The organism is Lysinibacillus sp. AR18-8 (assembly GCF_001705465.1).
Taxonomy (GTDB): domain Bacteria; phylum Bacillota; class Bacilli; order Bacillales_A; family Planococcaceae; genus Lysinibacillus; species Lysinibacillus capsici.
On sequence record NZ_MDGU01000051.1, the window covers coordinates 1 to 57,671 of the forward strand.

At 38.7% G+C, this 57,671-nt stretch carries 68 protein-coding genes, 2 pseudogenes and 2 other annotated features (1 of these 72 running past the window's edge); of the genes and pseudogenes, 3 read left to right on the forward strand and 67 right to left on the reverse strand.

Going from position 1 to position 57,671, the window contains the following annotated elements; all coding sequences use genetic code 11:
• Positions 1-385 precede the first annotated feature (385 nt).
• A complete protein-coding gene (locus BFM98_RS20725; RefSeq protein WP_066038303.1) occupies positions 386-1,042 on the forward strand; it encodes a hypothetical protein in 657 nt (218 codons plus the stop codon).
• 36 nt (positions 1,043-1,078) lie between these two features.
• On the opposite strand, the gene BFM98_RS20730 is transcribed toward BFM98_RS20725, so the two are convergent.
• Positions 1,079-1,753: a KinB-signaling pathway activation protein gene (locus tag BFM98_RS20730; protein ID WP_054548969.1), complete on the reverse strand. Its 675-nt coding sequence runs from the start codon at positions 1,751-1,753 to the stop codon at positions 1,079-1,081.
• Positions 1,754-1,904: 151 nt separating this feature from the next.
• Here BFM98_RS20730 and gerD point away from each other — a divergent pair, with 151 nt between their 5' ends.
• Positions 1,905-2,513, forward strand: coding sequence for a spore germination lipoprotein GerD (gerD, locus tag BFM98_RS20735; protein WP_004233763.1), 609 nt, complete (start codon positions 1,905-1,907; stop codon positions 2,511-2,513).
• Between the two features lie 55 nt (positions 2,514-2,568).
• Here gerD and BFM98_RS20740 read toward each other — a convergent pair whose 3' ends face one another.
• From BFM98_RS20740 to BFM98_RS20750, 3 genes and pseudogenes are all read right to left on the reverse strand, one after another.
• Entirely contained in the window at positions 2,569-3,624 is a 1,056-nt protein-coding gene (locus BFM98_RS20740) for a P-loop NTPase (protein ID WP_004233758.1), read from the reverse strand.
• A gap of 72 nt (positions 3,625-3,696) precedes the next feature.
• Positions 3,697-4,410, reverse strand: a complete 714-nt coding sequence (locus tag BFM98_RS20745; protein WP_004233756.1) for an N-acetylmuramoyl-L-alanine amidase — start codon at positions 4,408-4,410, stop codon at positions 3,697-3,699.
• A 127-nt stretch (positions 4,411-4,537) separates the two neighbouring features.
• Positions 4,538-5,365: pseudogene (locus BFM98_RS20750) on the reverse strand (DUF4822 domain-containing protein); the annotation flags it as partial.
• A gap of 585 nt (positions 5,366-5,950) precedes the next feature.
• Between BFM98_RS20750 and BFM98_RS20755 the strand changes: the two are divergent.
• On the forward strand, positions 5,951-6,544 hold the full coding sequence (locus BFM98_RS20755; RefSeq protein WP_066038304.1) for an ankyrin repeat domain-containing protein: 594 nt from the start codon (positions 5,951-5,953) through the stop codon (positions 6,542-6,544).
• A gap of 250 nt (positions 6,545-6,794) precedes the next feature.
• Here BFM98_RS20755 and BFM98_RS20760 read toward each other — a convergent pair whose 3' ends face one another.
• The 63 genes and pseudogenes from BFM98_RS20760 to gltX all read right to left on the reverse strand — a co-directional run.
• Positions 6,795-9,851 carry a sensor histidine kinase gene (locus BFM98_RS20760; RefSeq protein ID WP_066038305.1) on the reverse strand — a complete coding sequence of 1,019 codons (3,057 nt, stop codon included), beginning with the start codon at positions 9,849-9,851 and terminating at the stop codon, positions 6,795-6,797.
• 237 nt (positions 9,852-10,088) lie between these two features.
• Positions 10,089-10,481, reverse strand: coding sequence for a 30S ribosomal protein S9 (gene rpsI, locus BFM98_RS20765; RefSeq protein ID WP_004233744.1), 393 nt, complete (start codon positions 10,479-10,481; stop codon positions 10,089-10,091).
• A gap of 25 nt (positions 10,482-10,506) precedes the next feature.
• The gene (gene rplM, locus BFM98_RS20770; RefSeq protein WP_004233742.1) at positions 10,507-10,944 is read right to left on the reverse strand and encodes a 50S ribosomal protein L13; all 438 of its coding nucleotides are present in this window, start codon (positions 10,942-10,944) and stop codon (positions 10,507-10,509) included.
• A gap of 178 nt (positions 10,945-11,122) precedes the next feature.
• Positions 11,123-11,863 carry a tRNA pseudouridine(38-40) synthase TruA gene (gene truA, locus BFM98_RS20775; RefSeq protein ID WP_066038306.1) on the reverse strand — a complete coding sequence of 247 codons (741 nt, stop codon included), beginning with the start codon at positions 11,861-11,863 and terminating at the stop codon, positions 11,123-11,125.
• Between the two features lie 13 nt (positions 11,864-11,876).
• Positions 11,877-12,674, reverse strand: a complete 798-nt coding sequence (locus tag BFM98_RS20780) for an energy-coupling factor transporter transmembrane component T family protein (RefSeq protein WP_004233739.1) — start codon at positions 12,672-12,674, stop codon at positions 11,877-11,879.
• A complete protein-coding gene (locus tag BFM98_RS20785) occupies positions 12,671-13,543 on the reverse strand; it encodes an energy-coupling factor ABC transporter ATP-binding protein (protein ID WP_048395573.1) in 873 nt (290 codons plus the stop codon). The genes BFM98_RS20780 and BFM98_RS20785 overlap by 4 nt, the downstream gene beginning before the upstream one ends.
• Positions 13,519-14,364, reverse strand: a complete 846-nt coding sequence (locus BFM98_RS20790; protein WP_066038307.1) for an energy-coupling factor ABC transporter ATP-binding protein — start codon at positions 14,362-14,364, stop codon at positions 13,519-13,521. The genes BFM98_RS20785 and BFM98_RS20790 overlap by 25 nt, the downstream gene beginning before the upstream one ends.
• 426 nt (positions 14,365-14,790) lie before the next feature.
• Positions 14,791-15,171 carry a 50S ribosomal protein L17 gene (gene rplQ, locus BFM98_RS20795; protein WP_008181938.1) on the reverse strand — a complete coding sequence of 127 codons (381 nt, stop codon included), beginning with the start codon at positions 15,169-15,171 and terminating at the stop codon, positions 14,791-14,793.
• Positions 15,172-15,228: 57 nt separating this feature from the next.
• Positions 15,229-16,173 carry a DNA-directed RNA polymerase subunit alpha gene (locus tag BFM98_RS20800; protein ID WP_004233733.1) on the reverse strand — a complete coding sequence of 315 codons (945 nt, stop codon included), beginning with the start codon at positions 16,171-16,173 and terminating at the stop codon, positions 15,229-15,231.
• A gap of 139 nt (positions 16,174-16,312) precedes the next feature.
• The gene (rpsK, locus tag BFM98_RS20805) at positions 16,313-16,702 is read right to left on the reverse strand and encodes a 30S ribosomal protein S11 (RefSeq protein WP_004233731.1); all 390 of its coding nucleotides are present in this window, start codon (positions 16,700-16,702) and stop codon (positions 16,313-16,315) included.
• Between the two features lie 25 nt (positions 16,703-16,727).
• Positions 16,728-17,093: a 30S ribosomal protein S13 gene (rpsM, locus tag BFM98_RS20810; protein ID WP_004233729.1), complete on the reverse strand. Its 366-nt coding sequence runs from the start codon at positions 17,091-17,093 to the stop codon at positions 16,728-16,730.
• Positions 17,094-17,117: 24 nt separating this feature from the next.
• Positions 17,118-17,231 carry a 50S ribosomal protein L36 gene (gene rpmJ / locus BFM98_RS20815; protein WP_000868344.1) on the reverse strand — a complete coding sequence of 38 codons (114 nt, stop codon included), beginning with the start codon at positions 17,229-17,231 and terminating at the stop codon, positions 17,118-17,120.
• Positions 17,232-17,268: 37 nt separating this feature from the next.
• Positions 17,269-17,487, reverse strand: coding sequence for a translation initiation factor IF-1 (gene infA, locus BFM98_RS20820; protein ID WP_004233690.1), 219 nt, complete (start codon positions 17,485-17,487; stop codon positions 17,269-17,271).
• A gap of 86 nt (positions 17,488-17,573) precedes the next feature.
• Positions 17,574-17,651 (reverse strand): annotated as a pseudogene (locus tag BFM98_RS23730) (type I methionyl aminopeptidase); the annotation flags it as partial.
• A 249-nt stretch (positions 17,652-17,900) separates the two neighbouring features.
• Entirely contained in the window at positions 17,901-18,554 is a 654-nt protein-coding gene (locus tag BFM98_RS20825) for an adenylate kinase (protein WP_004233689.1), read from the reverse strand.
• 70 nt (positions 18,555-18,624) lie between these two features.
• Complete coding sequence (gene secY, locus BFM98_RS20830; protein WP_004233672.1) at positions 18,625-19,920, reverse strand: preprotein translocase subunit SecY; 1,296 nt, start codon at positions 19,918-19,920, stop codon at positions 18,625-18,627.
• Positions 19,920-20,360, reverse strand: a complete 441-nt coding sequence (gene rplO, locus BFM98_RS20835; RefSeq protein WP_004233670.1) for a 50S ribosomal protein L15 — start codon at positions 20,358-20,360, stop codon at positions 19,920-19,922. Before rplO ends, secY begins: the two co-directional genes overlap by 1 nt.
• A gap of 34 nt (positions 20,361-20,394) precedes the next feature.
• Positions 20,395-20,577, reverse strand: coding sequence for a 50S ribosomal protein L30 (rpmD, locus tag BFM98_RS20840; RefSeq protein ID WP_004233668.1), 183 nt, complete (start codon positions 20,575-20,577; stop codon positions 20,395-20,397).
• A gap of 13 nt (positions 20,578-20,590) precedes the next feature.
• Complete coding sequence (gene rpsE, locus BFM98_RS20845; protein ID WP_004233664.1) at positions 20,591-21,094, reverse strand: 30S ribosomal protein S5; 504 nt, start codon at positions 21,092-21,094, stop codon at positions 20,591-20,593.
• 21 nt (positions 21,095-21,115) lie between these two features.
• On the reverse strand, positions 21,116-21,475 hold the full coding sequence (gene rplR / locus BFM98_RS20850; protein ID WP_004233662.1) for a 50S ribosomal protein L18: 360 nt from the start codon (positions 21,473-21,475) through the stop codon (positions 21,116-21,118).
• Positions 21,476-21,507: 32 nt separating this feature from the next.
• Positions 21,508-22,047: a 50S ribosomal protein L6 gene (rplF, locus tag BFM98_RS20855; RefSeq protein ID WP_048395570.1), complete on the reverse strand. Its 540-nt coding sequence runs from the start codon at positions 22,045-22,047 to the stop codon at positions 21,508-21,510.
• A gap of 30 nt (positions 22,048-22,077) precedes the next feature.
• The gene (gene rpsH / locus BFM98_RS20860; protein WP_004233658.1) at positions 22,078-22,476 is read right to left on the reverse strand and encodes a 30S ribosomal protein S8; all 399 of its coding nucleotides are present in this window, start codon (positions 22,474-22,476) and stop codon (positions 22,078-22,080) included.
• Between the two features lie 29 nt (positions 22,477-22,505).
• On the reverse strand, positions 22,506-22,691 hold the full coding sequence (locus BFM98_RS20865) for a type Z 30S ribosomal protein S14 (RefSeq protein WP_004233656.1): 186 nt from the start codon (positions 22,689-22,691) through the stop codon (positions 22,506-22,508).
• 21 nt (positions 22,692-22,712) lie between these two features.
• On the reverse strand, positions 22,713-23,252 hold the full coding sequence (rplE, locus tag BFM98_RS20870) for a 50S ribosomal protein L5 (RefSeq protein ID WP_004233654.1): 540 nt from the start codon (positions 23,250-23,252) through the stop codon (positions 22,713-22,715).
• A gap of 28 nt (positions 23,253-23,280) precedes the next feature.
• Positions 23,281-23,589, reverse strand: coding sequence for a 50S ribosomal protein L24 (gene rplX / locus BFM98_RS20875; RefSeq protein WP_004233652.1), 309 nt, complete (start codon positions 23,587-23,589; stop codon positions 23,281-23,283).
• 35 nt (positions 23,590-23,624) lie between these two features.
• Positions 23,625-23,993, reverse strand: coding sequence for a 50S ribosomal protein L14 (gene rplN, locus BFM98_RS20880; protein WP_004233650.1), 369 nt, complete (start codon positions 23,991-23,993; stop codon positions 23,625-23,627).
• 43 nt (positions 23,994-24,036) lie between these two features.
• Positions 24,037-24,300: a 30S ribosomal protein S17 gene (gene rpsQ / locus BFM98_RS20885; RefSeq protein WP_004233648.1), complete on the reverse strand. Its 264-nt coding sequence runs from the start codon at positions 24,298-24,300 to the stop codon at positions 24,037-24,039.
• 18 nt (positions 24,301-24,318) lie between these two features.
• Positions 24,319-24,519: a 50S ribosomal protein L29 gene (gene rpmC / locus BFM98_RS20890; RefSeq protein ID WP_004233646.1), complete on the reverse strand. Its 201-nt coding sequence runs from the start codon at positions 24,517-24,519 to the stop codon at positions 24,319-24,321.
• Positions 24,509-24,943, reverse strand: a complete 435-nt coding sequence (rplP, locus tag BFM98_RS20895; protein WP_004233644.1) for a 50S ribosomal protein L16 — start codon at positions 24,941-24,943, stop codon at positions 24,509-24,511. Before rplP ends, rpmC begins: the two co-directional genes overlap by 11 nt.
• Before the next feature lies 1 nt (position 24,944).
• Positions 24,945-25,598 (reverse strand): 30S ribosomal protein S3, encoded by a 654-nt coding sequence (gene rpsC / locus BFM98_RS20900; protein ID WP_004233642.1) that lies wholly within the window; start codon positions 25,596-25,598, stop codon positions 24,945-24,947.
• 3 nt (positions 25,599-25,601) lie between these two features.
• A complete protein-coding gene (rplV, locus tag BFM98_RS20905; RefSeq protein WP_004233639.1) occupies positions 25,602-25,946 on the reverse strand; it encodes a 50S ribosomal protein L22 in 345 nt (114 codons plus the stop codon).
• A 22-nt stretch (positions 25,947-25,968) separates the two neighbouring features.
• Positions 25,969-26,247, reverse strand: coding sequence for a 30S ribosomal protein S19 (gene rpsS, locus BFM98_RS20910; protein ID WP_004233637.1), 279 nt, complete (start codon positions 26,245-26,247; stop codon positions 25,969-25,971).
• A 60-nt stretch (positions 26,248-26,307) separates the two neighbouring features.
• Entirely contained in the window at positions 26,308-27,138 is an 831-nt protein-coding gene (gene rplB / locus BFM98_RS20915) for a 50S ribosomal protein L2 (protein ID WP_009373990.1), read from the reverse strand.
• Between the two features lie 47 nt (positions 27,139-27,185).
• Positions 27,186-27,470 (reverse strand): 50S ribosomal protein L23, encoded by a 285-nt coding sequence (gene rplW, locus BFM98_RS20920; protein WP_004233628.1) that lies wholly within the window; start codon positions 27,468-27,470, stop codon positions 27,186-27,188.
• The gene (gene rplD, locus BFM98_RS20925; protein WP_004233626.1) at positions 27,470-28,093 is read right to left on the reverse strand and encodes a 50S ribosomal protein L4; all 624 of its coding nucleotides are present in this window, start codon (positions 28,091-28,093) and stop codon (positions 27,470-27,472) included. The genes rplW and rplD overlap by 1 nt, the downstream gene beginning before the upstream one ends.
• A gap of 26 nt (positions 28,094-28,119) precedes the next feature.
• Entirely contained in the window at positions 28,120-28,749 is a 630-nt protein-coding gene (rplC, locus tag BFM98_RS20930) for a 50S ribosomal protein L3 (protein WP_004233625.1), read from the reverse strand.
• Between the two features lie 45 nt (positions 28,750-28,794).
• The gene (gene rpsJ, locus BFM98_RS20935) at positions 28,795-29,103 is read right to left on the reverse strand and encodes a 30S ribosomal protein S10 (RefSeq protein ID WP_004233624.1); all 309 of its coding nucleotides are present in this window, start codon (positions 29,101-29,103) and stop codon (positions 28,795-28,797) included.
• Between the two features lie 357 nt (positions 29,104-29,460).
• The gene (locus BFM98_RS20940) at positions 29,461-30,771 is read right to left on the reverse strand and encodes a Na+/H+ antiporter family protein (protein WP_066038308.1); all 1,311 of its coding nucleotides are present in this window, start codon (positions 30,769-30,771) and stop codon (positions 29,461-29,463) included.
• Between the two features lie 159 nt (positions 30,772-30,930).
• Positions 30,931-32,910, reverse strand: a complete 1,980-nt coding sequence (locus tag BFM98_RS20945; protein WP_066038309.1) for an FtsX-like permease family protein — start codon at positions 32,908-32,910, stop codon at positions 30,931-30,933.
• Entirely contained in the window at positions 32,900-33,661 is a 762-nt protein-coding gene (locus BFM98_RS20950) for an ABC transporter ATP-binding protein (RefSeq protein ID WP_048395566.1), read from the reverse strand. The genes BFM98_RS20945 and BFM98_RS20950 overlap by 11 nt, the downstream gene beginning before the upstream one ends.
• A gap of 96 nt (positions 33,662-33,757) precedes the next feature.
• Positions 33,758-34,702 carry a sensor histidine kinase gene (locus BFM98_RS20955; protein WP_254660072.1) on the reverse strand — a complete coding sequence of 315 codons (945 nt, stop codon included), beginning with the start codon at positions 34,700-34,702 and terminating at the stop codon, positions 33,758-33,760.
• Positions 34,703-34,789: 87 nt separating this feature from the next.
• Positions 34,790-35,470 (reverse strand): response regulator transcription factor, encoded by a 681-nt coding sequence (locus tag BFM98_RS20960; protein WP_082148187.1) that lies wholly within the window; start codon positions 35,468-35,470, stop codon positions 34,790-34,792.
• Between the two features lie 158 nt (positions 35,471-35,628).
• Positions 35,629-36,816 carry an elongation factor Tu gene (gene tuf / locus BFM98_RS20965; protein WP_004233614.1) on the reverse strand — a complete coding sequence of 396 codons (1,188 nt, stop codon included), beginning with the start codon at positions 36,814-36,816 and terminating at the stop codon, positions 35,629-35,631.
• 136 nt (positions 36,817-36,952) lie between these two features.
• The gene (gene fusA, locus BFM98_RS20970; RefSeq protein ID WP_066038311.1) at positions 36,953-39,031 is read right to left on the reverse strand and encodes an elongation factor G; all 2,079 of its coding nucleotides are present in this window, start codon (positions 39,029-39,031) and stop codon (positions 36,953-36,955) included.
• Between the two features lie 42 nt (positions 39,032-39,073).
• The gene (rpsG, locus tag BFM98_RS20975) at positions 39,074-39,544 is read right to left on the reverse strand and encodes a 30S ribosomal protein S7 (protein ID WP_004233610.1); all 471 of its coding nucleotides are present in this window, start codon (positions 39,542-39,544) and stop codon (positions 39,074-39,076) included.
• 44 nt (positions 39,545-39,588) lie between these two features.
• Positions 39,589-40,008, reverse strand: coding sequence for a 30S ribosomal protein S12 (gene rpsL, locus BFM98_RS20980; RefSeq protein ID WP_004233609.1), 420 nt, complete (start codon positions 40,006-40,008; stop codon positions 39,589-39,591).
• A gap of 99 nt (positions 40,009-40,107) precedes the next feature.
• The gene (locus tag BFM98_RS20985) at positions 40,108-40,356 is read right to left on the reverse strand and encodes a ribosomal L7Ae/L30e/S12e/Gadd45 family protein (RefSeq protein WP_004233607.1); all 249 of its coding nucleotides are present in this window, start codon (positions 40,354-40,356) and stop codon (positions 40,108-40,110) included.
• A 138-nt stretch (positions 40,357-40,494) separates the two neighbouring features.
• Complete coding sequence (gene rpoC, locus BFM98_RS20990) at positions 40,495-44,178, reverse strand: DNA-directed RNA polymerase subunit beta' (RefSeq protein WP_048395560.1); 3,684 nt, start codon at positions 44,176-44,178, stop codon at positions 40,495-40,497.
• Between the two features lie 202 nt (positions 44,179-44,380).
• Positions 44,381-47,956 (reverse strand): DNA-directed RNA polymerase subunit beta, encoded by a 3,576-nt coding sequence (gene rpoB / locus BFM98_RS20995; protein ID WP_175400790.1) that lies wholly within the window; start codon positions 47,954-47,956, stop codon positions 44,381-44,383.
• A 242-nt stretch (positions 47,957-48,198) separates the two neighbouring features.
• Positions 48,199-48,801 (reverse strand): class I SAM-dependent methyltransferase, encoded by a 603-nt coding sequence (locus tag BFM98_RS21000; protein WP_036077767.1) that lies wholly within the window; start codon positions 48,799-48,801, stop codon positions 48,199-48,201.
• Positions 48,802-48,877: 76 nt separating this feature from the next.
• Positions 48,878-49,237, reverse strand: coding sequence for a 50S ribosomal protein L7/L12 (gene rplL, locus BFM98_RS21005; RefSeq protein WP_066038312.1), 360 nt, complete (start codon positions 49,235-49,237; stop codon positions 48,878-48,880).
• Between the two features lie 73 nt (positions 49,238-49,310).
• The gene (rplJ, locus tag BFM98_RS21010; RefSeq protein ID WP_004233596.1) at positions 49,311-49,811 is read right to left on the reverse strand and encodes a 50S ribosomal protein L10; all 501 of its coding nucleotides are present in this window, start codon (positions 49,809-49,811) and stop codon (positions 49,311-49,313) included.
• 32 nt (positions 49,812-49,843) lie between these two features.
• Positions 49,844-49,989: a sequence feature (ribosomal protein L10 leader region), on the reverse strand.
• Between the two features lie 53 nt (positions 49,990-50,042).
• Positions 50,043-50,741 (reverse strand): 50S ribosomal protein L1, encoded by a 699-nt coding sequence (gene rplA, locus BFM98_RS21015; RefSeq protein WP_004233594.1) that lies wholly within the window; start codon positions 50,739-50,741, stop codon positions 50,043-50,045.
• A gap of 116 nt (positions 50,742-50,857) precedes the next feature.
• A complete protein-coding gene (gene rplK, locus BFM98_RS21020) occupies positions 50,858-51,283 on the reverse strand; it encodes a 50S ribosomal protein L11 (RefSeq protein ID WP_004233593.1) in 426 nt (141 codons plus the stop codon).
• Positions 51,284-51,512: 229 nt separating this feature from the next.
• On the reverse strand, positions 51,513-52,046 hold the full coding sequence (gene nusG / locus BFM98_RS21025; RefSeq protein WP_048395557.1) for a transcription termination/antitermination protein NusG: 534 nt from the start codon (positions 52,044-52,046) through the stop codon (positions 51,513-51,515).
• 358 nt (positions 52,047-52,404) lie between these two features.
• Positions 52,405-52,590, reverse strand: a complete 186-nt coding sequence (gene secE, locus BFM98_RS21030) for a preprotein translocase subunit SecE (protein WP_004233589.1) — start codon at positions 52,588-52,590, stop codon at positions 52,405-52,407.
• Positions 52,591-52,638: 48 nt separating this feature from the next.
• The gene (gene rpmG, locus BFM98_RS23565) at positions 52,639-52,785 is read right to left on the reverse strand and encodes a 50S ribosomal protein L33 (protein ID WP_004233588.1); all 147 of its coding nucleotides are present in this window, start codon (positions 52,783-52,785) and stop codon (positions 52,639-52,641) included.
• 77 nt (positions 52,786-52,862) lie between these two features.
• Positions 52,863-53,510: an RNA polymerase sporulation sigma factor SigH gene (gene sigH / locus BFM98_RS21035; RefSeq protein WP_004233587.1), complete on the reverse strand. Its 648-nt coding sequence runs from the start codon at positions 53,508-53,510 to the stop codon at positions 52,863-52,865.
• A 68-nt stretch (positions 53,511-53,578) separates the two neighbouring features.
• Complete coding sequence (locus BFM98_RS21040) at positions 53,579-54,091, reverse strand: NYN domain-containing protein (protein ID WP_054548958.1); 513 nt, start codon at positions 54,089-54,091, stop codon at positions 53,579-53,581.
• Positions 54,092-54,093: 2 nt separating this feature from the next.
• The gene (gene rlmB, locus BFM98_RS21045) at positions 54,094-54,846 is read right to left on the reverse strand and encodes a 23S rRNA (guanosine(2251)-2'-O)-methyltransferase RlmB (protein ID WP_054548957.1); all 753 of its coding nucleotides are present in this window, start codon (positions 54,844-54,846) and stop codon (positions 54,094-54,096) included.
• Entirely contained in the window at positions 54,846-55,286 is a 441-nt protein-coding gene (locus BFM98_RS21050) for a Mini-ribonuclease 3 (RefSeq protein WP_175400791.1), read from the reverse strand. The genes rlmB and BFM98_RS21050 overlap by 1 nt, the downstream gene beginning before the upstream one ends.
• Positions 55,271-56,671: a cysteine--tRNA ligase gene (gene cysS, locus BFM98_RS21055; protein ID WP_048395551.1), complete on the reverse strand. Its 1,401-nt coding sequence runs from the start codon at positions 56,669-56,671 to the stop codon at positions 55,271-55,273. The genes BFM98_RS21050 and cysS overlap by 16 nt, the downstream gene beginning before the upstream one ends.
• 61 nt (positions 56,672-56,732) lie before the next feature.
• Positions 56,733-56,951 (reverse strand) — a binding site (T-box leader).
• 50 nt (positions 56,952-57,001) lie between these two features.
• On the reverse strand, positions 57,002-57,671 hold the 3' end of the coding sequence (gene gltX / locus BFM98_RS21060) for a glutamate--tRNA ligase (RefSeq protein ID WP_066038313.1). It continues 791 nt past the right edge of the window; the window shows 670 of its 1,461 coding nt (coding positions 792-1,461); its start codon lies off the right edge, out of view; its stop codon occupies positions 57,002-57,004.

The window sequence follows — 57,671 nt, forward strand, 5'->3', positions numbered from 1 at the left end:
GTGCACTACCTAGTTCTCAACGCGTAAGATCGTCGGCAGCGTCAGATGTGTATAAGAGACAGGTATTAGGCACGCCGCCAGCGTTCGTCCTGAGCCAGGATCAAACTCTCCATAAAAGAAATTTGATTAGCTCAAATTGTTTTGCTGGCATCATGTTTGATGTCCAAAATTTTTGTTTTGTTAACTAACCGAAGCTAGCTACTTAAAACTTTATTGATTACGTTTTGCTTGTTCAGTTTTCAAGGTTCATGTTTCTTTATTTCGTTGTCACCTCTTGGCGACTTATACATAATAACATCGATTATTCATGAAAGTCAACACTAAATCATAAGTTTTTTTAAAGAGATTCATTTTTTATTTTAATTTTAGAAACGAGGTTATCATTATGGTCCGTAAAACGTTGATTTCACTGCTTTTAATTGTAATGCTTTTTGCCTTTTTAAAGCCTATAAATTCAACGATGATTTCTGTATTTAATATTGCGAATGCACCAGTAGTGGTCACAAAAGGACATTATGGCACATCTCTTATTGTAGAGATCTCTTTCTCTGATGACTCTCTATTAGAATGGCTCCAAACGGTGAAAGAGCCTTATCCACTTCTACTTTTAGATGCTGGTTGGATAAAACGGTCACCCGATCATTTAAAAATTATCCAACAACGAAAATTGCCTACAGGATTACTTGGGCCGGATGATTCAGTAGAAGAACCCGTTGACATTGCACTCATCCAAAAGGATATTGATACTTACGAAAAATATTTAAAAGAAAAACCTTTATGGTTTGCTACCCGAAATCATCAATATTCACAGGATTTACAGAAAGCCTTATTCCAACAACAAATGAATTTACTATCTCCTTCGCTTATTTGGCAAGGTGAAAAAACTCCGAAATTACAAAAAGGTGATTTTGTCTTTTTCCCGCTCCATCAAAATAATCAAATATCCTTTAAAGAGCTTAACACTCTCATACAACAGCATAAGTTTATGTCGATTGAAGAAAATATATTTGGTTATAAGGTTCAAACTAAAAAAGCGCCATAAAAAAATTGCCTCCAATACAGCGAGGCAATTTTTTCCTTATGCGTTTTTAGCCTGTTCACGACGAGCTTGGCGTCGTGCTTCTAATTTTTGACGATCTTCATCAGATTTTGCATTATATTTAGGTAATACTAATAATTGATACGCATTAACCGCCAATAATGGGAATAATAAAAGCGCAACATACTCATTAATATTTTCATCGCGACCCATCAAGGCAATTGTCCATTCCAACGTTGTAATGACAATCATAAAGAATAGTGCCGAAATCATTACATGTTTTTTCCCTGTTAATTTTACTTTTTGAACAGCTGTTGCTATTGCCCCAAAAATGAGGACAATTAATAGTCCTACATAGAACAACCAGCTTTGCCCATCCTTCACACCAGGAATAAAGCGGAAGAAAATTATATCGAAAATCGTTATGGCAATTAATAATAGCTGTACCCAATTCCATAATGTCAGTGTTCTAAAAATATTAACACCTACCTGATGAAGTGTTAAATAAGCAAAAAAGCCAGCTTGCGCTATAACACTCATTGTAAACCCTAAGAAAACCATCCATAAAAGTCCAGCGAAAAACTCACCCCATTGACCGTTTGCTATGTATGGTTGGAAGAATTCCCAGCGAATAAATAAACTAAAAACTCCGTTGACTGCACCACCAACGAGCATTGCAAAGAAGAAAAACTTTGCCCAATTTCGTATCGTCACAACTAAAAGTCCCCCAATTTCTCAATATATCTGTCCTTATTTTATCAATGCCTTGTTAAAAAAGCTATTTCTCATCCTAACCAATACATAAAGTCCTGAGAAATGTGAACAATAATTGAAAGAGTCTATCTAGAGAAAGGACTGATTGTCGATGCGAAAATTCACCTTATTACTGATTCTAATGCTTTTTCTTTCTGCCTGTTCACAAGATAAAACCTCTACCATGTCCTATGATGAAATAAAAAAAATCATGATTGACTCTTTACAAACAGAGGATGGTAAAAAGGCATTGCGACAGCTTTTAGAAGAGCCGAGTTTCCGTGAGCTCTTGATTTTAGAGCATGATGAAGTGAAAAAAGCTACCGAGGAAACTTTACTTTCCAAGGAAGCAGAAGACTTTTGGAAAAAAACCTTTGAAGATCCAAAGTTTAAAGAAACTGTTGCGAAAAGTATGCAAAAACAGCAACAGGATATTATGAAGAACTTAATAAAAGATCCGACTTTCCAAAAGGATATGGAGGCATTTTTCGGGCAACCCGATATGCAAAAGCAGTTGGAGACTATCCTTAAATCATCCAATATGCGCAAGCAAATGGAGGAAGTTGTAAAGGAAACGATCGAAAGCCCTTTAATGCAATCTAAATGGCAGGAACTTATTAAGAAAAGTGGCGAAACAGGTTCATCAGGAAGTGGCGATAAGAAAGAAGCGAGTGGCGATAGTGGTGGCGGATCGGATAAGGGACAGAAAAGTACCGAGTAACCTTGGTAATGTAAAAACGGATTTCCCCATAAAACTGGTGGAAATCCGTTTTTTATTATTTATTTAATTTATCGATGATTTTCGTCGCGATGTCTAAATAAATTTGTCCTGTTGTATGTTTTTCAGCGTATACAGAAGGAGCAAAATCTTCATCTGTCCAATCTGGTTGCCCAAGCGGGATTTGTCCAAGCAACTCTGTACGTAGTTCGTCAGCTAGCTTTGGTCCTCCTCCTTGCCCAAAGACAAATTCTCGGTCACCTGATTTAGATTCAAACCAAGCCATGTTTTCGATAACTCCTAAAATTTCATGGTCTGTTTGAAGCGCCATTGCCCCTGCACGAGCTGCAACAAATGCTGCTGTTGGGTGTGGAGTTGTTACAACAATTTCTTTTGATGATGGCAACATTTGATGGATATCTAATGCAACGTCACCTGTGCCAGGAGGTAAATCTAATAATAGATAATCTAATTCACCCCACTCAACATCACGGAAGAATTGATCTAATACTTTACCAAGCATTGGTCCGCGCCATACGATCGGTGCGTTATTTTCTACAAAGAAGCCCATTGAAATCATTTTTACCCCAAAGCGATCTACTGGGAAAATACGATTATCGACTACCTTAGGCATATCCGTTACACCCATCATATCAGGTACACTAAATCCATAAATATCTGCGTCAATTAAGCCGACTTTCTTTCCTAGACGAGCTAAAGCAACAGCTAAGTTTACTGATACTGTCGATTTACCAACTCCACCTTTACCAGAAGCAATTGAAATTACTTGGACTGTGCTTAATGGAGATAAAATATCTTGTGCTTCCGACTCTGTTGCTGTGCCACGGAAGCTTTGCAATTTTTCTGTTGATAGTTCTTCAAAACGAATACCAACAGTGTTTACACCTGCTTCTTTCAACACCTCAACAACTTTCATTTGTAGTTGTAATTGTTCCGGTGTATTCAGTTTAGCAATGGCAATTTTTACACTGACATGATTTTTTTCTTCTTTTATTGCTACGTTCGTAATACCATCTGTTTCTGCAAGCGATTTATGTAAAAATGGATCTTGTAGTTGTCCCAGTATTTCTCGTACTTGTTGTTCAGTAATCACGACGAACACTCCCCTTATATTGTCTCAATATTAGTATATCATAATGATTTGATTTACGTTGTAGATGTTGCTCTACTCAATTTTGGCTAATAAATAGTCTTCTATACCTTCAACTATGGCATCTGCCATTTTTTCTTGATAGTTTTTGTCCACTAATAATGCTCGTTCCTCATCATTACTAATAAAACCAGTCTCCACTAAAGCTGCAGGTACTTCCGCTTTCTTCAATAAATAGATTTGCTTAATAGACAATGCTTCACGGTCTGTATTTTTTAAATTAGTGCGAATGGATTGTTGAATACTCTTGGCAAGAATCTCTCCATCAGCATGTCCTTCCTTATGGTAAAATACCTGTGCGCCACGCCATTTTGTTTCAGGAATGGCATTTGCATGAATAGTTATAAATACATCAGGCTTTTCCTTTTCCACGATATCCTTTCTTAGGAAGATATCTTGCTTTTTCCGTTCTCTCATTGTTCCATATTTTTCTGATGGCGCATGCTCATCGATTACATCACCATTTTTTGTTCGTGTCATTATAACCGTTGCGCCTTTTTTCTTTAATTGCTTCTCTACATGCTGAGCAATTGCAAGTGTAATATCCTTTTCAATCACTTCGCCCTTTGAAGCTCCTCCGTCCTCACCACCATGCCCTGCATCAATGACAATTTTTATGCCACCAAGTGGGTCCGGTAAGAAGAAGTTACGGTCCGAAGCATTTGTTTCATATGCCACGACCACTATACTCATAAGCATAATTACTCCTAGTGCAAGCCAGCGCTTCACCCATATACACCACCCTTTTACATTTAGTGTACGAAATTAGTGGATGAACTATGCCAGAAAGTAAAAAAAACTCCCAAGTCACAAACTTGAGAGTTTTAATTTCTTCTATATTAAGGGAGGAAGAATTTTATTGGTTTGTAAAAGTAGGTTTGAATTCACCTGTATATGGCTCATGCTCTACAAATACAGTTATATCATTGCCATCTTTGTCTTTACCTGTTCGTTTATACGTGAACTTCTTATCGTTGATTTCTGTAATTTCAAGAGCTACACCATACTTATTATCACCGACAGAAACATGCGCTCTTATTTTATTATCATGAATGACATTAAAGTAACCATAGTCTCCACGACTTTCACCTGTTTCAGGATTAAAGAACTCATATTTATTTGTATTTGCATCATACTTTGCAATGCTAATGAAATTTGAATTGAATTCTGTTACATCATTACCCGCTTCATCTAACACAACTGTTCCATGCCATAGTGTATCAGCGAGAATTTTATCTCCGTCAACGTCTGTAACAATTTCACCTGTTGAAGCATCTAACGTTTTATCGGAATCAGTAAATGCCAGTTCTTTTTCTTTATATGGAATATGTTCCACGAATATTTCTACATCATTGCCCGCAGCATCTTTACCCATTCTCTTATAAGTAAAGATACTATCGTTTAGCTCAGTGATCTCGACAACTGCTTGGTAGTTTTTTGATTCGGAAATTAATATTCTTTGTTTCCCATCATTTGTGATAAAGAATGTCCCTTTATCCTCACGGCTTTTACCTGTAGCCTTGTCAAAGAATTCATAATGACCTGTCTGGGCATCATATTTTGCTAAGCCAATGAAGTTTGCGTTCTCCGCCGTTAAATCATTGTGATCTTGATCATAAACCTTTGTACCTTGCCAATTTGTACTACTTAGAACATTAGCCATTTCTTGTCCCTTTGTTAATTGCTCTTTGGCAGTATTTTCTGTTACTGTACTTTCTGTTTTAACTTCCTCACTATTTGTCTTATTGCCTTTTGCAGGCTCCTTATCTTGACACGCTGCCAGTAATGCAATAGCTGCAACAGATACTATTAATAATTTTTTCATACCTACTTACCTCCATCGGTTAGTTTATATTTTGAATTACATCAAACCCATAATGACAATTTTTAAAAATGAAAGGTTTGTTGTACCTTCTAAAAACTATATTAAAGTGGAATGTTAAACTCCCCCTAAATAATTTCTTAAAAAAACATAAACTTATACGAAAATATTTTTAATATATATTAAATCTGTACACTAATAGTGAGGTTTATGTAAAAAGCTATTTATTTTTTTCTACATATACTTAATTTATGGGTGATCGACATTTCTCACAAACGAGTACTTCAACATTATTTATTATAGGAAAAAGCTAAGCCTAGCATATCTTTTTAATATTACTCGTATAATTCGCAACATGTTACCATATTTTTATAAACGGAAAAGTAGGCTACAGTGATATACCATTAGTCATTTGGCTGTTTTAACCAAAGAAAAGAGGGTGGAAAAATGAATGATCAATTAATACTTTCAGCAGCGAACGGTGATACTGATAAAGTATTAGCACTTCTGCAAAAAGGCATCAATATTAATACAACGGATCACAATGGAAGAACCCCTGTCTTAGCTGCCACTTATAATAACCAGGTGGATACTGTGAAGGTGCTCATTCAACATGGTGCTGATATTAATATTAGAGATAATAACCTTGAGAACGTACTTTTACATGCAGGGGCATCAGGCTATTTAGAAATCGTTAAACTTGCCATATCTGCAGGGGCAGATACAAAGCTAACTAATCGCTTTGGTGGAATTGCCATCATCCCTGCATCCGAACGTGGACATGTTGAGGTGGTCCGAGAGCTACTTAATCACTCGGAAATTCATGTCAATCACATTAATAATTTGCATTGGACAGCTCTATTGGAGGCAGTCATATTAGGCAATGGTGGGGAGAAACATCAAGAAATTGTGCAATTATTGGTGGATCATGGTGCTGATATAACTATTGGAGATCAAGATGGTGTCACACCATTGCAGCATGCAAAAAAACTAGGCTTTTATGAGATTGAACAAATTTTAAAAGAAGCTTTAACACTATAGGAGATTTTTTCATATACTTTTCTAGATGGCCTCACTTCGGAATTAGCTTACCTGTTGCATCAATTTCACCTGCAATTTCAAAAGAAATAACGTTAAGCAATCTTTGGGTTACTTCACAGATTGCTTTTTATGATGGAATGACAAAAAGACTCTTTCCTCGAAAGTAGAAAGAGTCTTAGGATAGATGTTTCGTCTGCCTCTGACTCCGTAAAGACCAAATCATCTTTAAACGGTACGCCATTTGTAAAGGTTACGAATTCTCTTCTGGTAATAGAATAATAACAGTAGTTCCTTTTCCTTCTTCACTATATATACGAAAACTGGCATTTCTCATAAGCTTAAATTTTTTCAAAGGATTCGTAAATCCAATACGTGAGTTTTCTTCATTTACTAATCGTTGCAACTTTTCTTCTGAGATACCGACCCCATTATCATAAATTTTAATACGTATAAATTGACCTTCTCGTTGCACACTCACCTCAATAGTACCACCTTCTTTTTTCTTCGAAATCCCGTGAAAAACTGCATTTTCAACTATAGGCTGAATTGATAATGCTGGAATCAAAGATTGAATGGACTCATCAATATCATACGCAACTGTAAGACGATCACCAAAGCGCATTTTTTCAATATAGAGATATGCTTTTACAAGATCTATTTCATCTTCTATTGAAACCATGCTGTTACGATAATGGACATTTAGCTTGGCACGGAAATAGGTGGCTAAACTGTATAACGCCTCTCGTGTATTCTCTATATTTGTATAGCTTAAGCCGATAATAGTGTTAAGTGTATTGTAGACAAAATGAGGAGTTACTTGCGCATATAAATAATTCATTTCATCTTCAATCGCATCAATGGAAGATTGTCGAACCGCTAGTAATGATTGAATACGCACTAGTAATTCATCCATCGCAATCGGTTTTTGCAGATAATCATTTGCCCCAACTTGTAAAGATAACACTAAATCCGAATGCTGCATAATTGCTGTTAAAACTATAATCGGTAATTCCAACATATCGTATTGCTTTCGTACTTGTTTGCATAATTCATAGCCTGACATACCATTCATCATTAAATCGACTAACATACAATCTACTTTATGTTTCTTTATATAATCTATCGCTTCAAACCCATTATCTACTCCAATAACGGTATAGCCTTTTTGAATTAATGCGTCCACTAGTACTTTTATATTCACATGATCATCATCAACAATGAGTATGGCTTTGTCATTACCTTTATGCATTAATGGTAAATCTAGCTGTAGTATAGTATTATCTGCTCGATTGCCTATCTGGTGTTGTGTTTCAATATCTAGTTTTTCGAGGGTGGCAAGTGGCACCGTAAATGTAAAAATTGTTCCAACACCTAATGTACTTGTTACATGAATTTCCCCATTTAACTGTTCTACTATATTTTTTGAGATACTTAATCCTAACCCAAGACCCCCACTTTTTTTACCTTTCTTTACTTGATAAAAAGAATTAAAAATTCGATCTAAGTCTTGTGATGGTATACCAATTCCAGTATCGCTTACTTGTATTTCCATATAATCATTACGTACACTAGCTAAGACTGTAATTTGCCCATGTTTTGTATGTTGCAGAGCATTATAGAGTAAATTATAAAGCACTTGTTTCAATCGTAATTCATCTGTATACATATGGGGTAAATTAGAATCTACTGCACTCATTAACCTTATGGATGTATCACTCGACATTAAACTACGAATTTCCTCAATTACTTCATCAATTACGCTTATCGGAACAACACGAGGGATAACACGAACTTCTCCGGTCATATGATTCGAAGAAATCAATAAATCCTCTACTAAATAACCTAAACGTTGCGCGACATTATGTATTAAAATGACATTTTCTTGTTGCTCACGCTTTAAAGGTCCTTGTACACCTTCCATTAATGATTTGGATATATTTAAAATACCATTTAAAGGCGTACGTAATTCATGAGACGTTTTCAATAAAAACTCATCCTTCATTTGATTATGCATCAAAAGCTCTTCCGATAACGCTTGAACTTCCTTAAAAGAAGTATTTGCTCGGAAGCTAAGCAGAGATGCAAAACTATAGAGTGTAAAAATAAACAATAATTGTTCACTATAAACCATAGGTATATCAAAAATGTAATACATTACCATTAAAAAAGTATAACAAGTAAGAGATACTAAAAGAATTAGAATATAACGTGAGCCATCTACACCTTTCATAAGCACACGTAATAGCACAAACACATTATAAAGCCCAACTGGAATAAAAATTACTGCAAAGATTATTTGGGAAAGAACTAGATTTTCTATTGGTATAATCATACTATTTTTTGTCATCGGGTTGTAAATCCCATAGATAAAAAAAAGTAAACCTAACAAAATACTAATAATATAAATCGCTTTTTTCCTCATAAACTCCGGATACAAATAATAGAGAAATAATGCTAAACAAACATCAACAAGTGGTAAAATCCCTAATTGTAAACGTACTTGTTCATTTATAGTTAAATGTGTAAAAATAAGGAAAAATATTTTTTCATTTGTAAACGACATGTACAGTCCGAATAATATAGTGAATAACCCCAAAAACAATTCTTCTTTACGCTTCCGATTTTGACTATACGATATAATATAAATTGCACCGAATACAATATAACCAATACATACAAACGATTCTGCTAAAATTTTCATGCTAAAATCTCTTTGAATAGCTTCCTTTGTTCCAAACTCAATAGGAAAAGTAATACCAGCTTTTGGATAATTATAATTCCCCACATGAATCACTATATCAAGCATTAGATTCTCACTTGGTGCAAACACCGTATATTTATCATCATTTTCGAACTTAAAGTCCTTTAAGGTTTCACTCGGATTCCCCTTACTACCTACATCTTTTCCATTTATGAAAACACGGTTAGATTGACGAATTGAACGAATGTATAATCCATATTCCCCTTCAACTGGTACATTTATCTTAACATGATACGTTCCTACAGTAAGCCCTTCCTCATTTGGTTCTACAAAGCTATTCGAAGTAGCTGGTACCTCAATTGGTATTTTATCCCTCTCGTACGCGTCGAATGAATCGCTTGATGCTATTAAGATATTTGGATAGAAAGACCATTCTCCATCTAGTTTTAAAATAGTCTTTTCTTGTAGTTCTTTTTCTTCAATCGTAACGATCCCATTCTGCGCAATCGGCTGACTACTACTAACAAAATACTCTCCATTGCCAATAAAGTATACGATAATAAATAGCATGATAATGGCCAAAGTAATGCTAATATTTTTTTTCACTATCACCCCTCCCCTATTTGAACACAATTATATATAACATCAAACTATCAGTTAGTTAAAATGAAATCCATTATGCAATATGACTTTCACCTGTATTTCATTAGTCCTCTTAGGCATCCTATCATAGGGCTGTTAAACAAATTCTGAACAAATCATATTGTTTTTGTTATCGACGTAAAAAAAGCTCCTCTCAGGTAAACCTGAGAAGAGCTTGAAATCGTTGATATAACAACGATATTAACGTTTTGAGAACTGAGGTGCACGACGAGCGCCGCGTAGACCTGGTTTTTTACGTTCTTTCATGCGTGAATCACGAGTAAGTAATCCAGCTGATTTTAATGCAGCACGGAAATCTGGGTCTACTTGAAGTAGAGCACGAGCGATACCGTGACGAACAGCACCAGCTTGACCAGTGTATCCACCACCGTTAACGTTTACGTGGATATCATAGCTTCCTGTAGTTTCAGTAGCTACTAATGGTTGTTTAATTACTTCGCGTAATGCAGCGAATGGTACGTATTCTTCGATTTCACGTTTGTTGATAACAATTTTACCTGTACCTGGTACTAAACGTACGCGAGCTACAGAGCTTTTACGGCGACCAGTGCCGATGTATTGAACTTGTGCCAAAGTAATATCCTCCTCTTAATTTATATTATCCGCGAAGCTCGTATGCTTCTGGTTTTTGTGCAGCATGTGGATGCTCTGTTCCAGTGTAAACATTAAGTTTAGTGAACATTTTGCGACCTAAAGAGTTTTTAGGAAGCATTCCTTTAACTGCTAATTCGATCATTCTTGTTGGGTACTTATCTAGCATTTCACCAGCAGTACGTGTTTTTAAACCACCCGCAAATTGAGTGTGGTGACGGTATAATTTACCCTCTAATTTGTTACCAGTTAAATGGATTTTGTCAGCGTTGATGATGATTACGTGATCACCTGTGTCAACGTTTGGTGTGAATGTTGGTTTATGTTTACCACGTAAGATTGCAGCTACTTCAGAAGCTAAACGTCCAAGAGTTTGGCCTTCTGCATCAACTACTAACCATTTACGGTCTACTTCGTGACCTTTAGCCATGAATGTTGTACGCATGTATATATCCTCCTAATCGATTCGATTACCGTTATTTTTCATTAGACTACACTATAAGTTTCGGGGCTTATTTGTGGTGGTAATGAAAATACCATCTGTTATCATATAATGAATGACTTTTAAAGTCAAGCAATTTCATTAAACACCTGGTGAAGTTGTTCAGAATTGTAGAACGCCACTAATAGAACACTTTTTCTAAGTATAGCCCTTGGGGTGGAGCGGTTTTTCCCGCCTTATCACGATTACCTGAAGCAACTACATGGGACACATTGTCAATCTTACGTCGACCTATCCCAACCTCCCAAAGAGTACCTGCAATAATCCGTACCATATTATATAAGAAGCCATTCCCTTCAATCACCATATGTAGCTCTTCACCATGCCATTCAAATTGTAACAATGTTACTGTGCGTACTTTATCTTTCACGCTTGTATTCGCCGCGCAAAAACAAGAAAAGTCATGTGTACCAATAATAGCCTTAGCTGCCTCTTGCATCGCCTCTACGTTAGGTTTGACCCCATTTGTCTCCACAGTATAATATCTGCGGAATGGACTTTGGATAGGCTCACAAGACCAAATATAGCGATATCTTTTTCCAGCCACATCGTAACGCGCATGAAAGTCATGTGCCACTTCCTCAACCGATAATACACGAATATCTCTTGGCAGTTGCACATTCAAAGCCTTACTATATTTTTCTGCTGGAATGGCAAGTGGTGTGTCGAAATGCAATGTTTGCCCTGTCGCATGTACTTTAGCATCTGTACGACCACTTGCAGTTACCTTAACCTGTTCTCCCTTATGCATAATAGCTAGAACACGCTCAAGCTCAGCCTGCACTGTGCGTTCACCTGGCTGTACCTGATAGCCCGAAAAAAGTGTGCCATCATAGCTTATAATTACTTTTAATCGTCGCATATAGCCTACTCCTTTAACTTCTATAGAAGAATAGCAATACGCCTATTGCTACTAATAACACAATCGCAAATGTGTCCCCCATATCCCATTTTAACCTACGGTACCTAGTGCGTCCTTCACCACCGCGATAGCCTCTTACTTCCATCGCTGTTGCTAAATCCTCAGCCCGTTTAAATGCACTGACAAAGAGAGGCACAAGCAATGGTACTACTGCCTTTATACGGTCCTTAATTGGCCCAGATGATAAATCAGAGCCTCTTGCCATTTGTGCCTTCATAATTTTATCCGTCTCATCCATTAAGGTTGGAATAAAGCGTAATGAGATGGACATCATTAAAGCCAATTCATGTACGGGTACTTTTATTGCTTTTAAGGGATTCAGTAGAACCTCGATACCATCTGTAATGGAAATCGGTGATGTAGTTAATGTTAAGATTGACGTCATAAATACTAATACTAGAAAACGAATTGAGATAAATATTCCCCGCCTAATCCCTTCGTCATAAATCGTAATGAATTTTGATTCAAACACGGGGACGCCTTCCTTCGTCATGAAAATATGAAGAAGGAATGTGAAGGCCATCAAAAAGAGTACTGGTTTGAGTCCATTTATTAAAAAGTATAGACGAATGCGCGATACTAATACAATCAGTAGCGTGAATGCGAGTAACATAGCATATGTCACGGTATTATTGGCTAAAAACACAATAATAATAAAGGCGAACACAAAGATCAGCTTTGACCGTGGATCAAGTTTGTGTACAGGTGAATCACCAGGTAAGAAGCGACCAAAGATCATTTTTTCCATCATGACTCTGCACGCTCCTCTCTAAGGGCCTGAGCAATTTCAGCAGCAAGCTCTTCCTCTGTTAAGCAAACCTTAGACAAGGAATGCCCCATCATGTGCTCAATCCTTTGCTGAAAGCGGACAATACGTGGTGGCTCTAAACGGAATTCCTTTAATGTTGCAACATCTTTAAAAATAACTCGTGGTGATCCACTTAAGACATTCTTTCCTTCATGCATAATCACAATATTATCTGCATATCGAGCTGCATCCTCCATACTATGGGTTACTAGAATGGTTGTGAGATGACGTTCTTGATGGAGCTGATAAAACATATCCATAATTTCCTTTTGACCACGTGGATCAAGACCTGCTGTTGGTTCATCTAAGACAATAACCTCAGGGTCCATCGCCAAAACGCCTGCAATCGCTACTCGACGCATTTGACCACCTGATAAATCAAACGGTGATTTATCCAAAACGTTATCTGGCAAACCGACTAAGCTGACAAGTTCTCTTGCACGAGCTTCAGCCTCCTCCTCTGATATACCAAAGTTCATTGGGCCAAACATAATGTCCTTCAACACGGTTTCTTCAAATAGTTGATGCTCTGGAAATTGAAAGACAATGCCGACCTTTTGTCTTACAGTTTTTAAATCCTTTGCTTTTTTCCCAGCTACAATAAGACGATCCCCTATATGTACTTCTCCTGAAGTAGGTCTTAGTAGCGCGTTAAAATGCTGCAAAATCGTTGATTTCCCAGAACCGGTATGGCCAATTATCGCTTGATAAGTATGAGATGGAATGTCAAAATCCACATCGAATAATGCCCGTTTTTCAAAGGGCGTTCCTTGTGCATAGGCATAGCTTACTTGTTGAAGTTTGATGTCCATAAATCATTCACCAACTCTTCTTCTGTCATATGTTGCCCCATTAATGGAACACCTTCCTTTTGCAATAGCTTTGATAACTTCAAGGCAAATGGCAAATCTAGTCCAAATTCAACTAGCTTGTCCCCAAGTGCAAAGATTTCAGCAGGTGTACCTTCTGCAAATTTCTTACCATCATTCATAAAAAGAACACGATCCGCTAACATTGCCTCTTCTAAATCATGGGTAATAGATAAAACTGTTAATCCTGTTTCTGCACGTAATGTTTGAACCGTTTGTAACACCTCTGCACGCCCCTGAGGATCTAACATGGATGTAGCCTCATCTAAAATTAAAAGCTTCGGCTTTAATGCAAGTGCCCCAGCAATGGCTACACGCTGTTTTTGTCCACCAGATAAATGATGTGGCTCATGGTCTAAAAACTGACTCATTTTTACCTGTTCGAGTGCCGCATGTACACGTTTTATCATTTCTTCAAAGGGGATACCGTTGTTTTCCAAGGCAAATGCTACATCATCCTGTACCGTTGCTCCAACGAATTGATTGTCAGGGTTTTGAAAGACCATTCCCATTAAGGAGCGAGATTCCCAAAGATTTTCTTCATTCAAGGGTTCTCGCAATATTCGTACATCTCCCTGTTGAGGAAACAATAAACCATTCATCAGCTTGGCAATAGTGGACTTACCAGAACCATTATGTCCTACTATAGCAATCCACTCACCTTCTTCCACAGCAAAGCTAACATTTTCAACAGCATTACGACTATTTGGATTTTCTGGTGTATATGAAAAAGTTACATTATTTAAAGATAAAATTTCAGGCATATCTAGAACTCCTCTCCCTACGCTCAGCTCTACTAATTAACTTACACTTTTTTATGTATGAATTCTACTACAATCCGTATGTCGATAAAAGAAAAATACTACAATAACAACTCAAATTGATATTGGTTTAATAAATAACAAAATAACACCCATATATTAAAAAAAGCACCACAAATTGGCGCCATCTAATCTAATAAAAAAGCGCGCACCTCATTCGATAGAAATGCGCTAGTCGTTACATTTACAAGAAATATGGGTGCTCAAGCCCTTATTTCTCCTGAATGAGGTGCGGAGAGCTAAACGAGACGCCACACTAATAAGTGTCCGCTCATCATAACGCTCAGCTTAATTATTTGTCGTATAAATCATTTATAAAGAAAGAGGGTGGTGATTCCCACCCTCTTCACCACAAGTTTTCTCTTATGATTAAACTAGTTCAATCACAACAACAGGTGCACCGTCGCCACGACGAGGACCTACTTTAAGAATACGAGTGTAACCACCTTGACGCTCAGCATAACGTGGTGCAACATCATCAAATAACTTTTGAAGTGCAAATGATGTTGATTCGTTACCTTCTGCATCAGTCGTTGTTACTAGTTCACGACGGATAAATGCAGCAGCTTGACGGCGTGCATGTAAATCTCCGCGTTTACCTAAAGTAATCATTTTTTCAACAGCTTTACGTACTTCTTTAGCGCGAGCCTCAGTAGTTTCGATACGCTCGTTGATGATTAAATCAGTAGCTAAGTCACGTAACATCGCTTTACGTTGAGAACTTGTACGACCAAGTTTTCTGTAACCCATGGATGTTTCCCTCCTTTATAGAAAAAAATCTGATCTTGTTAGTTGTGTTTAAATCGCTTAGTCTTCTTTGCGTAATCCTAAACCAAGCTCTTCTAACTTCGCTTTTACTTCTTCTAATGACTTGCGTCCAAGGTTACGAACTTTCATCATGTCGTCTTCTGATTTATTCGCAAGTTCTAGTACTGTATTAATACCAGCGCGTTTTAAACAGTTATAAGAACGAACAGAAAGATCAAGCTCTTCGATAGTCATCTCTAAAACTTTTTCTTTTTGATCTTCTTCTTTTTCGACCATGATTTCAGCAGTTTGTGCCTCATCTGTCATGCCAACGAAGATGTTAAGATGCTCGGTTAAAATTTTTGCTCCGAGCGAAATCGCCTCTTTCGGACCGATGCTGCCATCTGTCCACACATCAAGAGAAAGTTTGTCGTAGTCAGAAGACTGACCAACACGAGTATTTTCCACTTGGAAATTGACGCGTGATACTGGAGTGTAAATAGAGTCGATCGGGATCACGCCGATAGGAAGATCCTCACGTTTGTTTTGATCAGCAGGAGTGTAACCACGGCCGCGTTGTGCATACATACGCATACGTAAATGACCGTTTTTAGCGATTGTTGCAATATATAGATCTGGGTTTAAAATTTCTACGTCACTGTCATGTGTAATGTCAGCAGCCGTAACTGTACCATCGCCTTTAACATCAATCTCAATAACTTTTTCTTCGTCAGAGTAGATTTTAAGAGCTAGTTTTTTCACGTTCAAAATGATTGAAGCTACATCTTCTACTACGCCTTCTACAGTTGAGAATTCGTGAAGAACACCATCAATTTGAATTGAAGTGACAGCAGCTCCTGGTAATGAAGACAGAAGGATACGACGTAAAGAATTACCCAAAGTGTTTCCATATCCGCGTTCAAGCGGTTCTACAACAAACTTTCCATATTTGGAATCTTCGCTGATCTCCACCGTTTCAATCTTTGGTTTTTCAATTTCGATCATTTTATTTACCCTCCTTCAAAACATCGAATGTATAGGTTCTTTCCATCATAGATTCGATCGTCAATGACGTATCGTTTATTATCTGCACAAGACAGTCTGTACAAAAAATGATGTTCTCATACAATATGAGACGCACCCATTACACGCGACGACGTTTTGGCGGACGGCAACCATTATGAGGAACTGGAGTAACGTCTTTAATAGCAGTTACTTCTAAACCAGCAGCTTGAAGTGCACGAATAGCAGCTTCACGACCAGCACCAGGACCTTTAACAGTTACTTCCAACGTTTTCAGACCATGTTCAAGGGATGTTTTAGCAGCAGTTTCTGCAGCCATTTGAGCAGCGAATGGTGTAGATTTACGTGAACCACGGAAACCAAGAGCACCAGCACTTGACCAAGATACAGCGTTACCTTGCATATCTGTAATCGTTACGATTGTATTGTTAAATGTAGAACGAATGTGTGCGATACCAGATTCGATATTCTTTTTCACACGACGTTTACGAGTTTGTTGTTTACGAGCCATGTTAAGAAGGAACCTCCTTTACCAATTATTTTTTCTTGTTCGCAACTGTTTTACGAGGACCTTTACGCGTACGCGCATTGTTCTTCGTATTTTGACCACGAACAGGTAAGCCACGACGGTGACGGATACCACGGAATGAACCGATTTCCATCAGACGTTTAATATTTAATGAAGTTTCGCGACGTAAGTCACCTTCAAGTTTGTATGAATCTAATTGTTCACGGATTTTGTTTAACTCATCTTCAGTTAAGTCGCGTACGCGTGTATCTTCTGAAATACCTGCATCAGCTAGTACTTTCTGAGCTGTAGTTTTACCAATACCGAAAATGTACGTTAATGAAATTACCACGCGTTTGTCGCGAGGAATATCAACACCAGCAATACGTGCCATGTACGTTGTGCACCTCCTTTAGAATTAACCTTGTTTTTGTTTATGTTTAGGATTTTCACAGATTACCATTACTTTACCGCGTCGGCGAATTACTTTACATTTTTCGCAGATCGGTTTCACAGATGGTCTCACTTTCATCTAACCTAACCTCCTTAGTAGTCCGGAGCGCAAAAGATTATTTAAAACGGTATGTGATACGACCGCGAGTTAAATCATAAGGAGATAACTCAATAGTAACCTTATCTCCAGGTAGAATACGGATAAAGTGCATACGAATCTTACCAGATACGTGTGCTAGAATCACATGTCCATTTTCTAATTCTACCTTAAACATCGCGTTTGGCAAAGTCTCAACAACTGTCCCTTCGACTTCAATTACATCATCTTTCGCCATCTACTCTGTCTCCTCTCTATATGCAAATTAAAGTTCTCATCGTTACATCAAACGGATATCTGCTGCAACTTTAGAAGCAACCTCGTTTCAACATATGTTTGGATTGTATGAGAGATGTTTGAAAGACGCTCGTCTGGTTTCGCTTCACACAATCCACGGAATATACAGAACCAGTAAGGGCACTGAATCTCCCATGTTTACACGAATACCGGAATGTCTTGGATGAGATATTCATACCCGTTACACAGATGCTTCCACGAAACCCATTATACTCCTCCAAAAGGTATGTTGCACTTTTAAGAAGAAATATATACCGGGCACAATATGCTTTTGCAACTCTCAAAAAAATTATGTTTCGTTGTTGCTCCCGCATGCCTCCCGCGGAAGCAGTACTCTGCGCCCGGAGCCGGGTATCAGCTGCGGCTGCTCTGTAATAGAGCATCAAGATCAGCAAACACTTTGTTAATATCTTGCTGTCCATCTATATTAGTTAACACGCCTTTAGCTTGATAGAAATCAAGTAGAGGTTGTGCTTGTTTCATATTTACTTCCAGACGGTTCGCAACCGTTTCAGGATTATCATCTGCACGTGTATAAAGCTCGCCACCATCTTTATCACATTTCCCTTCCTCAGCAGGAGGATTGAAAATTAAATGATAGGATGTACCACAAGTTTTACAAATACGTCTACCTGAAAGACGAGCAATTAACTCATCCTTTTCAACTTGAATGTTTAATGTATGCTCAATAGCTTTACCTAGGTCAGCAAGAATGCTATCTAAGGCTTCAGCTTGAGGAACAGTACGTGGGAAACCATCTAATAAGAATCCTTTTTCACAATCAGGTTTAGCCAGTCGCTCACGAACAATACCAATCGTTACTTCATCAGGTACAAGTGCACCTTGATCCATAAACGACTTAGCTTGTAAGCCTAGTTCAGTACCTTCTTTAATTGCAGCACGGAACATATCGCCTGTAGAAATATGAGGAATTGCGTACTTCTCAACAATTTTATCTGCCTGCGTACCTTTACCAGCACCTGGCAGACCCATTAAAACGATATTCATTAGGAAATATTCCTCCCACAAAAGGTTTGCTGATTAAAGGAAACGATGGAACGTTCCCTAAAAACCAACATTATTTCATAAAGCCTTTGTAGTGACGTTTAACAAGTTGAGATTCTAGCTGCTTCATCGTTTCGAGCGCTACGCCGACTACGATAATAATACTAGTACCACCGATCTGCACTGAGGCAGGTAGATTCATAAAGTTTATGAATATAACCGGCATTACTGAAATAACAGTTAAGAAAATCGCGCCGACAAATGTCAGACGATATAACACGCTTGTTAAATACGTTTGAGTGTTTTCACCAGGACGAATACCTGGAATATAAGCACCTTGCTTTTTCAAGTTATCTGCCACATTTTCTGGATTCACTTGTACGAATGCATAGAAATATGTGAATGCGATGATTAATGCCACATAAATAATCATTCCAACAGGTTTTGTATGATCAAACGTGTTATTAATGAAAGTAGTAACATTATTTTCACCGAAGAACGGAACTAACGTACGAGGTGTCATCAGAAACGCTGAAGCAAAGATTACAGGAATAACCCCTGCAGCATTTACTTTTAACGGTAAATGAGTTTGTTGACCACCAGTTTGTTGATTTCGCCCAGTAACTCGTTTTGCATATTGAATTGGAATTTTACGTAGTGCTTGTTGCACGTAGATAACTCCAATAACAACCGCAAGCAAGATTAAAACAAGTAGACCAAGGATAATTAGGTTGATAAATAGCTTATCACCCGCACCCTCGATTTGTTGTGCATAGATTTGGTTGATACCTGTAGGTAATGCCGCAACGATACCTGCGAAGATTACAACAGAAATACCATTACCAACGCCATGCGCAGTAATTTGATCAGCAAGCCATACTAGGAATGCTGTACCCGCTGTTAATACAATAGAGATTATAACATATGTTAAAACTCCTTCTTCCTTAATCAATGACCCGCCATACATTCTATTAAAACCAAATGACATCGCGAATGATTGAATAAAAGCAAGAATAATAGTAAAGTAGCGTGTAAATTGCGCAAGTTTACGTCTTCCGACTTCACCTTGCTTTGCCCACTCAGCAAACTTCGGTACTACGTCCATTTGCAATAACTGAACAATAATTGAGGCTGTGATGTAAGGCATAATCCCCATTGCAAAGATGGAGAAGTTCTTTAAAGCACCACCGCCAAAAGTATTCAGGAAACCAACGAGGTTAAACTCATCAGTTGCCTTTAATACATTAGCGTCAACGTTAGGTACTGGAATGAAAGTTCCAATACGAAAAACGATTAACATTAAAAGTGTGAAAATGATTTTATTTCTTATATCTCGAACACGCATAAAGTTAGAGATTGTCTGAAACATTAAATCACCTCAGTAGTTCCGCCGGCATTCTCGATTGCTTCTTTCGCTGAAGCTGAGAATTTATGAGCTTTGACAGTAAGCTTTTTATTAAGAGTTCCGTTGCCTAGAACTTTAATTCCAGCTTTTTCATTGCTCACTAGACCAGTTTCAAGTAATAATGCAGCAGTTACCTCTGCACCGTCTTCGAAACGGTTTAAAGCATCAAGGTTAACGATCGCGTATTCTTTACGGTTAATGTTCGTAAAGCCACGTTTTGGTAAACGACGGAATAATGGGTTCTGACCGCCTTCAAAGCCTGGGCGTACACCGCCACCAGAACGAGCGTTTTGACCTTTATGACCTTTACCTGCTGTTTTACCGTTACCAGAACCGATACCACGACCAACGCGGTTGCGTTGCTTACGAGAACCTTCTGCTGGTTTTAACTCATGCAGTTTCATAGTGGGTGGCACCTCCTTGTTCAATAATTGGAAATTAAATTTCTTTTACAGTAACTAAGTGAGCTACTTTATCAAGCATACCGCGAGTAGCTGCGTTATCAGCTTTCTCTACAGTTTGGTGTAATTTACGTAAACCTAAAGCTTCAACAGTTTTGCGTTGTGCAGGTTTAGTACCAATCACAGATTTAGTAAGGGTGATTTCTAATTTGTTAGCCATTATCTTTCCCCCCTTATCCTAATAGTTCTTCCACTGATTTACCACGTAATTTAGCTACGTCCTCTACGCGTTTTAATTCAGTTAAACCTTGAATTGTTGCACGCACCATGTTAATTGGTGTGTTAGATCCAAGTGATTTTGAAAGAATATCAGTAATACCAGCAAGTTCTAGTACAGCACGTACTGGACCACCAGCGATAACCCCTGTACCAGGAGCAGCAGGTTTGATTAGGATTTCTCCTGCACCAAAGCGACCTTGCACTAAGTGTGGAGTTGTTCCACCTACGCGTGGCACTTCGATTAAGTTTTTCTTCGCATCTTCAACAGCTTTGCGGATAGCATCTGGCACCTCTTGAGCTTTACCAGTACCGAAACCTACATGACCGTTTCTATCGCCAACTACAACTAATGCTGTGAAGCGGAAGCGACGTCCACCTTTAACAACTTTAGCAACGCGGTTAATAGTAACTACGCGTTCTTCAAGTTCTCCAAGTTTGTTTGCGTCAATACGACTCATGAAATGTGTCCCTCCTTCTTATTAAAATTCTAAACCGTTCTCACGTGCAGCTTCAGCTAAAGCTTTAACACGTCCATGATATAAGTAACCACCACGGTCAAATACTACAGCAGTAATATTTTTTTCCGCAGCGCGTTTTGCGATTGTTTCACCGACTTTAGTTGCTGCGTCAACATTGCTACCAGCACCTTCGAAACCATTTTCTTGAGAAGATGCGCTAACAATTGTTACGCCTGCTACGTCATCGATAAGTTGCGCGTAAATGTTCTTGTTAGAACGGAATACGTTTAAGCGTGGACGCTGAGCAGTACCCGAAATTTTAGAACGAACGCGAGCATGACGTTTTTTACGAACCTGATTTTTATCTTGTTTCGTAATCACAAGGGTCACTCCTTTCTAATGCTTAAGCTGCATTATTTACCTGTTTTACCTTCTTTACGACGAACATATTCGCCTTCATAACGAATACCTTTACCTTTATAAGGCTCTGGTGGACGAACGTCACGGATGTTAGATGCAAGAGCACCAACGCGTTCTTTGCTGATACCTTTAACGATGATCTTTGTGTTTGAAGGAACTTCAATTTGTAGACCATCTTCAGGTGTGAACTCTACTGGATGAGAGTAACCTACGTTAAGTACAAGTTTATTACCTTGTAATTGCGCACGGTAACCAACACCGATAAGTTCTAAAGCTTTTTCGAAACCTGCAGAAACACCAGTAACCATGTTCGCAAGAAGCGCACGAGTAGTACCGTGGTTTGTGCGGTGTTCTTTTGAATCAGAAGGACGTACTACAGTGATTACGTTACCCTCTTGCTCAATTTTCATATCTTGGTGGAAAGAACGAACAAGTTCGCCTTTAGGACCTTTAACAGTAACAGTGTTGTCAGCTGCAACAGTAACAGTTACGTTAGCTGGTACCTCGATAATTTTTTTACCTACACGAGACATTTAGCTGCACCTCCATTCATTTATTGCTAATTACCAAACGTATGCTAGAATTTCTCCGCCAACTTGTTTAGCGCGAGCTTCTTTATCTGTTAATAAACCTTGTGAAGTTGACACTAAAGCGATACCTAGACCGTTCAATACTTTAGGTACTTCATTTGTTTTAGCATATACACGTAAACCAGGTTTAGAAATACGTTTTAAGCCAGTGATAACGCGCTCGTTATCTTTTCCATATTTTAAGAAAATACGGATGATACCTTGTTTGTTGTCTTCCACGTATTCTACGTCACGTACGAAACCTTCACGCTTTAAAATTTCAGCGATTTCTTTTTTCACGTTGGAAGCTGGTACTTCTAACTTCTCGTGACGAACCATGTTCGCATTACGAATGCGAGTAAGCATATCTGCAATCGGATCAGTCATTGTCATTACATTTACCTCCTTCCCAAATTAGGGGATTACCAGCTGGCTTTTTTCACGCCAGGAATTTGTCCCTTATATGCAAGTTCTCGGAAACAAATACGGCAAAGTTTGAATTTGCGATATACTGAATGTGGACGACCACAGCGTTCACAACGTGTATACTCTTGCACTTTAAACTTTTGCTTACGTTGTTGTTTAACGATCATAGATTTTTTAGCCACGTTTTCGCCCTCCTTGTTTGATTACTTTTGGAACGGCATACCGAATTGTGTCAATAACTCGCGAGCTTCTTCGTCAGAGTTCGCTGTCGTTACGATCACGATGTCCATACCGCGTACTTTTGAAACTTTATCGTAATCGATTTCTGGGAAAATTAATTGTTCTTTAACACCTAGAGTGTAGTTACCGCGACCATCGAATGCTTTTTTAGAAACACCACGGAAGTCACGTACACGAGGTAGTGAGATAGAAATTAATTTGTCCAAGAATTCATACATACGCTCACCGCGTAATGTAACTTTAGCACCGATAGGCATACCTTCACGAAGACGGAAACCTGCGATCGATTTTTTAGCTTTAGTTACTACTGGTTTTTGACCAGTGATAATTGTTAATTCTTCAACAGCTGCATCTAACGCTTTAGAGTTTTGAACTGCATCACCAACACCCATGTTGATAACGATTTTCTCAACTTTCGGTAGTTGCATAACTGATTTATATCCAAATTTGCTCATAAGAGCTGGAGAAACTTCATTTAAATATTTTTCTTTTAGGCGGCTCATGTGTGTACCTCCCTTCTATTTATACTAATTAGTCGATTACTGCACCTGATTTTTTTGCTACACGAACTTTTTTACCGTTTTCGATTTTATAACCTACACGAGTCGGCTCGCCAGATTTAGGATCGATTAGCATTACGTTCGAAACGTGAATTGCAGCCTCTTGGCTAACAATACCACCTTGTGGATTCAATTGGTTAGGTTTAACGTGTTTTTTCACGATGTTCACACCTTCAACAAGAACGCGATCTTGTTTTGGGAAAGCAGCAAGGATTACGCCTTCTTTGCCTTTATCCTTACCAGTGATTACCTTAACCTTGTCACCTTTTTTTACATGCATGCTGTCGCACCTCCTTGATTGGCACTGTCATGAAATTAAAGAACTTCTGGAGCTAGAGAAACGATTTTCATGAAGTTGCTGTCACGTAGTTCACGTGCAACAGGTCCGAAAATACGAGTTCCGCGTGGTGATTTATCATCACGAATAATTACACAAGCATTTTCATCAAATTTGATGTACGTGCCGTCTTTACGACGAACGCCTGATTTAGTACGAACGATAACAGCTTTAACAACGTCACCCTTCTTGACAACGCCACCTGGTGTTGCTTTCTTAACTGTACAAACAACGATATCACCGATGTTAGCAGTTTTACGGCCAGAGCCACCAAGCACTTTAATTGTAAGAACTTCACGTGCACCTGAGTTGTCAGCAACTTTCATACGACTTTCTTGTTGGATCACTTAGGTTACCTCCCTTCGGAAATTGGTTGTTCCGAAATAGTTATTAAATAATAACCGCTTTTTCTACAACTTCTACTAGACGGAAACGTTTAGTAGCTGATAGCGGGCGAGTTTCCATGATACGTACGATATCACCGATTTTCGCTGTGTTTAACTCATCATGAGCTTTAAACTTTTTAGAGTATTTTACACGCTTACCATAAAGCTTGTGCTTTTTGTAAGTTTCAACTAAAACAGTAACAGTTTTGTCCATTTTATCTGAAACAACGCGGCCCGTGTAAACTTTGCGTTGATTGCGCTCAGTCATACTTGAAAACCTCCTTTATCAGTTATTTGCACTGATTTCTCTTTCACGAATAACAGTTTTCATACGCGCGATTGCTTTACGCACTTCACGAATACGAGCTGTGTTTTCTAATTGACCAGTCGCCAATTGGAAGCGAAGGTTGAAAAGCTCTTCTTTCAGTGATTTCACTTTTAATTCTATTTCAGAAGTAGCAAGGTCACGGATTTCATTAGCTTTCATTAGATTCACCACCAGTTTCTTGACGTTTTACGATCTTACATTTAACAGGAAGTTTGTGTGATGCTAAACGAAGTGCTTCACGTGCAACTTCTTCAGATACGCCAGCAATTTCGAACATTACTTTTCCTGGTTTAACTACTGCTACCCAACCTTCAGGAGAACCTTTACCAGAACCCATGCGGACTTCTAGAGGTTTTTTAGTGTAAGGTTTATGTGGGAAGATTTTAATCCAAACTTTACCGCCACGTTTCATGTAACGAGTCATCGCGATACGAGCAGATTCGATTTGACGGTTAGTAATCCAGCTAGCAGTTTGAGCTTGTAAGCCCCATTCGCCAAAAGTTACTTCTTTACCGCCTTTCGCTTCGCCACGCATGTTGCCGCGGTGTTCACGACGGTATTTAACGCGTTTAGGCAATAACATATTATTTGCCTCCTTCCACAGATTTCTTCGTAGGAAGAACTTCACCACGGTAGATCCATACTTTAACGCCTAATTTACCGTAAGTAGTATCAGCTTCTGCGTGTGCATAATCGATGTCAGCACGTAGAGTATGAAGTGGAACAGTTCCTTCACTATAGTGTTCAGCACGCGCGATATCAGCGCCACCTAAACGACCAGATACTTGTGTTTTAATTCCTTTTGCACCAGCGCGGATTGTGCGTTGGATCGCTTGCTTTTGCGCACGACGGAATGATACACGATTTTCTAATTGACGAGCGATGTTTTCAGCTACTAGACGAGCGTCAAGATCTGCACGTTTGATTTCAATGATGTTGATGTGTACACGTTTACCAGTTAAATCGCTAAGGTATTTACGAAGATTTTCAACTTCAGTACCACCTTTACCGATTACCATACCTGGTTTCGCAGTGTGAATTGTAATGTTTACACGGTTTGCAGCACGTTCGATTTCTACTTTAGAAACTGAAGCGTCTTTAAGAGCCGTTTCAATATATTTACGCACTTTGATGTCTTCGTGAAGTAGAGTTGCATAGTCTTTTTCAGCGTACCATTTTGACTCCCAGTCACGAATAATACCAACGCGTAGTCCTATTGGATGTACTTTTTGACCCACGGATTAACCCTCCTTCTTCTCAGATACCACTAGAGTAATGTGGCTTGTGCGTTTGTTAATTGCGCTTGCACGTCCTTGTGCACGTGGACGGAAACGTTTTAAAGTTGGACCTTCGTCAACGAATACTTCAGAAACTACTAAAGAGTTGATGTCAAGATCGTAGTTGTGCTCAGCGTTAGCAACTGCAGATTTTAATACTTTCTCAACGACTGGAGACGCCGCTTTTGGAGTATGACGTAAAATTGCAACTGCTTCACCAACTTGCTTACCTCGGATTAAGTCTACAACTAGACGTACTTTGCGAGGAGCAATGCGTACTGTACGAGCGATAGCTTTAGCTTGTGTCATTAGGATTTACCTCCTCTCAAAATTAGCGTCTTGTTTTCTTGTCGTCTGCACCGTGACCTTTATAAGTACGTGTCGGTGCGAACTCACCAAGTTTATGGCCTACCATATCTTCTGTTACGTATACAGGAACATGTTTACGTCCATCATATACAGCAATCGTTAAACCGATGAAGTTCGGGAAGATTGTAGAACGGCGTGACCAAGTTTTGATAACTTGTTTTTTCTCAGAAGCCTCTTGCGCTTCCACTTTTTTCATTAAGTGGTCATCGACAAAAGGTCCTTTTTTCAAGCTGCGACCCATGTAGGAACCTCCCTCCGTGATTCCACCACGGCTCTCACATAGAACCGTAGTTTAACCACTTTATTTTTTACGACTACGGATGATAAATTTATCCGATTTGTTTTTCTTCTTGCGAGTTTTGTAACCAAGTGCTGGTTTACCCCAAGGAGTCATTGGTGATTTACGTCCGATTGGAGAACGTCCTTCACCACCACCGTGTGGGTGATCGTTAGGGTTCATTACAGAACCACGAACTTCTGGGCGTTTACCTAACCAACGGCTACGACCTGCTTTACCGATGTGTACAAGTTCGTGTTGTTCGTTACCAACTTGACCGATTGTAGCGCGGCAAGTAGCTAAAACTAAACGTACTTCACCAGATTGTAAACGAACGATAACGTACTTATCTTCACGACCAAGTACTTGCGCAGAAGTACCAGCTGAACGTACTAATTGTCCGCCTTTACCAGGTTTTAACTCGATGTTATGGATTGTAGTACCCATTGGAATGTTTGCTAATGGTAAAGTGTTACCTACTTTAATATCAGCATCTGGACCAGAAACGATTGTTTGACCAACCTCTAGACCTTTTGGTGCTAAGATGTAAGCTTTTGCTCCATCAGCGTAGTTGATTAATGCGATATTCGCAGAACGGTTTGGATCATATTCAATAGTAGCAACTTTTGCCGGAATGCCATCTTTAACACGTTTGAAATCGATAACACGGTATTGCTTCTTATGACCACCACCATGATGACGAACAGTGATTTTACCTTGGTTGTTACGACCAGCTTTGCGTTTAGTTGGTTCAAGCAATGATTTCTCAGGCTTGTTAGTTGTAATTTCCGCAAAGTCTAATGACGTCATGTTACGACGACCATTAGAGGTAGGTTTATACTTTTTAATCGCCATTGTGTTTTCCCTCCTTCTTGAGTGTTCAAATCATAAATCCGTTAGGATTACATTTCGAATAATTCAATTTCTTTGCTATCAGCAGTTAGTTTAACGATCGCTTTACGACGTTTGTTAGTGTAACCACCGTAACGGCCTACGCGTTTGAATTTACCTTTGTAGTTAAGAACGTTTACTTTCTCAACTTTTACGCCAAAGATTTCTTCTACAGCGTCTTTTACTTGAGTTTTGTTAGCGCGAGTGTCTACTTCGAAAGTATACTTTTTCTCTGCCATAAGTTCTGAAGAACGCTCAGTAATGACCGGACGTTTTAAAATATCACGTGCTTCCATTATCCAAGCACCTCCTCAACTTTTTCTACTGCAGACTTAGTGAATACAACTTTATCATGACCTAATAGATCAAGAACGTTGATTCCGTTTGCAGTTAAAACTGTTACACCTGGGATGTTACGAGCAGATAATGCTACGTTTTCATCTAGGTCAGCAGTTACGAATAAAGATTTTTTCTCTAAAGAAAGATCTTTAAGGATTTTTGTGAATTCTTTTGTTTTTGGTGCTGCTAGAGTTAGAGCATCAAGAACTAAGAAGTTTTGTTCTACTACTTTAGCTGATAAAGCAGATTTAAGAGCTAAACGACGAACTTTTTTAGGTAATTTATAAGAATAGCTACGTGGAGTAGGACCGAATACGATACCACCGCCGCGCCATTGTGGAGAACGGATAGAACCTTGACGAGCACGACCAGTTCCTTTTTGACGCCATGGTTTACGACCACCACCAGCAACTTCAGAACGGTTTTTAACCTTGTGATTACCTTGACGAAGAGAAGCGCGTTGAGCAACTACTGCGTCGAATAATACTGCTTCATTTGGCTCGATTCCGAAGATCGCATCGTTTAATTCGATTTCACCAACTGAAGCACCTGTTTGACTAAGTACAGATACTTTTGTCATTCCTGTTTCCTCCTTTCCTTAAGTGATTACTTAGCTTTAATTGCAGTTTTTACTGTAACTAGAGCTTTTTTAGAACCAGGAACATTACCTTTAACAAGTAGTAAGTTACGATCTGTGTCAACTTTCACGATTTCTAAGTTTTGGATTGTAACTACATTGCCACCCATTTGACCAGGTAATTTCTTTTGTTTGAATACGCGGTTCGGAGCAACTGGACCCATTGAACCAGGACGACGGTGGTAACGAGAACCGTGGGCCATAGGACCACGAGATTGTCCGTGGCGTTTGATAACACCTTGGAAACCTTTACCTTTAGTAACTCCTGTTACATCGATTACATCGCCTTCTGCGAAAATTTCTACTTTGACTTCTTGACCAACTTCGTATTCTTCCACGTTCACGTTGCGGAATTCACGAATGAAGCGCTTAGGAGCAGTGTTCGCTTTTGCTACGTGACCTTGTTCTGGTTTGTTAGAAAGCTTAACGCGCTTGTCTTCGAAACCAACTTGAATTGCTTCGTAGCCGTCTGTTTCAACAGTTTTCTTTTGAAGAACTACGTTTGGAGTAGCTTCGATAACTGTTACCGGGATTAAATCGCCGTTTTCAGCGAAAACTTGTGTCATACCAATTTTTCTACCTAAGATTCCTTTAGCCATTTGTCACACCTCCTGTAAGTTTTAAAAGTTATATTGTTTTTACCATTAAAGTTTGATTTCGATATCAACGCCAGATGGTAAATCAAGTTTCATTAACGCGTCAACAGTTTGTGGTGTTGGGTTAACGATATCGATCAGACGTTTATGCGTACGCATTTCGAATTGTTCACGAGAATCTTTGTACTTGTGAACCGCACGAAGAATTGTGTACACAGACTTCTCAGTTGGAAGTGGAATCGGACCTGATACACTTGCACCTGAACGTTTTGCAGTTTCCACAATTTTCTCAGCAGATTGATCTAAAATACGGTGATCATACGCTTTTAAACGAATACGAATCTTTTGTTTTGCCATTATTTTCCCTCCTTCTCGCCTATTTTCTAGACATTCTCCACGAAAATTTTCCCACACACCGCCATGGCAAAGCGGCCGGGTGTGTCGGCAACCTCTCGCTTCATCGCAGTCAAAGACCAACATTCAACATTATATACAATAAAAAAAGAATAAGCAAGTCTTTTCGCTAAATTCTTTTAAATGTTGCAGATATTCTTAGTACTACTATTTCTTCGCTTTATTAAGCCGTTTATTAGTATATAAAATTTCTATACATATTGCAACACTTAAGGTTGTCATATCAACATTTTCGCACATTTCAAATAACTCAAAAAAGAAAAAAGTAGTTTCTATATAATTATAGAAACTACCTCCTTATTATAGAAAGAACACACAGGCAATCCAACCAAACAGGATTAGTGGTATGTTAATGAAAATAAACGTAGGAACACAGGTATCCCAAATATGATGATGCTGGCCATCAACATTAAGGCCTGCTGTTGGCCCTAATGTAGAATCGGATGCTGGAGAACCTGCGTCTCCTAGAGCACCAGCTGTACCGATTAAGCATAATATCGCTAAAGGACTCATATCTAAACCTTGTGCTAGCGGAACAAATAGTGTCGCGATTATAGGCACTGTAGCGAAGGACGAACCAATCCCCATCGTCACAACTAATCCTATGACTAACATGATGAAGACAGCAAGACTTCTATTTCCTTCTAATACAGTGAGTGAATTTGTAATTAAGCTGTCCACATGACCTGTTGCATTGATTACCGCCGCAAAACCATTTGCCGAAATCATAACAAAGCCAATAAAGGCCATCATCTTCATTCCTTCAGAAAGAATCTCATCTGCTTCTCTCCATTTAAGAGCACCTGTAAAATACATAATCATAATACCTGCAAACGAGCCTACAATCATTGAGTCTGTTAACACTTGAGCGCATAGTGATATTACTAGTGCCAGAGCTGTAGAAAACATAATGAATTTGCTGACGTTTACATTTAAAGATTCCGTCGCCACTTCACTATGCTTATAATGTCTTGGTTTGCGGTATACAGCGAAGGCAATTATCAATCCGATTAGCATTCCTAATACGGGAATACCCATTGCTGCAGGGACATCACGTGAAGAAACAGCCATTCCTCCCTCTGACACTTGTGTAGCAACGATATCTTGAAAGATTGCTCCAAAACCAGCAGGTACAAAACTATAAGTACCAATTAAGCCTACTGCAATCAACGTTGCAATTATACGTCGGTCGACTTCTAGCATATTTAAAATCTTTAAAATAGGAGGTATTAATAATGGAATGAAGGCAATATGAATAGGAATAACATTTTGAGATAAAATAGACATCACAAAAATAAGGAAGAAAATTAATACCTTCACAAGTCCTTTTCTATTATTTTCACCCTTTAATATTTTTAACATCCCGGCTATCATTAATTCGGGTATTCCTGTTTTGGCAATGGCGATTGCAAAACCACCAAGTAAGCCATAACTTAATGCAATGGTTGCTCCTGCTCCTAATCCTTCTGTAAATGATTGGACTGTTGACTCAATGCCCATTCCACTAGTTAGACCACCTACAAATGCTCCTAGAACTAACGAGAGAACTACATTGATGCGAAGCAAGCTTAATATTAACATAACGGCAACAGCCGCAATTACTGCATTCATTGTTACACTCTACTTTCATACACTAAATTACTAACATGTTAAACTTTATTATTCTGATAATTGAAAGTCAAGGTTTTTTGTAATTTCTATATTTTTTGCACTAAAAAAACAGTGTAATGATAACCACCACACTGTTTCCGAGTTTCCTCTTATTTAATATTACAACGACTGACGTACAACCTTTTTATAGTAGCCTACCGATAGAATAGCAAAAATCGTATATAAAGCTATATAACAGCACATTGCAATCCACAAGGGAGCTGTTAACTCTGTCCCAAATAAAAACCATCCTGACTTAACAGCAAAGTAGCTATGCAATAACCCAATAACTAGTGGAACACCGAAATTAAAGGCCTGTTTCATATAAATACCCTTCATGATATCTTTTTCAGCAAAACCAATCTTTCGTAGGATTGTATAGGAATCACGTTCTTCCTCCGCCTCAGACATTTGTTTAAAGTATAGAATACTACCTGTGGTCATTAAAAACGCTAACCCTAAAAACGCTGTTGTAAAGATGGTAAGACCCAATGATTCAATATTGTCTTTACGTTTTCCTTCATAGGATGATTGTGTATATTGCTTTGTCTTCCCTTTATCATCTACAGCCGTAATAATACCTGCATTTGATTGAATATATAATTTTTCTGCTGTTGCAATATCTTCGTTAGATTTTAAAGTAATTGTTGTTTGATGATGCCAAGGATAAAGAGCTGCCTGTGTAGTTAAACTTTTAAACATATCATCTGTCACAACAAAGATAGGTCCACCACCCCCAGCCGTTACAATACCACTTATCACGCTTTTATCGTGGATATCAACGACATGAAAAGTTTCTTCAAGTTCTCCTGCAGATACTACTAAATCATGATCTTTCTCTAACGGGAACATTTCAGCCATATAACCACCATAGTTTGTCAAGATAACCTCATTCCCTGAAAGCTTAGCCTCAGGAACACTCTGCTGGTAATCTGAAAGCGGAATGGTATAAATTGTGCCTTCCATTGTATATAAAGGGTTATCCTGCTGTTTTTTAGACATCAATTGACCTACAGCAGCGGTTACTCCCTGAAGACGGTAGTCAATTTTATCATAAGCAATATTATTTTCCTCTAACTTCTCTAAAAATTCCTCCCCTTGCTCTTCAAGCAATATGAAATCACCAGGTACTTGGCTATATGCAGATGCTTCCGAGGAGTAGTAGGCGATATAGGAAAGAGTCGTCACGCCTAGAGAAACGCCTGTTAACACGGTGATTAGCGTTAATGACTTTGCATTGCTCTTCATGCGATGCATGATGGGCGTTAATGCTAATACATCCTTTATGGATAAATGCCCTTTTTTCTTTAGGCGAATAGTATTCATAATAAATGCTACAGAGAAACGAAAAACAAGGAATGTTCCACCAATTGTAGTAGCTAAAATAATTATCATATTGATAAATAAATTACCAGCAGATTCGATATCGAACAACTTTGTCGATGCATAGTAGCCATAAACAATCAGTATAAGACCCAAAAAGCCAATAACCATCTGGAACGCACTAAAGCGTCTCACACGCTCATCTGCTTGTTTTGCTGCACTAAATAATGATAACAATGACACATGATGAATCATCCAAGCCATCTGTATAAGAACGATGATCAATAAGATAGTAAATACAATCATCGACTGCAGTAAAGCTTGTGTACTAAAAGTCATGGTTACGAGAGCTTCTTTTTCAAGCACACGAAGCAAAATCATTGCAAACACACGAGAGCTAAAGAAGCCTGCCAACATACCTATAATAACGGCTCCAACAAATAAGAGAATGTTTTCAACCGCTAATAAACGCACGATTAGCCCCTTAGTCATGCCGATCAGTTGATACAAACCTATTTCCTTACTACGACGCTTCATAAATAAATGGTTTGCATACAGAACGAAGAATAAAACGATAAAATAAAGAATATAAGTTGCTGCCTTAAATCCGGCCGTAGCTGTTCCACTCATTTGAACAGCAGCCCACACCTCCGTATTATTTTGCAAGGTGACAAACGAAAAGTATAAGGTAACACTAAAAATAAGTGCAAAGAAATATAGATAGTAGTGCTTCATATTTTTCTTCATACTTCGAAGTACTAACTTACTAAGACTCATACCCGTCACCGCCTAGCACACTTTGTGTATGCATGATTTCTTTGAAAAAGGCCTGCCTTGTTTTATCGCCCTTATAAAGTTCACTATAGATAAGGCCATCCTTTAGAAATAACACACGTGTACAGAAACTTGCGGCTACAGCATCGTGTGTAACCATCATAATTGTCGCTTCTTTTGTTTCATTTATATTTTGTAGATTTTGAAGCAGGGCTGTAGCTGATTTAGAATCTAGTGCACCAGTGGGCTCGTCTGCAAATACCAATGACGGATTGGTAATAAGTGCACGTGCAGCTGAGGTACGCTGTTTTTGTCCACCTGATATTTCGTTGGGGTATTTATTTAAAATTTCCGTGATTCCCAACAAAGAAGTGAGTTCCTTCACTCGACTTTCGGCAACAGCTTTTGGTAACTTACTGATGGCTAACGGTAGAAGAATATTTTCTTTTACTGTCAAGGTATCTAATAAATTATAGTCTTGAAATATAAATCCTAGCTGCTCTCTTCGGAAGTTTGCTAAAGCCTTTTCTTTCATACCACGTAAACTATGACCGTTTATCTCAATAACACCTTCTGTCGCAAAGTCAATTGAGCATAAGACATTTAAAAGCGTTGTTTTACCAGAGCCAGAAGGTCCCATAATACCTACAAATTCCCCTCTATTCACTTCTACATCAATACCCTTTAATACTTCCTGAGCCGTTGATTTTTTTCCATACACTTTCTTTATTTTACGTCCTATTAAAACTGTCACTTCATAACGCCCCTTTCTATAGTTCAAGTGTACCCTGTCAAACCTAATCATTCGTGCGTTTTACATGACAATATAAAAAGGTAGGTGACATTTTCGTCATCTACCTGTTAGTTTCGCATATTCATTTTGTAAGGGGAAACGTAGTGTAAATAGCGAGCCTTCACCAACTTTAGATTGAACATTAATACGAATACCAATTTTATGGGCTACATTAGATGCTAAATAGAGACCCATACCTGTAGATTGAGAGGATTCCCTTCCCGCTGTTCCTGTATAAGATTTTTGAAAAATCCTAGGTAAATCGTCTAAAGGTATACCCCTACCTATATCTTTAATATGTAGTAATGTTGCACCTGTAGAATCATGTTCTGTAAAGATTGTTACCTCAGAATTTACTGGGCTATACTTGATGGCATTCGAAAGAATTTGTCGAATAATAAAAGCTAGCCACTTGCCATCTGTCATAACCATCTCTGTCAGTTCACCAATTTCAAAGCCAATGCCTTTTTCAAGACACCAAGCTTGCATAGCTCGGATTTCTTTATAAATAATGGGCTTCAGTTCAATCTCAGTTAAATAATTATCTTTTTCAATAGCGTATAATCTTGTTTGATGCAGTTGTTGATCAACCAAAAGATGTAATCTTAGCCATTCGTTCTCTAATTTTCGACGTAGCTGTAAATCCTCAATATGTTCAAACATTAAATTAATGGCAGTTAAAGGTGCTTTTACTTCATGGACCCAAGCTAATAGTTCATCAGAATGTTCCTGTATCTGCACTTTGGCTTGATTTAACTCTAAATTCTTTTCAAAAAAGGCATCCTCCATTTTTCGAAAGTATACTTCTTGAAAAGGAGATAAAGCTAAACTATTTCTATGTGCATCATCAAGGTGGCTATCCATATTTCCCAGGAAATCTTTTAATTTCCCAACTTCGATGACATAGCGACACCAAAAAAAGAGTATAAAACATACAAGTAAACTAACGTTTACATACCAAATAGAAACCCCATTTAAACCAACATCTAAAGAAAATAGCACATTTAGAATTATCAGAGTAAAAATAAAAAATCCTATCCAAGCAAAGCGTTCTCTAACAAATAATAACAACAACTTCCCTCACATCCCTCAGCTTACTGCCATATAACCAAGTCCCTTTTTTGTTAGTATTACCTCATGTAAACCAATATCCTCTAGCTTTGCACGTAACCGATTAACGTTTACTGACAAAGTATTATCGTTTACGAAACGTTCGTCATCCCATAGTTTTCTCATTAGCTCGTCTCTTGAAACGATATGGTTAGCCTGCTCCACTAATATTCTTAAAATAAAAAGTTCATTTTTTGTTAAAGAAGCAATGGCACCATTATACATAATTTCACTTCTCGCATAATCAATTATGGCATCGTTAAAACGTGTAACATCCATTTTTTCTTCAACGTAATCATAGGTTCTACGTAAAATAGCCTGTGCTTTTGCGAGTAAAACTTCCATATGAAAAGGCTTTTGAATAAAATCATCAGCCCCCATTTGCATAGCCATCACCATATCCATCGGGTGATCTCTGGAAGAAAGAAAAAGGATTGGCACTTTGGATAAATGACGAATTTCACGACACCAATGAAAGCCGTCATAGGCAGGCAATTGAATATCAATTAGCACGAGATGGGGCTTCTCCTCTATAAAGTCATCCATCACCTTCTGAAAATTTTTAGGTCCCACCACGTTTAGTGACCACTGCTCAAAACGTTCTTGAATCATGCTAAAAATAGAAGGATCATCTTCAATCAGCAAAATTTTCATGTCCATACTCAGTTCCCCTTTCCCTTTAATTATTTACGCTAGAGAACATGCTTGTGGTTATGTACACATACACTAATTAAAACTCTAATTTTTCTTTATTTTAACACAAAAAACCAATCTGTAGGCGTCCCTACAGATTGGTTTGGAATTAGCAAGAGCTAAAATTATTTTTGGATAGAAGCAACTACGCCAGCGCCTACAGTACGGCCACCCTCACGGATAGAGAATTTAGTACCTTCTTCAAGAGCGATTGGAGCGATAAGTTCAACTGTCATTTCGATGTTATCACCAGGCATTACCATTTCAACGCCTTCTGGTAAGTTACAGATACCTGTTACGTCAGTTGTACGGAAGTAGAACTGAGGACGGTAGTTAGAGAAGAATGGAGTATGACGGCCACCCTCTTCTTTTGATAAAACGTAAACTTCAGCTTTGAAGTTAGTGTGTGGAGTAATTGAACCTGGTTTAGCTAATACTTGACCACGTTGGATTTCTTCACGAGCAACACCACGTAGTAAAGCACCGATGTTGTCACCAGCTTCAGCATAGTCTAATAATTTACGGAACATTTCTACACCAGTTACAGTAGTAGATTTAGCTTCTTCAGCGATACCGATGATTTCAACTACGTCACCAACTTTAACTTGACCACGTTCAACACGGCCAGTTGCAACTGTACCACGACCAGTAATAGAGAATACGTCCTCTACTGGCATCATGAATGGTTTGTCAGTTTGACGTTCTGGAGTTGGGATGTAAGAATCTACAGCGTCCATTAATTCAACGATTTTTTCTTCCCATTCTGGTTCACCTTCAAGAGCTTTAAGAGCAGAACCTTTGATTACAGGAATATCGTCACCTGGGAAGTCATATTCAGATAGTAGGTCACGGATTTCCATTTCTACTAATTCTAATAATTCTTCGTCGTCAACCATATCACATTTGTTCATGAATACTACTAAGTATGGAACACCTACTTGACGAGATAAAAGGATGTGTTCACGAGTTTGTGGCATTGGGCCGTCAGCAGCAGATACTACTAAGATACCGCCGTCCATTTGAGCAGCACCAGTGATCATGTTTTTAACATAGTCAGCGTGTCCTGGGCAGTCAACGTGTGCATAGTGACGAGTTTCAGTTTCGTATTCTACGTGAGAAGTATTGATTGTGATACCACGTTCTTTTTCTTCTGGAGCGTTATCGATATCAGCGTAAGATTTAGCTGTACCACCCATTTTTTTAGAAAGAACTGTAGCGATTGCAGCAGTTAAAGTAGTTTTACCATGGTCAACGTGTCCGATTGTACCAATGTTAGCATGCGTTTTAGAACGGTCAAATTTTTCTTTAGCCATTAGAGATTGCCTCCTCAAAATTGTATGTTTTAGATTTAAAATTTATAGAATGAATGCTGATAGAGAACGGGCCCATCCCCTATCCTGCAATCATAGCTTACAAATTAGTTATACTTTATGCAAGATGAAATTTCAATTATTCACCTTTATTTTTTTTGATGATATCTTCAGAGATTGATTTTGGTACTTCTTCATAATGATCGAATACCATTGAGAATACACCACGACCTTGCGTTGCAGAACGTAAAGTTGTTGCATATCCAAACATTTCTGAAAGTGGAACCATCGCACGAACAACTTGAGCGTTACCGCGAGCTTCCATACCTTCTACGCGACCACGGCGAGAAGTGATGTTACCCATGATATCACCAAGATATTCTTCAGGAATTACAACTTCAACTTTCATCATAGGCTCTAAAAGAACTGGACTACATTTTGATGCAGCAGCTTTAAGTGCCATAGATGCAGCGATTTTAAATGCCATTTCGTTTGAGTCAACATCATGGTATGAACCATCGAATAATTTCGCTTTGATGTCGATTAATGGGTAACCAGCGATTACACCGCGGTCAAGCGAGTCACGAAGACCTGCTTCTACAGCTGGAATATATTCACGTGGTACTACACCACCAACGATAGCATTTTCGAATTCAAAGCCTTTACCCTCTTCATTTGGAGAGAACTCGATCCATACGTCACCGTATTGACCACGACCACCTGATTGACGAGTGAATTTACCTTGAACTTGAGCAGAGCCACGGAATGTTTCACGGTAAGATACCATTGGAGCACCTACGTTAGCTTCTACTTTAAATTCACGGCGCATACGATCAACTAAGATATCAAGGTGAAGCTCACCCATACCTGAGATAATTGTTTGACCAGTTTCTTGGTCTGTATGTGCACGGAATGTTGGATCTTCTTCTTGTAGTTTTTGTAAAGCTTGACCCATTTTATCTTGGTCAGCTTTTGATTTTGGTTCTACAGAAAGAGAGATAACTGGTTCTGGGAACTCCATAGACTCAAGGATAACAAGGTTTTTCTCTTCACAAAGAGTGTCACCAGTTGTTGTATCTTTAAGACCTACAGCAGCTGCGATATCACCAGCAAATACTTTTGAAATCTCTTCACGGCTGTTAGCGTGCATTTGTAGGATACGACCTACACGTTCACGTTTACCTTTTGAAGAGTTTTGTACGTATGAACCTGATTCAAGAACACCAGAGTACACACGGAAGAACGTTAATTTACCTACGAATGGGTCAGTCATAACTTTAAATGCTAAAGCTGAGAATGGCGCTTCGTCTGATGATGGACGTTCAGTTTCATCACCATCTGGAGTTGTACCTTTAATAGCTGGTACATCAACTGGTGATGGTAAGTAATCGATAACTGCGTCAAGCATTTTACGAACACCTTTGTGTTTGAATGCTGTACCACAGATTACTGGGTAGAATTCTACAGCGATTGTCGCTTTACGGATAGCCGCTTTAAGCTCTTCTTTTGTAATTTCTTCACCAGCAAAGTATTTTTCCATGATTTCTTCGTTAACTTCAGCGATTGCTTCGATTAACTTCTCACGGTATTCTTCAGCTTGCGCTTTGAATTCTTCAGGAATTGGTTGACCTTCACGTAATGCTGTACCTTCTTCGTTATCGTAGTAAGTTACATCCATTTCAACTAGGTCAATAATTGCTTTGAACTCATCTTCCGCACCAATTGGTAATTGGATTGGATGAGCATTTGCTTGTAAACGCTCGTGTAAAGTACCTACAGAATATAGGAAATCTGCACCCATTTTATCCATTTTGTTAATGAATACGATACGTGGTACACCGTAAGTTGTAGCTTGACGCCATACAGTTTCTGTTTGAGGTTCAACACCAGATTGAGCATCAAGTACAGTTACTGCGCCGTCAAGTACACGTAAAGAACGTTCTACTTCTACAGTGAAGTCTACGTGTCCAGGAGTATCGATGATGTTTACGCGGTTGCCTTTCCATTGAGCTGTTGTCGCAGCAGAAGTGATTGTGATACCACGTTCTTGCTCTTGCTCCATCCAGTCCATTTGAGAAGCGCCTTCATGAGTTTCACCGATTTTGTGAATCTTACCTGTGTAATAAAGGATACGCTCAGTTGTTGTTGTTTTACCAGCATCAATGTGAGCCATGATCCCAATATTACGAGTATTCTCTAGTGAGAATTCGCGTTTCATTAGGTATTTCTCCTTCCATATTGGGCTTATGCTATGTTTAGATTACCAACGGTAGTGAGCGAATGCTTTGTTCGCTTCTGCCATTTTGTGCATATCTTCACGTTTCTTAACTGATGCACCAGTGTTGTTAGAAGCATCAAGGATTTCGTTAGCTAAACGCTCTTCCATAGTTTTTTCACCACGAAGACGAGAATAGTTAACTAGGTAACGAAGACCTAAAGTTGTACGACGTTCTGGGCGTACTTCAACTGGTACTTGGTAGTTAGAACCACCAACACGGCGAGCACGTACTTCAAGAACTGGCATTACGTTATTTAGAGCAGCTTCGAATACTTCGATTGGATCTTGACCAGAACGTTCTTTAACTAGTTCGAACGCACCGTATAAAATCTTTTGAGAAGTACCTCTTTTACCATCAATCATCATTTTATTGATTAAACGAGTTACTAGTTTTGAATTATAAATTGGATCTGGTAACACGTCACGTTTGGAAACAGGACCTTTACGAGGCATGTGTTTTCCTCCTTTCATTGAGTAAATATATAGTGGGATTTAAATTATTTTTTTTCTTTAGGGCGTTTTGTACCGTATAAAGAACGTGATTGCATACGACCGTTTACACCAGCAGTATCAAGAGCACCACGAACGATATGGTAACGAACACCCGGTAAGTCTTTTACACGACCGCCACGGATAAGAACAACACTGTGCTCTTGTAAGTTGTGGCCTTCACCAGGAATGTACGCTGTAACCTCGATTTGGTTAGTTAAACGTACACGAGCGTATTTACGTAACGCTGAGTTTGGTTTTTTAGGCGTCATTGTACCTACACGAGTACAAACACCACGTTTTTGTGGAGATTTAACATCAGTTAAAGATTTTTTAAATGAGTTATATCCTTTGTTTAACGCTGGTGAATTTGATTTCGTGATTTTAGATTTACGAGGCTTACGTACCAATTGGTTAATTGTAGGCATCGATTTTTCCTCCCTTCATTCCTTCTTTTTTTAATACCACACATCCAGGTGGTTCATTTTTTGGGTAAAAACAAAGTCTTTGTGCATTCTACACAAAAACTACTCTACAGTAATCGCAACTACCGCAGCTCCGACATGGATTCCACAGGCTTTGCCCAGTTCCTTTTTGGACTCAACAAGAATAACTGGTATACCGATTTCTCTCGCGAAAGATATGGCCGAATCGGTTACCCAATTGTCTGCATCAAGTGCCACAAAAAGTTCTTTCACTGAACCAGCTCGCATTGCTTTTACTGCTTGCTTTGTACCTATGATTGTTTGACTAGCCCTTACTTTATCATAAGACATTTACATATCCTCCGAAGTACAGACAGTTAACTATCAACCTTCAATATATTATCATTACTCATTTACACTGTCAACTAATATCTTGAAAAAGTCCGAAGAGATGATGAAAATATGCATCTCTTCGGCCTAATTTAATGTTTATTCAGCAGAAACGACTTCTGTGTCAAGCTCATCTTTTTCGATGCGGATTTGACGATAACGTTGCATACCAGTACCTGCAGGAACAAGTTTACCGATAATTACGTTCTCTTTTAATCCAAGAAGTTCGTCACGTTTACCCTTAATTGCTGCATCTGTTAACACACGTGTTGTTTCTTGGAACGATGCTGCAGATAAGAATGATTCTGTTTCAAGAGAAGCTTTTGTAATACCAAGGATAACAGGGCGACAAGTTGCAGGGTTTTTGCCATTCATAACAGCGTCTACGTTTGCCTCTGAGAATTGGTGGATATCTAGTAATGAGCCAGGTAGTAATTCTGTATCTCCAGCTTCAATTACACGCACTTTACGAAGCATTTGGCGAACCATTACCTCAATGTGTTTATCCCCAATTTCTACCCCTTGCATACGGTATACTTTTTGAACTTCTTTTAATAAATATTCTTGAACAGTTGAAACGTCTTTGACTTTTAGCAATTGTTTTGGATCGATAGAACCTTCTGTTAAAACTTGACCACGTTCTACATTATCACCTTCGATAACTTTCAAACGTGCGTTATAAGGTGCTTGATACTTACGAGTTTCTACGTCACCTTGAATTGTAATTTCTTTTAAGCCTTCACGAATTTCTGTGATATCTGAAACCGTACCAGCAATTTCTGAAATAACAGATTGACCTTTTGGATTACGTGCTTCAAAGATCTCTTGGATACGTGGAAGACCTTGTGTAATATCATCACCGGCAACCCCACCTGTATGGAATGTACGCATTGTTAACTGTGTACCTGGTTCACCGATTGATTGAGCCGCAATAATACCAACTGCTTCCCCAACTTCAACCTTCTCACCTGTCGCCAAGTTCATGCCGTAACATTTTTTACAAACGCCGTGTTTTGTATTACATGTAAATGCTGAACGGATTGTCACTTCTTCAATACCAGCCTCAATAATTGCACGAGCGATATCTTGGTCGATTAAACCGTCTTTTGCAAGAATTACTTCACCAGTTTCTGGGTGGAAGATTGTTTTCTTCGTATGACGACCAACAATACGTTCATCTAGAGCTTCAATTAACTCTGTGCCTTCCATTAGTGCACCAATCGTTAAGCCACGGTCAGTACCACAGTCATCTTCACGAACGATAACATCTTGTGCAACGTCAACAAGACGACGCGTTAAGTAACCTGAATCGGCAGTTTTTAGGGCTGTATCGGCAAGACCTTTACGAGCACCGTGAGTTGAGATGAAGTACTCTAATACTGTTAAACCTTCACGGAATGAAGATTTGATTGGAAGTTCGATAATACGACCAGCTGGGTTGGCCATCAGACCACGCATACCAGCTAGCTGAGTAAAGTTAGATGCATTACCACGGGCACCTGAATCAGACATCATGAAAATTGGGTTTGTTTTCTCAAGTGACTTCATCAGCTTCGCTTGAATTTCATCTTTTGCAGCACTCCAGCTTGAAATAACGCGATCATAACGCTCATCCTCAGTAATGAAACCACGACGGAATTGCGCTTGAACTTTATCTACTTTCTCTTGAGCTTCTGCTAAAATTTCACCTTTATCAGGTAATACCACGATATCAGATACACCTACAGTAATACCTGCACGTGTTGAATATTTGAAACCTAGGTTTTTCATACGGTCAAGCATTTTAGATGTTTCCGTAATGTGGAAACGTTTAAATACTTCAGCAATGATATTTCCTAAGAATTTCTTACGGAATGGGTTTACAACAGGTACTGATGCAAAGTATTTACGCAATACAGCTGTACGTTGTGCATCAATTTTCCCTTTTTCATCTAAATTATTATAAGCACTATCTGATTCAAGCTCTTTAAGTGTTTCTTCATCAATTGTTAACTTAGCAAAGTATTTTTCTGGTGTTACTTGCTCTAAGTTGAAATCAGTTGGCTCATTAATATAAGGGAATGATTCCGGTAAGATTTCATTAAAGATTACTTTACCGACAGTTGTTAATAAGAACATATTATTTTGTTCTTCAGTGAATGTCGGATTATTTAATGAACTTGCTTTAATTGCGATACGTGTATGCAAGTGTACATGACCTGTATCATAGGCAATTAAAACTTCATTTGGACCATAGAAAACAGTACCTTCACCACGTGCGCCTTCACGTTCAAGTGTTAAGTAGTAGTTTCCTAATACCATATCTTGAGAAGGTGTTACAACAGGTTTACCGTCTTTTGGATTCAGGATGTTTTGTGCAGCAAGCATTAGAAGACGAGCTTCAGCTTGAGCTTCAGCTGATAATGGTACGTGAACCGCCATTTGGTCACCATCGAAGTCAGCATTATAGGCTGTACATACTAATGGGTGAAGACGAATAGCACGACCTTCAACTAGTGTTGGTTCAAATGCTTGAATTCCAAGACGGTGAAGCGTTGGTGCACGGTTTAGTAATACTGGATGCTCACGGATAACATCTTCTAAAACATCCCATACGTCGTTATTTAAACGTTCGATTTTCCGTTTAGCAGATTTAATGTTATGAGCAAGACCACGCTCTACTAATTCTTTCATAACGAATGGCTTGAATAATTCGATAGCCATTTCTTTTGGTAAGCCACATTGGTACATTTTTAAGTTTGGACCTACTACGATAACCGAACGACCAGAGTAGTCAACACGTTTACCAAGTAGATTTTGACGGAAACGACCTTGTTTACCTTTCAACATATGTGAAAGTGATTTTAACGGGCGGTTACCAGGACCTGTTACAGGACGTCCACGACGACCATTATCGATTAATGCATCAACAGCTTCTTGTAACATACGTTTTTCATTTTGTACGATGATGCTCGGAGCACCTAAATCTAATAAACGTTTTAAACGGTTATTACGATTAATTACACGACGGTATAAATCGTTTAAATCTGAAGTCGCGAAACGACCACCATCTAATTGCACCATTGGACGAAGCTCTGGTGGAATAACAGGTAGTACATCTAGAATCATCCATTCAGGTGAGTTTCCTGAGTTACGGAAAGATTCAACAACTTCTAGACGTTTAATGGCACGAGTACGTCTTTGACCTTGAGCAGATTTTAACTCCTCTTTCAAAGATTGCGTTTCATCTTCTAGGTCGATTTTACCTAATAATTTTTTGATTGCTTCTGCACCCATTGATGCTTCGAATGTATTACCGAATTTTTCACGGTATGCACGATACTCTTTTTCAGATAGTAATTGTTTACTTTCTAAATTAGTAGCACCTGCATCGATCACAACGTATGAAGCGAAATAGATAACTTCTTCAAGAGCACGAGGTGACATATCTAAAATTAGACCCATACGGCTAGGAATACCTTTGAAGTACCAGATATGAGAAACTGGTGCTGCTAATTCGATATGTCCCATACGTTCACGACGAACTTTAGCACGTGTTACTTCAACGCCACAACGATCACAAACTACGCCTTTATAGCGTACACGTTTATATTTCCCACAGTGACACTCCCAGTCCTTAGTTGGACCAAAAATACGCTCACAGAATAAACCATCTTTTTCTGGTTTTAGTGTACGGTAGTTAATTGTTTCAGGTTTTTTAACCTCTCCATATGACCAAGAACGAATCTTGTCAGGTGATGCTAAACCAATTTTCATATATTCAAATTCATTAACGTCTATCAAGGAGCCTACCTCCCTCTAGTATAGGTCTTTATAAAGACTCTTTTACGCAGCTCGATAATCGTTTGCAAAGATTGCCTCTTTGGCAAAGGATTAGAAATAGAATGATTTATTAAAAGAAAAAGCCAGGCAGGGCGTTAAATCCTGCCCGGCTAATTTGAAAAATAAGTTTGACCATATTCACTTTTGTGAATTTGGTTTTCCATTATTCAAAAGACTCTACTGGCTCTTCTTCTGTATCTGGCTGTGGTGCAATGTTAAGTGCATCAGCTGGCTGAAGATCGTCTTCTTCGTCTAAATCGCGAAGCTCTACTTCTTCATCATTAACTGTTAACATCTTAACATCCATACCAAGAGATTGAAGTTCTTTAATCAATACTTTGAATGACTCAGGAACACCTGGCTCTGGTACACTTTCACCTTTAACGATGGCTTCATATGTTTTCACACGACCAACAACGTCATCAGATTTAACCGTTAAGATTTCTTGAAGTGTATACGCAGCACCATAAGCTTCAAGTGCCCATACCTCCATTTCACCAAAACGTTGTCCACCAAATTGCGCTTTACCACCAAGTGGTTGTTGCGTAACAAGTGAGTAAGGACCAGTTGAACGTGCATGAAGTTTATCATCAACCATGTGAGCAAGTTTGATCATATACATGATACCTACTGATACACGATTATCGAATGGTTCACCAGAACGTCCATCATACAGGATTGTTTTACCGTCACGGTTCATCCCAGCTTCTTCCATTGTTTCCCAAACGTCTTCTTCATTAGCACCATCAAATACTGGTGTTGCCATGTGAACGCCTAGATAACGAGAAGCCATACCTAAGTGTAACTCTAAAACTTGTCCGATATTCATACGGGAAGGTACACCAAGTGGATTTAACATGATATCAACAGGCGTGCCATCTGGCATGAATGGCATATCTTCTTCTGGTAAGATACGAGAGATAACCCCTTTGTTACCATGACGTCCGGCCATTTTGTCCCCAACACGAATTTTACGTTTTTGAACAATATAAGCACGAACTAATTGGTTAACACCTGGTGGTAATTCATCGCCATCTTCACGGTTAAATACTTTAACATCAAGAATGATACCGCCAGCACCGTGTGGTACACGTAATGAAGTATCACGAACCTCACGAGCCTTTTCACCGAAGATTGCATGTAATAAACGCTCTTCAGCAGTTAATTCTGTAACCCCTTTAGGCGTTACTTTCCCAACAAGAATATCACCGTCACGTACTTCCGCACCAATACGGATAATACCACGTTCGTCTAGGTTACGAAGTGCATCTTCTCCGACGTTTGGAATATCACGAGTGATTTCTTCTGGTCCAAGCTTTGTATCACGAGATTCCGATTCATATTCTTCGATATGAACAGATGTATAGACATCGTCTTTTACAAGGCGCTCACTCATAATAACAGCATCCTCATAGTTAAAGCCGTTCCAAGTCATGAATGCAACCAGTACGTTACGTCCAAGAGCTAGTTCGCCTTTTTCCATTGATGGACCATCTGCTAAAATGTCACGAGGTTTCACACGTTCGCCTACTTTTACAAGTGGACGTTGGTTATATGAAGTACCTTGGTTAGAACGAATGAACTTCTGTAATTTATATTTTGTTAAATCGCCTTTAACCTCTTTGCCGTCTACAACTTCAATGCGGCGTACATGGATAGAGCGAGCTTCAACGTGCTCAACAATACCATCATACTTCGCTACTACAGCTGCACCTGAATCACGCGCATCAACATGTTCCATACCAGTACCAACGAATGGTGCTTCTGGGTTAAGTAGTGGAACTGCTTGACGTTGCATGTTGGCACCCATAAGTGCACGGTTCGAGTCATCGTTTTCTAAGAATGGTATACATGCAGTCGCTGCAGAGACAACTTGTTTAGGAGATACATCCATGTAGTCCATTTGCGCTTTATTGAATACCGTGTTATCACCACGGAAACGACCTACTACTTCATCATTTACAAAAGTACCATCTGGATTTAACGGTGAATTTGCTTGTGCTACATAGTAGTTATCTTCTTCATCAGCTGTTAAATAATCAATTTGCTCCGTTACTCGACCTGTTTCGTGGTCAATACGACGATAAGGTGTTTCAATGAAGCCAAATTTATTAACTTTGGCAAATGAAGATAATGAGTTGATTAACCCAATGTTTGGACCCTCTGGTGTCTCGATCGGACACATACGACCATAGTGAGAGTAGTGAACGTCACGTACTTCGAAGCCAGCACGCTCACGCGTTAAACCACCAGGACCTAATGCAGATAGACGACGTTTATGCGTTAACTCTGCTAATGGGTTTGTTTGGTCCATGAATTGTGATAATTGAGAGCTTCCGAAGAACTCTTTAATCGACGCAATCACTGGACGGATATTGATTAATTGTTGTGGTACGATCGCAGCTGTGTCATTAATTGACATACGCTCACGTACTACACGTTCCATACGAGACAAACCGATACGGAATTGATTTTGTAGTAACTCACCAACAGAACGTAGGCGACGGTTACCTAAATGGTCAATATCATCTGTTGCACCTACTTGGTAAAGTAAGTTAAAGAAATAGCTTACTGAAGATAAAACATCAGCAGGTGTAATATTCTTCACTTCTTCATCAATGTACGCATTACCAATGATATTAATTTCTTTTTGAGCTTCATCCTTTGGAGCATAAATCTTAATAGATTGGATGGTTACATCATCTTCAAGCACTCCACCGACTTGTGATAAAGTGCGGTAACCAATACCTTTTGATGAATCTTCTAGGTAAGGTAGAATTTTATCTAAAGTACGACGATCTAGTACTGTACCTTTTTCTACTAAAATTTCGCCTGTTTCTGGATCTACAAGCGTTTCAGCAATCGTTTGGTTGAATAAACGATTTTTAATGTGAAGCTTTTTATTCATTTTGTAGCGACCAACATTCGCTAAATCATAACGTTTAGCATCGAAGAAACGAGAGTATAATAAACTCTTCGCACTTTCTACTGTTGGTGGCTCACCTGGACGTAAACGTTCGTAGATTTCTAAAAGCGCTTTTTCTGTACTTTCAGAGTTATCTTTTTCTAACGTATTACGCAGATACTCGTTATCACCGATAATATCGATAATTTCTTGATCTGAACCGAAACCTAATGCACGTAGTAACACTGTTACTGGTAGCTTACGAGTACGATCAATTCGCACATAAACTACGTCTTTCGCATCAGTTTCATACTCTAACCAAGCACCACGGTTTGGAATAACTGTAGCTCCAAAGCCTTTTTTACCGTTTTTATCAGTTTTATCATGGAAATACACACTTGGTGAACGAACTAATTGTGAAACGATAACACGTTCAGCACCGTTGATAATGAACGTACCTGTTTCTGTCATTAACGGGAAATCACCCATGAAGACATCTTGTTCTTTCACTTCGTCTGTTTCTTTGTTGTAAAGACGTACTTTCACACGTAATGGAGCTGCGTAAGTAACATCTCGCTCTTTACACTCATCAACATCATATTTAGGCTCACCTAATGAATAATCGATGAATTCTAATGAAAGATTACCTGTAAAGTCCTCGATCGGCGAAATGTCACGGAACATTTCACGTAAACCTTCTTCAAGGAACCACTCGTAAGACGCCGTTTGAATCTCAATCAGATTTGGAAGCTCAAGCACCTCTTTAATACGCGCAAAGCTTCTACGCTGGCGGTGTTGTCCGTACTGAACTAGTTGACCTGTCAACTCATTCACCCCTCAATAAAGCGATATTAGGTCTTTGCAAAATCATACAAATAGTGTATGATTTCGAAAGACAAAAAGAAAACGAGTCTTCAAAAAGATCTCATTTTCGGTTAACTAAACTTATCTTGGCAAGTATACCCATATTAAAACAATTCTATACAAAAAGGGCATACGACCTCAAAATAATATTTTTGCATTGTATCATATTATCATAGCCGATTTGTCAAGTCAATAAATTATACATATTTCATTTATTTTTTTGCGCGTACTATCCAGTACCCTTTTTTCTTTTCTACTACATCGACTTCTGAAAACTTTTCTTCTAAGTAACTTACTGTCGATGGCGCTCCTTGTTTCTTCTGAATGACTACCCAGAGTTCACCCGAAGACACTAGCCGATCGTAAGCTCCATCGTAAAAGCGGAAAATCGTTTCCTTCCCCGCACGAATTGGTGGATTCGTTAAGATAGCTGCTGCATCTACATCTTTATCAACCATCGATAGGCCGTCACTCACAAATATTCGCACATTTTGAACACCGTTCACTTGCGCATTTTTTTGCGAAAGCGCAACTGCACGTTCATTAATATCCATCATAAAAACGGTACGGTCTGGATTAGTTTTGGCAATCGATAACCCTATCGGCCCGTATCCACAACCTACATCAAAAATCGCACCATCAATATCAGGCATTTGAAAAGCGTCTATTAAAACACGGGATCCAAAATCTACTTCGCTTTTACTAAATACACCTGCATCCGTTTCGAATGAAAACGTATGCCCTAGTAACTTGAATGTCCAGTGACGTGGTTTACTTTCAGTTTGAGGCTTACTTGTATAATAGTGATCTGACATTTTCACGCCTCCTCAGAATGAAGAAAAAAGCTCGCCAAAATGACGAGCTTTCCTTTTGTTAAAAAGTAACGCGAGATTACTTAACTTCTACAGATGCGCCAACTTCTTCAAGTTTAGCTTTGATTTCTTCAGCTTCATCTTTAGAAACGCCTTCTTTAAGAGCTTTAGGAGCGTTATCTACTACTTCTTTAGCTTCTTTAAGACCTAAACCAGTGATTTCACGAACCACTTTGATTACTTTGATTTTTTCTGCACCAGCAGATGCTAATACTACGTCAAATTCTGTTTTTTCTTCAGCTGCTGCAGCAGCACCAGCAACTACTGCTACTGGAGCAGCAGCTGTTACACCGAATTCTTCTTCGATAGCTTTTACTAAATCGTTTAATTCAAGAACTGTCATAGCTTTGATAGCTTCTAAGATTTGCTCTTTATTCATTATAATTTCCTCCTAATTGGATAATGTTTTATTTTTTTGCGATCAGGCCGCAGAAGTATTAGTGCGTACTAAATTACGCGCCTTGTTCTTCTTTTTGTTCTGCAACAGCTTTTGTTGCAAGTGCGAAGTTACGCACTGGAGCTTGAAGTACAGATAAAAGCATAGAAAGTAGACCTTCGCGTGATGGAAGTTCTGCAAGTGCTTTAACATCTTCAACAGAAGAAATAGTACCTTCAATAATACCAGCTTTAATTTCTAAAGCTTCGTTTTTCTTAGCGAACTCGTTGATGATTTTAGCAGGCGCTACAACATCTTCATTTGAGAACGCAATTGCGTTAGGACCAACTAATACGTCGTTGATTCCTTCAAGGCCAGCAGCTTCAGCAGCACGACGAGTTAAAGTGTTTTTGTAAACTTTGAACTCAACGCCAGCTTCACGAAGTTGTTTACGAAGCTCTGTTACTTGTGCAACATTAAGACCACGGTAATCCACAACTACTACAGAAGCAGCGCCTTGGAATTTTTCAGTAATCTCTTGAACTTGTACTTGTTTGTTTTCGATTGCTTTGCTCATGATGACACCTCCTATTAGAATGGGTCATTTATACCGACAAAAGAAAAGCCTCCGAGTCAAATAGACACAGAGGCTGAAAGTCATCATCTTTAAATAAGAATCTGAATTCCGATGTCCTCGGTAGGAACATTAAGTGACAAGTCACTCCTACTGTCTACGGTACAAATGGATAATTCACAACAGCAACTATAGTATCACGTATAGCCACTATCGTCAATACATATATATAAATTATTTTACTACTACGTTAGAAGCGTCAATTTTAACCGCTGGACCCATTGTAGTTGTAACATTTACAGATTTCATGTAAGTACCTTTAGCTGCAGCAGGTTTTGCTTTTTGAACTACATCAAAAACAGCTAAGAAGTTTTCTACTAATTTTTCTGCTGAGAAAGAAACTTTACCGATAGGAGCGTGGATAATACCAGCTTTATCAGCACGGTATTCTACTTTACCAGCTTTGATTTCTTCGATAGCTTTTGTTACATCAAAAGTAACTGTACCAGTTTTAGGGTTTGGCATTAAACCTTTAGGCCCTAATACACGACCAAGTTTACCAACTTCACCCATCATGTCAGGAGTTGCTACGATTACATCGAAGTCAAACCAACCTTGTTGGATTTTTTGGATGTATTCTGCATCGCCTACATAGTCAGCACCAGCTGCTTCAGCTTCTTTAAGTTTTTCACCTTTTGCAAATACTAATACGCGTTGAGTTTTACCAGTACCGTTTGGTAGTACTACTGCACCACGGATTTGTTGGTCGTTCTTACGAGTATCAATACCTAAGCGGAAAGCAACTTCTACAGTAGCGTCGAAGTTTACTGTGCTAGTTTTTTGAGCAAGTTCGATTGCTTCTTGTGCAGTGTAAAGTGCGTTACGATCAATTAATTTTGCTGCATCTTGCAGTTTTTTACCTTTTTTAGCCATTATATATTTCCTCCTTGATTGTGGTTATAGCGGATTTTACCTCCCACGAATAAAGGTTGCGTGTTCACAAAGAAACTTCGCAACCTTCCAAAAAACAAAACATCAAGTAAATGGGATTAGTCTTCGATAACAATACCCATGCTTCGTGCAGTACCTTCAACCATTAACATAGCAGCTTCTACTGAAGCAGCGTTAAGGTCTGGCATTTTAGTTTCAGCGATTTCGCGAACTTTATCACGTTTAACCGTTGCCACTTTTTTACGGTTTGGTTCACCAGATCCAGATTGGATACCAGCTGCTACTTTAAGTAGAACTGCTGCAGGTGGAGTTTTTGTAATGAAAGTGAAAGAACGATCCTCGAATACTGAAATTTCAACTGGGATAATAAGACCAGCTTGATCAGCAGTACGCGCATTAAATTCTTTACAGAATCCCATGATGTTCACACCCGCTTGACCTAATGCAGGACCAACCGGTGGAGCTGGGTTAGCTTTACCAGCAGGGATTTGAAGTTTAACAACTTTAATAACTTTTTTAGCCACGAGACACACCTCCTTAAGTCCGTGATGTGGTAATTGGGTTGCCCCTCCCACTCAATATCTGTCTGTCAGCTAAGTGCCGATAACATTAAAATTATCATTACAGACGTCAAACAAAAGTATGACAGTCTGACCTATGAAATGATACCACTTTTAATTTTTTTAAGCAAGTAGTAATTAACAAAATCTGCGAAACATCTACCAATTAGCATGTAATGTTCTAATGTTAGAACTATAATTTTTGAACTTGTTCGAAATCTAGCTCCATAATCGTTTCGCGACCAAACATATCAACCGTCACTTTAATTTTACCTTTTTCTGTGTCAATTTCTTCAACACGTCCTTGGAAATGAGCAAACGGCCCTTCTAATACTTCTACTGCTTCACCAACAGAAATGTCCACTTCTACAACTTTATCAGTCATACCCATTTGTTGTAGTAAACGATCTGCTTCTTCAGGTAATAACGGTGTTGGTTTTGCTCCTCCACCAGATGAACCGATAAAGCCCGTAACACCAGGCGTATTTCGAACTACATACCAAGAATCATCTGTCATGATTAACTCTACTAACACATAACCAGGGAAAACTTTACGCATCATTGTACGTTTTTTTCCATCTTTCATTTCTGTTTCTTCATGCTCAGGAACAATCACACGGAAGATTTTATCTTGCATTCCCATTGTTTCTACACGTTTCTCTAGGTTTGCTTTTACACGGTTTTCATACCCTGAATACGTATGAACAACATACCAATTTTTCTCCATAACTACTAGGACTCCTCGTCCGTCCCTCCCTTACAAATAAAAGTGAAAATGAATCGCGATACGCTCAATGCATTTTTACTCTTTTCACAAACATCTCATTAGAAAAATATAGCTTTCGCTAATTACTTGCGAAAGCTCGATGATATATACCGAAACTAGCATAGTCATCTATCGCTACTATCATACTCTCCTAGTAGTATTTATCATAATGAGGAGATTTTACTGCTTTGCGCTTCACTTCACCCATCCCACCGATCCCATTAGATGGGGTTTTCTGCTGAATGAATGAAGATAAAACAAACGAAAAAACCCGTTATTGCAATGGACGGGCTATTTCAAAAATATGCTATTTACTAAATTATAAATCTAAGTACCAGCGGAATAATGATGAAATACCTAAGTCAACTAACACAAAAAATAAAGCCATAATGACAACAGTTGAAATTACAACGACTGTATATTTCGTCAGTTCTTTACTTTTCGGCCAGCTTGTTTTGCGCATTTCTGACATTACATCGCTGAAAAAGCTTTTGATCTTGCCCATTCTAGCTTAACCTCCGAATCAATCAAATCTGTCTATTTACATATCATTTTATAGCGTTTGTTTATGCATTGTATGTTCATTGCAATGCGAGCAAAATTTCTTTAATTCGAGACGTACAGTTGAACCTTCTTTAGCTGGGAACGTGTAATTTCTCGAACCACATTTCTCACAATTTAGCACGACTTTTTTTGCCATATAATCACCTTTTTCGGCACTTTGTCTTTTTAAGACTAACACCTATATTTGTCAATGTCAATAAAGGCCTAAATGGGCTAAGACATTTCCTCAAGGACTAAATGACGTTCTAATTTACGTTTTACCCGCTGCAATGCATTATCGATAGATTTCACATGACGATTTAATTTGGCAGAAATTTCATGATAAGACTGACCGTCTAGATATAAGGCTAAAACTTGTAGCTCTAATTCACTTAAAATCTCACTCATCTTTTCTTCTAAATATCCAAACTCTTCTCTATGAATCATCAATTCTTCTGGATCATCCATAATAGCACCCGTTAGTACATCCATAAGCGTTCGGTCTGACTCTTCGTCGAATATAGGCTTGTCCAAAGAGATATAGGAATTTAGAGGTATATGCTTTTGCCTAGTTGCTGTTTTAATAGCTGTGATAATCTGTCTTGTAATACATAACTCTGCAAAAGCTCTGAATGATGCAAGCTTATCTCCTTTAAAATCACGAATCGCTTTATATAAGCCTATCATGCCCTCTTGTACAATGTCTTCCTTATCTGCTCCGATTAAAAAATAGGATCTTGCCTTCGCTCTTACTAACAAACGGTATTTTGTAATTAAATAATCCAACGCATCTGTATTACCTTGATGCACCATTTCAATAAGCTCTTCATCATTGAATCGTTCAAAATCTTGTGTCACTTGTACAATGCTATTTTTAAACATGGTATCACCTCAGCCACAACAGATAATTAGAAACAGTATAACGGAATTGGAAAATATGCGTCAATCAATCATTTCAACCCTCGTCGCCATTTTTCAAAGGCGAGCGCAACATCTGGCTTTAATTCTATACGAGAAGGCGGCTTACTTTCTTGCTTCCGCTTCACATCATGAGTAATTTTATGTTGAATAATACTTGTATCAATTTCTAGCTCTCTAGCCGATTTCCTTAAGGCACCATTCCCAAATATAACACTTTGCTCTGCCATATCAGAAGTTGCTACATGAATTTGTACATTTCTAGCCTTTAATTCATGTGTCATTTTTTCAATACGTTCATCTGCTGTTTCATTTTTTCGTGTATAAATGACTTCTACATCATTTTCTATATAAGATTGCTCTACTCCTGGTACAAGATGGGCGTCAAAAACAATAATTACGCGCCAACCCATTGCCGCTTTATATTCAGCCATGAGTTCTATCAACCTTCTTCGCGCATCCTCAAAATTTGTATCACGCAATGGCCGCAGCTCTTTCCAAGATCCAATCATATTATAGCCATCAACAAGCAAAATGTTTTTCATTGTTATTCAATCGCTTCTTGACGTTTACGATACACTTCGTACATTAATAAAGCCGCTGCTACTGATGCGTTCAGTGATGTGACATGCCCAACCATCGGTAAGTGATATAAAAAATCGCATTTTTCTTTTAATAAACGCCCCATCCCTTTGCCCTCACTACCGATAATGATGGCTAATGGTAATGTTGCATCCATTTTTCGATAATCTGCAGATCCCTTTGCATCTGTCCCTGCAATCCATACACCGCGTTCTTTTAATTCATCTATAGTTTGAGCAAGATTGTTTACACGTACAACTGGAACGTGTTCAATCGCTCCTGTAGATGCCTTTGCCACTACTGCTGTTAGACTCACTGATCGGCGCTTAGGAATAATAATACCATGTGCTCCTATAGCATCAGCCGTTCTCATAATAGACCCTAGATTATGAGGATCCTCTAACTCATCTAAGATTAAGAAAAAAGGATCTTCCTGTTTATTAGCTGCGGCTGCAAATAAATCCTCTAGTTCAGCATACTTATAAGCGGCAACAGAAGCAACGATACCTTGATGATTAGCACTTGATAATTGGTCAACTTTCTTTTTTGGGACAAATTGAACTATGACACCACGTTCACGGGCTAAATCTAGCAGTTCATTGACGCCAGATTTTTTTACTCCTTCTGCAATCCATACTTTATTCATATCGCGGCCTGAACGAAGTGCTTCTAACACTGGGTTTTTACCGGCAATAATTTCACCATTCTGTTCTGCCATTATTTAGACACTCCTTTTGATTCCTCGATTATTTGAATAGCATATGCAATGATTTCGTAGACGCGTTCTAGTTCATTCAATAAATATAAACTACCAAGCACCGCCTCAAAGCCTGAGCTATTACGATAGGTTTGGACATCCGTATTTTTTGGTACAGAGCCGGATTTGGCATTGCGTCCACGGCGGAACACAGCCAATTCCTCCTCTGTTAAATAATTTTCATCCATCATGCGATGAACGATCATCGATTGCGCTTTTGCTGAGACGTAGCGAGTTGCCTCTCGATGTAGTGTGTTTGGTTTAACACGACCAGAGCGTAGCAAATATTCTCGGACCTTTTGTTCCAATACGGCATCACCCATATAGGCTAACGCCAGCGCTTTTAATTGTTTAACATCTTCATTGCGAAGTTTATCCAACTTAATTACCCTCGTTTCCATCTAGTTCCTTGTCGTGTATCTTCTAAAATGATACCTTGGGCTTGCAAATGGTCACGGATCTCATCAGAGCGAGCAAAATCACGATTTTTACGTGCCTCGACGCGCTCTTGTAGTAATGCTTCAATTTCTTCGTCTAATAGTTCTTCTTCTTTTGCAAATTCAATACCTAAGACGTCACCTAGTACTTCAAAGGTTTCAATAAAGGTTTCTAATACCTTCTTGCAAGTATTGGCTTCATTTAAGTAAATATTAGCAATACGAGCTACTTCAAATAATACAGAAATAGCGTTGGCTGTATTAAAATCATCATCCATTGCCTCTTCAAAATGCGCTTTCTGTTCCGCAATTTTGTTCAGCCATTCTTCTGAATGATCACCTAAGCTTACAGTAGTCGTAAGGCGATGCTTCACATTGTTGTATGCTGTACGAATGCGCTCTAAACCTGACGCAGCAGCTTCTACTAGGTCCTTCGCAAAGTTAATTGGATGACGATAATGGACAGATAGCATGAAGAAACGCAATATCTGCGGGTCAATTTGTTTACGGATATCATTCACAAGAATAAAATTCCCAAGAGATTTGGACATCTTTTCATTATCAATATTAATATACCCGTTATGCATCCAATAACGCGCAAATGTTTTATCATTGTGTGCCTCTGATTGAGCTATTTCATTTTCGTGGTGAGGGAAAGTTAAATCCTGCCCACCAGCATGAATATCAATAGTATCTCCTAAATGTTCACGAGCCATTACAGAACACTCAATATGCCACCCTGGACGACCATCTCCCCATGGGCTTTCCCAGAATATCTCACCTGGCTTAGCAGCTTTCCATAAAGCAAAATCTAGCGCATCATCTTTTTTCTCGCCCGCTTCAATACGAGCACCGATTTTTAAATCGTCAACTGATTGGTGTGATAATTTACCGTAGCCATCAAATTTACGAGTACGGTAATACACATCTCCAGCAGACTCATAAGCGTAGCCCTTTTCAATTAGCACTTGAATAAATTGAATGATATCGTCCATATGCTCTGTCACACGTGGATGAACATCTGCCTTTTTGCATCCCAGTGCTGTAACATCTTCAAAATAGGCTGCAATAAAACGCTCTGTTAATTCGTGTACTTCTTCACCAAGCTCATTTGCTGCTTTAATAATTTTATCGTCTACATCCGTAAAATTGGAAACAAACTTTACATCATAGCCTTTATACTGAAAATAACGACGTACTGTATCATAAACAATTACAGGACGTGAATTCCCAATATGGATATAGTTATAAACCGTAGGACCGCAGACATACATTTTTACCTTGCCCTCTTCTAGCGGTACAAAGGTTTCCTTTTGTCGTGTTAATGAGTTAAAAATTTGAATACCCATTGTATTTCACTCTCCTTTTCTGTTGAATAAAAAAAGCGCCTCTATCACTCCTAAAAGGAATGACAGAGACGCTCGATTTGCGTGGTTCCACTCTGATTGAAGACAAAAGGTCTTCCACTTTGGACATCCATTAACGGGGATGACTCGATAAAGCCTACTCTCGTTCAGCTTTATGCTCAAAGGTGCATTTCAGTTTTGCCTAGGCTCAGACCACTTTCAGCCGATGATGGTCCTCTCTTAAGAGCATGCGCCACTTACTTCTCCTTATCAACGCTTTTTCAATGTAAATACATTTTACAACGAAAGAATGAATTGTCAATAAATTTATCTTTATTGTGCAAATTTTTCTACACGGTCAATTGCTTTCTCTTTACCAATTAAACAAATGGCGTTCGGCAACTCTGGTCCATGTGTTTCACCTGTTGTCACAACACGGATTGGCATGAACAGATTTTTACCTTTATGACCAGTTGTCTTTTGTACAGCTTTAATCGCAGCTTTTACCGCATCTGGTGTAAACTCTTCTAGCTCTTCCAATTGTGCTTTAAATGCCGCCATTACTTCAGGTACTTGCTCTCCTGCTAAAACCTCTTTTGCTTCTTCATCATATTCAATATGGTCGTTAAAGAATAGGCTAGATAATTCGACAATTTCTGCACCAAAGCTCATTTGGTCATGATAAAGTGCGATTAAATCCGTCGCCCAAGCATGTTGCTCTGCAGTAAGCTCTTCAGGTAATAAGCCTGCTTTTTGTAGATGTGGTAAAGATAAAGCTACAACTTCTTCCAAAGACAACTTTTTAATATATTGATTATTCATCCATGTTAGCTTTTGTTTATCGAACATAGATGGTGATTTTGAAAGACGTTTTTCATCAAAAATTTTGATAAATTCTTCTTTTGAGAAAATCTCTTCTTCTCCCTCTGGAGACCAACCAAGTAGCGCAAAGAAGTTAAACATCGCTTCAGGAAGATAACCTAAATCTTTATATTGCGTAACA

Excerpts from the sequence above, each read along its gene's own strand:
- BFM98_RS20725 (WP_066038303.1), top strand. The coding sequence starts at position 386 with ATGGTCCGTAAAACGTTGATTTCACTGCTTTTAATTGTAATGCTTTTT.
- gerD (WP_004233763.1), top strand. The coding sequence starts at position 1,905 with ATGCGAAAATTCACCTTATTACTGATTCTAATGCTTTTTCTTTCTGCC.
- BFM98_RS20755 (WP_066038304.1), top strand. The coding sequence starts at position 5,951 with ATGAATGATCAATTAATACTTTCAGCAGCGAACGGTGATACTGATAAA.
- rplM (WP_004233742.1), bottom strand. The coding sequence starts at position 10,944 with ATGCGTACAACATTCATGGCTAAAGGTCACGAAGTAGACCGTAAATGG.
- truA (WP_066038306.1), bottom strand. The coding sequence starts at position 11,863 with ATGCGACGATTAAAAGTAATTATAAGCTATGATGGCACACTTTTTTCG.
- BFM98_RS20780 (WP_004233739.1), bottom strand. The coding sequence starts at position 12,674 with ATGATGGAAAAAATGATCTTTGGTCGCTTCTTACCTGGTGATTCACCT.
- BFM98_RS20785 (WP_048395573.1), bottom strand. The coding sequence starts at position 13,543 with ATGGACATCAAACTTCAACAAGTAAGCTATGCCTATGCACAAGGAACG.
- BFM98_RS20790 (WP_066038307.1), bottom strand. The coding sequence starts at position 14,364 with ATGCCTGAAATTTTATCTTTAAATAATGTAACTTTTTCATATACACCA.
- rplQ (WP_008181938.1), bottom strand. The coding sequence starts at position 15,171 with ATGGGTTACAGAAAACTTGGTCGTACAAGTTCTCAACGTAAAGCGATG.
- BFM98_RS20800 (WP_004233733.1), bottom strand. The coding sequence starts at position 16,173 with ATGATCGAAATTGAAAAACCAAAGATTGAAACGGTGGAGATCAGCGAA.
- rpsK (WP_004233731.1), bottom strand. The coding sequence starts at position 16,702 with ATGGCTCGTAAACAACAAACTCGTAAACGTCGTGTGAAAAAGAATATC.
- rpsM (WP_004233729.1), bottom strand. The coding sequence starts at position 17,093 with ATGGCACGTATTGCTGGTGTTGATATTCCTCGCGACAAACGCGTGGTA.
- rpmJ (WP_000868344.1), bottom strand. The coding sequence starts at position 17,231 with ATGAAAGTGAGACCATCTGTGAAACCGATCTGCGAAAAATGTAAAGTA.
- infA (WP_004233690.1), bottom strand. The coding sequence starts at position 17,487 with ATGGCGAAAGATGATGTAATTGAAGTCGAAGGGACAGTTGTTGAGACT.
- BFM98_RS20825 (WP_004233689.1), bottom strand. The coding sequence starts at position 18,554 with ATGAATATCGTTTTAATGGGTCTGCCAGGTGCTGGTAAAGGTACGCAG.
- secY (WP_004233672.1), bottom strand. The coding sequence starts at position 19,920 with ATGTTTCAGACAATCTCTAACTTTATGCGTGTTCGAGATATAAGAAAT.
- rplO (WP_004233670.1), bottom strand. The coding sequence starts at position 20,360 with ATGAAACTGCATGAGTTAAAACCAGCAGAAGGTTCTCGTAAGCAACGC.
- rpmD (WP_004233668.1), bottom strand. The coding sequence starts at position 20,577 with ATGGCTAACAAATTAGAAATCACCCTTACTAAATCTGTGATTGGTACT.
- rpsE (WP_004233664.1), bottom strand. The coding sequence starts at position 21,094 with ATGAGTCGTATTGACGCAAACAAACTTGGAGAACTTGAAGAACGCGTA.
- rplF (WP_048395570.1), bottom strand. The coding sequence starts at position 22,047 with ATGTCTCGTGTAGGTAAAAAAATTATCGAGGTACCAGCTAACGTAACT.
- rpsH (WP_004233658.1), bottom strand. The coding sequence starts at position 22,476 with ATGACAATGACTGATCCGATTGCAGATATGCTTACTCGCATTCGTAAT.
- rplE (WP_004233654.1), bottom strand. The coding sequence starts at position 23,252 with ATGAGCCGCCTAAAAGAAAAATATTTAAATGAAGTTTCTCCAGCTCTT.
- rplX (WP_004233652.1), bottom strand. The coding sequence starts at position 23,589 with ATGCATGTAAAAAAAGGTGACAAGGTTAAGGTAATCACTGGTAAGGAT.
- rpsQ (WP_004233648.1), bottom strand. The coding sequence starts at position 24,300 with ATGACTGAGCGCAATCAACGCAAAGTTTACACGGGCCGCGTTGTTTCA.
- rpmC (WP_004233646.1), bottom strand. The coding sequence starts at position 24,519 with ATGAAAGCTAATGAAATCCGTGACCTTGCTACTTCTGAAATAGAATTA.
- rplP (WP_004233644.1), bottom strand. The coding sequence starts at position 24,943 with ATGTTATTGCCTAAACGCGTTAAATACCGTCGTGAACACCGCGGCAAC.
- rplV (WP_004233639.1), bottom strand. The coding sequence starts at position 25,946 with ATGACACAAGCTAAAGCTATCGCTCGTACAGTACGCATTGCTCCTCGC.
- rpsS (WP_004233637.1), bottom strand. The coding sequence starts at position 26,247 with ATGGGTCGCAGCTTGAAAAAAGGACCTTTTGTCGATGACCACTTAATG.
- rplB (WP_009373990.1), bottom strand. The coding sequence starts at position 27,138 with ATGGCGATTAAAAAGTATAAACCTACCTCTAATGGTCGTCGTAACATG.
- rplW (WP_004233628.1), bottom strand. The coding sequence starts at position 27,470 with ATGGAAGCACGTGATATTTTAAAACGTCCGGTCATTACTGAGCGTTCT.
- rplD (WP_004233626.1), bottom strand. The coding sequence starts at position 28,093 with ATGACAAAAGTATCTGTACTTAGTCAAACAGGTGCTTCAGTTGGTGAA.
- rplC (WP_004233625.1), bottom strand. The coding sequence starts at position 28,749 with ATGGCTAAAGGAATCTTAGGTAGAAAAATTGGTATGACACAAGTTTTC.
- rpsJ (WP_004233624.1), bottom strand. The coding sequence starts at position 29,103 with ATGGCAAAACAAAAGATTCGTATTCGTTTAAAAGCGTATGATCACCGT.
- BFM98_RS20940 (WP_066038308.1), bottom strand. The coding sequence starts at position 30,771 with ATGAATGCAGTAATTGCGGCTGTTGCCGTTATGTTAATATTAAGCTTG.
- BFM98_RS20945 (WP_066038309.1), bottom strand. The coding sequence starts at position 32,910 with ATGAGTCTTAGTAAGTTAGTACTTCGAAGTATGAAGAAAAATATGAAG.
- BFM98_RS20960 (WP_082148187.1), bottom strand. The coding sequence starts at position 35,470 with ATGGACATGAAAATTTTGCTGATTGAAGATGATCCTTCTATTTTTAGC.
- tuf (WP_004233614.1), bottom strand. The coding sequence starts at position 36,816 with ATGGCTAAAGAAAAATTTGACCGTTCTAAAACGCATGCTAACATTGGT.
- fusA (WP_066038311.1), bottom strand. The coding sequence starts at position 39,031 with ATGAAACGCGAATTCTCACTAGAGAATACTCGTAATATTGGGATCATG.
- rpsG (WP_004233610.1), bottom strand. The coding sequence starts at position 39,544 with ATGCCTCGTAAAGGTCCTGTTTCCAAACGTGACGTGTTACCAGATCCA.
- rpsL (WP_004233609.1), bottom strand. The coding sequence starts at position 40,008 with ATGCCTACAATTAACCAATTGGTACGTAAGCCTCGTAAATCTAAAATC.
- BFM98_RS20985 (WP_004233607.1), bottom strand. The coding sequence starts at position 40,356 with ATGTCTTATGATAAAGTAAGGGCTAGTCAAACAATCATAGGTACAAAG.
- BFM98_RS21000 (WP_036077767.1), bottom strand. The coding sequence starts at position 48,801 with ATGTCAGATCACTATTATACAAGTAAGCCTCAAACTGAAAGTAAACCA.
- rplL (WP_066038312.1), bottom strand. The coding sequence starts at position 49,237 with ATGAATAAAGAGCAAATCTTAGAAGCTATCAAAGCTATGACAGTTCTT.
- rplJ (WP_004233596.1), bottom strand. The coding sequence starts at position 49,811 with ATGAGCAAAGCAATCGAAAACAAACAAGTACAAGTTCAAGAGATTACT.
- rplA (WP_004233594.1), bottom strand. The coding sequence starts at position 50,741 with ATGGCTAAAAAAGGTAAAAAACTGCAAGATGCAGCAAAATTAATTGAT.
- nusG (WP_048395557.1), bottom strand. The coding sequence starts at position 52,046 with ATGGAGAAAAATTGGTATGTTGTTCATACGTATTCAGGGTATGAAAAC.
- secE (WP_004233589.1), bottom strand. The coding sequence starts at position 52,590 with ATGGGCAAGATCAAAAGCTTTTTCAGCGATGTAATGTCAGAAATGCGC.
- rpmG (WP_004233588.1), bottom strand. The coding sequence starts at position 52,785 with ATGGCAAAAAAAGTCGTGCTAAATTGTGAGAAATGTGGTTCGAGAAAT.
- sigH (WP_004233587.1), bottom strand. The coding sequence starts at position 53,510 with ATGTTTAAAAATAGCATTGTACAAGTGACACAAGATTTTGAACGATTC.
- BFM98_RS21040 (WP_054548958.1), bottom strand. The coding sequence starts at position 54,091 with ATGAAAAACATTTTGCTTGTTGATGGCTATAATATGATTGGATCTTGG.
- rlmB (WP_054548957.1), bottom strand. The coding sequence starts at position 54,846 with ATGGCAGAACAGAATGGTGAAATTATTGCCGGTAAAAACCCAGTGTTA.
- BFM98_RS21050 (WP_175400791.1), bottom strand. The coding sequence starts at position 55,286 with ATGGAAACGAGGGTAATTAAGTTGGATAAACTTCGCAATGAAGATGTT.
- cysS (WP_048395551.1), bottom strand. The coding sequence starts at position 56,671 with ATGGGTATTCAAATTTTTAACTCATTAACACGACAAAAGGAAACCTTT.